At 70.1% G+C, this 57,201-nt stretch carries 50 protein-coding genes (2 of these 50 cut by a window edge); 20 read left to right on the top strand and 30 right to left on the bottom strand.

Going from position 1 to position 57,201, the window contains the following annotated elements; translation table 11 throughout:
* The 3 genes from ABZ348_RS20830 to ABZ348_RS20820 all read left to right on the top strand — a co-directional run.
* Positions 1–316, top strand: partial view of an HtaA domain-containing protein gene (locus tag ABZ348_RS20830; RefSeq protein WP_358935108.1) — the final stretch only. 1,094 nt of this gene lie to the left of the window's left edge; the window shows 316 of its 1,410 coding nt (coding positions 1,095–1,410); its start codon lies beyond the left edge, outside the window; it ends in the stop codon at positions 314–316.
* Positions 317–369: 53 nt separating this feature from the next.
* Positions 370–1,983 (top strand): HtaA domain-containing protein, encoded by a 1,614-nt coding sequence (locus tag ABZ348_RS20825; RefSeq protein WP_358935106.1) that lies wholly within the window; start codon positions 370–372, stop codon positions 1,981–1,983.
* A gap of 243 nt (positions 1,984–2,226) precedes the next feature.
* Entirely contained in the window at positions 2,227–3,048 is an 822-nt protein-coding gene (locus tag ABZ348_RS20820; protein ID WP_358935104.1) for a PhzF family phenazine biosynthesis protein, read from the top strand.
* A 138-nt stretch (positions 3,049–3,186) separates the two neighbouring features.
* Here the strand turns inward: ABZ348_RS20820 and ABZ348_RS20815 are convergent, their stop codons facing one another.
* The gene (locus tag ABZ348_RS20815) at positions 3,187–3,852 is read right to left on the bottom strand and encodes a biliverdin-producing heme oxygenase (protein ID WP_358935102.1); all 666 of its coding nucleotides are present in this window, start codon (positions 3,850–3,852) and stop codon (positions 3,187–3,189) included.
* A 143-nt stretch (positions 3,853–3,995) separates the two neighbouring features.
* The gene (gene map, locus ABZ348_RS20810) at positions 3,996–4,853 is read right to left on the bottom strand and encodes a type I methionyl aminopeptidase (protein ID WP_358935100.1); all 858 of its coding nucleotides are present in this window, start codon (positions 4,851–4,853) and stop codon (positions 3,996–3,998) included.
* A gap of 113 nt (positions 4,854–4,966) precedes the next feature.
* On the opposite strand from map, the gene ABZ348_RS20805 reads away from it, so the two are divergent.
* Complete coding sequence (locus ABZ348_RS20805; protein WP_358935099.1) at positions 4,967–5,203, top strand: hypothetical protein; 237 nt, start codon at positions 4,967–4,969, stop codon at positions 5,201–5,203.
* A gap of 175 nt (positions 5,204–5,378) precedes the next feature.
* Here ABZ348_RS20805 and ABZ348_RS20800 read toward each other — a convergent pair whose 3' ends face one another.
* Together ABZ348_RS20800 and ABZ348_RS20795 are read right to left on the bottom strand one after the other, a co-directional pair.
* Entirely contained in the window at positions 5,379–6,659 is a 1,281-nt protein-coding gene (locus ABZ348_RS20800) for an MFS transporter (protein WP_358935097.1), read from the bottom strand.
* A 57-nt stretch (positions 6,660–6,716) separates the two neighbouring features.
* On the bottom strand, positions 6,717–7,364 hold the full coding sequence (locus ABZ348_RS20795) for a hypothetical protein (protein WP_358935095.1): 648 nt from the start codon (positions 7,362–7,364) through the stop codon (positions 6,717–6,719).
* A gap of 94 nt (positions 7,365–7,458) precedes the next feature.
* Here ABZ348_RS20795 and npdG point away from each other — a divergent pair, with 94 nt between their 5' ends.
* Both npdG and ABZ348_RS20785 read left to right on the top strand, forming a co-directional pair.
* Positions 7,459–8,214, top strand: a complete 756-nt coding sequence (gene npdG / locus ABZ348_RS20790; RefSeq protein WP_358935093.1) for an NADPH-dependent F420 reductase — start codon at positions 7,459–7,461, stop codon at positions 8,212–8,214.
* A gap of 13 nt (positions 8,215–8,227) precedes the next feature.
* Entirely contained in the window at positions 8,228–8,467 is a 240-nt protein-coding gene (locus tag ABZ348_RS20785; protein ID WP_358935091.1) for a hypothetical protein, read from the top strand.
* A gap of 51 nt (positions 8,468–8,518) precedes the next feature.
* On the opposite strand, the gene ABZ348_RS20780 is transcribed toward ABZ348_RS20785, so the two are convergent.
* Positions 8,519–9,325: a site-2 protease family protein gene (locus tag ABZ348_RS20780; protein ID WP_358935089.1), complete on the bottom strand. Its 807-nt coding sequence runs from the start codon at positions 9,323–9,325 to the stop codon at positions 8,519–8,521.
* 130 nt (positions 9,326–9,455) lie between these two features.
* Here ABZ348_RS20780 and ABZ348_RS20775 point away from each other — a divergent pair, with 130 nt between their 5' ends.
* Positions 9,456–12,821 carry a BTAD domain-containing putative transcriptional regulator gene (locus ABZ348_RS20775; RefSeq protein WP_358935087.1) on the top strand — a complete coding sequence of 1,122 codons (3,366 nt, stop codon included), beginning with the start codon at positions 9,456–9,458 and terminating at the stop codon, positions 12,819–12,821.
* A gap of 83 nt (positions 12,822–12,904) precedes the next feature.
* Here the strand turns inward: ABZ348_RS20775 and ABZ348_RS20770 are convergent, their stop codons facing one another.
* The 3 genes from ABZ348_RS20770 to panB form a co-directional block, all read right to left on the bottom strand.
* A complete protein-coding gene (locus ABZ348_RS20770) occupies positions 12,905–13,726 on the bottom strand; it encodes an ABC transporter permease (RefSeq protein ID WP_358935221.1) in 822 nt (273 codons plus the stop codon).
* Positions 13,727–13,767: 41 nt separating this feature from the next.
* Positions 13,768–14,820, bottom strand: coding sequence for an ATP-binding cassette domain-containing protein (locus ABZ348_RS20765; protein ID WP_358935085.1), 1,053 nt, complete (start codon positions 14,818–14,820; stop codon positions 13,768–13,770).
* Positions 14,821–15,045: 225 nt separating this feature from the next.
* A complete protein-coding gene (panB, locus tag ABZ348_RS20760; RefSeq protein WP_358935083.1) occupies positions 15,046–15,906 on the bottom strand; it encodes a 3-methyl-2-oxobutanoate hydroxymethyltransferase in 861 nt (286 codons plus the stop codon).
* Positions 15,907–16,078: 172 nt separating this feature from the next.
* Here panB and ABZ348_RS20755 point away from each other — a divergent pair, with 172 nt between their 5' ends.
* The 3 genes from ABZ348_RS20755 (at position 16,079) to ABZ348_RS20745 (ending at position 20,163) form a co-directional block, all read left to right on the top strand.
* On the top strand, positions 16,079–17,821 hold the full coding sequence (locus ABZ348_RS20755) for a DHA2 family efflux MFS transporter permease subunit (protein WP_358935081.1): 1,743 nt from the start codon (positions 16,079–16,081) through the stop codon (positions 17,819–17,821).
* A gap of 159 nt (positions 17,822–17,980) precedes the next feature.
* Positions 17,981–18,760 (top strand): TetR/AcrR family transcriptional regulator, encoded by a 780-nt coding sequence (locus ABZ348_RS20750; protein ID WP_358935219.1) that lies wholly within the window; start codon positions 17,981–17,983, stop codon positions 18,758–18,760.
* Positions 18,761–19,131: 371 nt separating this feature from the next.
* Positions 19,132–20,163 carry an endonuclease/exonuclease/phosphatase family protein gene (locus tag ABZ348_RS20745; protein ID WP_358935079.1) on the top strand — a complete coding sequence of 344 codons (1,032 nt, stop codon included), beginning with the start codon at positions 19,132–19,134 and terminating at the stop codon, positions 20,161–20,163.
* A gap of 70 nt (positions 20,164–20,233) precedes the next feature.
* Here ABZ348_RS20745 and ABZ348_RS20740 read toward each other — a convergent pair whose 3' ends face one another.
* From ABZ348_RS20740 to ABZ348_RS20715, 6 genes are all read right to left on the bottom strand, one after another.
* Positions 20,234–21,991, bottom strand: coding sequence for an NAD+ synthase (locus ABZ348_RS20740; protein WP_358935077.1), 1,758 nt, complete (start codon positions 21,989–21,991; stop codon positions 20,234–20,236).
* 103 nt (positions 21,992–22,094) lie between these two features.
* A complete protein-coding gene (locus ABZ348_RS20735; RefSeq protein WP_358935075.1) occupies positions 22,095–23,699 on the bottom strand; it encodes a multicopper oxidase family protein in 1,605 nt (534 codons plus the stop codon).
* 83 nt (positions 23,700–23,782) lie between these two features.
* Entirely contained in the window at positions 23,783–24,334 is a 552-nt protein-coding gene (locus tag ABZ348_RS20730) for a hypothetical protein (RefSeq protein WP_358935074.1), read from the bottom strand.
* Between the two features lie 56 nt (positions 24,335–24,390).
* Positions 24,391–25,176, bottom strand: coding sequence for a hypothetical protein (locus ABZ348_RS20725; RefSeq protein ID WP_358935073.1), 786 nt, complete (start codon positions 25,174–25,176; stop codon positions 24,391–24,393).
* A gap of 53 nt (positions 25,177–25,229) precedes the next feature.
* Positions 25,230–25,571 (bottom strand): hypothetical protein, encoded by a 342-nt coding sequence (locus ABZ348_RS20720; RefSeq protein WP_358935072.1) that lies wholly within the window; start codon positions 25,569–25,571, stop codon positions 25,230–25,232.
* Between the two features lie 167 nt (positions 25,572–25,738).
* A complete protein-coding gene (locus ABZ348_RS20715; protein WP_358935071.1) occupies positions 25,739–26,212 on the bottom strand; it encodes an ATP-binding protein in 474 nt (157 codons plus the stop codon).
* A 439-nt stretch (positions 26,213–26,651) separates the two neighbouring features.
* Here ABZ348_RS20715 and ABZ348_RS20710 point away from each other — a divergent pair, with 439 nt between their 5' ends.
* Entirely contained in the window at positions 26,652–27,944 is a 1,293-nt protein-coding gene (locus ABZ348_RS20710; RefSeq protein ID WP_358935069.1) for a hypothetical protein, read from the top strand.
* 749 nt (positions 27,945–28,693) lie between these two features.
* A complete protein-coding gene (locus ABZ348_RS20705) occupies positions 28,694–29,566 on the top strand; it encodes an alpha/beta hydrolase (protein WP_358935217.1) in 873 nt (290 codons plus the stop codon).
* Here the strand turns inward: ABZ348_RS20705 and ABZ348_RS20700 are convergent.
* Entirely contained in the window at positions 29,551–29,970 is a 420-nt protein-coding gene (locus ABZ348_RS20700; protein ID WP_358935067.1) for a CBS domain-containing protein, read from the bottom strand. The two genes, ABZ348_RS20705 and ABZ348_RS20700, sit on opposite strands and share 16 nt — an antisense overlap.
* 147 nt (positions 29,971–30,117) lie before the next feature.
* Here ABZ348_RS20700 and ABZ348_RS20695 point away from each other — a divergent pair, with 147 nt between their 5' ends.
* Entirely contained in the window at positions 30,118–30,561 is a 444-nt protein-coding gene (locus tag ABZ348_RS20695) for a DUF5990 family protein (RefSeq protein ID WP_358935065.1), read from the top strand.
* A 9-nt stretch (positions 30,562–30,570) separates the two neighbouring features.
* Here ABZ348_RS20695 and ABZ348_RS20690 read toward each other — a convergent pair whose 3' ends face one another.
* From ABZ348_RS20690 to ABZ348_RS20680, 3 genes are all read right to left on the bottom strand, one after another.
* Positions 30,571–31,221 (bottom strand): DUF305 domain-containing protein, encoded by a 651-nt coding sequence (locus ABZ348_RS20690; protein WP_358935064.1) that lies wholly within the window; start codon positions 31,219–31,221, stop codon positions 30,571–30,573.
* Positions 31,222–31,237: 16 nt separating this feature from the next.
* Complete coding sequence (locus ABZ348_RS20685) at positions 31,238–31,885, bottom strand: DUF3105 domain-containing protein (protein WP_358935062.1); 648 nt, start codon at positions 31,883–31,885, stop codon at positions 31,238–31,240.
* 228 nt (positions 31,886–32,113) lie between these two features.
* On the bottom strand, positions 32,114–32,476 hold the full coding sequence (locus ABZ348_RS20680) for a hypothetical protein (RefSeq protein ID WP_358935060.1): 363 nt from the start codon (positions 32,474–32,476) through the stop codon (positions 32,114–32,116).
* Positions 32,477–32,720: 244 nt separating this feature from the next.
* Between ABZ348_RS20680 and ABZ348_RS20675 the strand changes: the two genes are divergently transcribed.
* Both ABZ348_RS20675 and ABZ348_RS20670 read left to right on the top strand, forming a co-directional pair.
* Positions 32,721–34,082: a glutamine synthetase family protein gene (locus ABZ348_RS20675; protein WP_358935058.1), complete on the top strand. Its 1,362-nt coding sequence runs from the start codon at positions 32,721–32,723 to the stop codon at positions 34,080–34,082.
* 153 nt (positions 34,083–34,235) lie between these two features.
* A complete protein-coding gene (locus ABZ348_RS20670; RefSeq protein WP_358935056.1) occupies positions 34,236–34,436 on the top strand; it encodes an antitoxin in 201 nt (66 codons plus the stop codon).
* 135 nt (positions 34,437–34,571) lie between these two features.
* Here ABZ348_RS20670 and ABZ348_RS20665 read toward each other — a convergent pair whose 3' ends face one another.
* On the bottom strand, positions 34,572–35,003 hold the full coding sequence (locus ABZ348_RS20665) for a VOC family protein (protein WP_358935054.1): 432 nt from the start codon (positions 35,001–35,003) through the stop codon (positions 34,572–34,574).
* Between the two features lie 96 nt (positions 35,004–35,099).
* Positions 35,100–35,624, bottom strand: coding sequence for a pyridoxamine 5'-phosphate oxidase family protein (locus ABZ348_RS20660; protein ID WP_358935052.1), 525 nt, complete (start codon positions 35,622–35,624; stop codon positions 35,100–35,102).
* Between the two features lie 229 nt (positions 35,625–35,853).
* Between ABZ348_RS20660 and ABZ348_RS20655 the strand changes: the two genes are divergently transcribed.
* Entirely contained in the window at positions 35,854–38,844 is a 2,991-nt protein-coding gene (locus tag ABZ348_RS20655) for a bifunctional [glutamine synthetase] adenylyltransferase/[glutamine synthetase]-adenylyl-L-tyrosine phosphorylase (RefSeq protein ID WP_358935050.1), read from the top strand.
* A 200-nt stretch (positions 38,845–39,044) separates the two neighbouring features.
* Positions 39,045–40,094, top strand: a complete 1,050-nt coding sequence (locus ABZ348_RS20650) for an alpha/beta hydrolase family protein (RefSeq protein WP_358935048.1) — start codon at positions 39,045–39,047, stop codon at positions 40,092–40,094.
* A 153-nt stretch (positions 40,095–40,247) separates the two neighbouring features.
* Here ABZ348_RS20650 and ABZ348_RS20645 read toward each other — a convergent pair whose 3' ends face one another.
* Positions 40,248–40,634, bottom strand: coding sequence for a VOC family protein (locus ABZ348_RS20645; RefSeq protein ID WP_358935046.1), 387 nt, complete (start codon positions 40,632–40,634; stop codon positions 40,248–40,250).
* A 63-nt stretch (positions 40,635–40,697) separates the two neighbouring features.
* On the opposite strand from ABZ348_RS20645, the gene ABZ348_RS20640 reads away from it, so the two are divergent.
* The gene (locus ABZ348_RS20640) at positions 40,698–41,666 is read left to right on the top strand and encodes a YafY family protein (protein ID WP_358935044.1); all 969 of its coding nucleotides are present in this window, start codon (positions 40,698–40,700) and stop codon (positions 41,664–41,666) included.
* Positions 41,667–41,689: 23 nt separating this feature from the next.
* Here the strand turns inward: ABZ348_RS20640 and ABZ348_RS20635 are convergent, their stop codons facing one another.
* Complete coding sequence (locus ABZ348_RS20635) at positions 41,690–42,316, bottom strand: TetR/AcrR family transcriptional regulator C-terminal domain-containing protein (RefSeq protein WP_358935042.1); 627 nt, start codon at positions 42,314–42,316, stop codon at positions 41,690–41,692.
* A 116-nt stretch (positions 42,317–42,432) separates the two neighbouring features.
* Here ABZ348_RS20635 and ABZ348_RS20630 point away from each other — a divergent pair, with 116 nt between their 5' ends.
* Entirely contained in the window at positions 42,433–44,001 is a 1,569-nt protein-coding gene (locus tag ABZ348_RS20630) for an amidohydrolase (RefSeq protein WP_358935040.1), read from the top strand.
* 22 nt (positions 44,002–44,023) lie between these two features.
* On the opposite strand, the gene ABZ348_RS20625 is transcribed toward ABZ348_RS20630, so the two are convergent.
* The 5 genes from ABZ348_RS20625 to ABZ348_RS20605 form a co-directional block, all read right to left on the bottom strand.
* Positions 44,024–44,941 (bottom strand): phosphatase PAP2 family protein, encoded by a 918-nt coding sequence (locus tag ABZ348_RS20625; RefSeq protein ID WP_358935038.1) that lies wholly within the window; start codon positions 44,939–44,941, stop codon positions 44,024–44,026.
* A 349-nt stretch (positions 44,942–45,290) separates the two neighbouring features.
* Complete coding sequence (locus ABZ348_RS20620; protein WP_358935036.1) at positions 45,291–46,901, bottom strand: glycoside hydrolase family 13 protein; 1,611 nt, start codon at positions 46,899–46,901, stop codon at positions 45,291–45,293.
* A 303-nt stretch (positions 46,902–47,204) separates the two neighbouring features.
* Positions 47,205–47,975, bottom strand: a complete 771-nt coding sequence (locus tag ABZ348_RS20615) for a TetR/AcrR family transcriptional regulator (protein ID WP_358935034.1) — start codon at positions 47,973–47,975, stop codon at positions 47,205–47,207.
* 133 nt (positions 47,976–48,108) lie between these two features.
* Positions 48,109–49,992, bottom strand: coding sequence for a hypothetical protein (locus ABZ348_RS20610; protein WP_358935032.1), 1,884 nt, complete (start codon positions 49,990–49,992; stop codon positions 48,109–48,111).
* Positions 49,993–50,200: 208 nt separating this feature from the next.
* Positions 50,201–53,293 carry an alpha-N-acetylglucosaminidase gene (locus ABZ348_RS20605; RefSeq protein WP_358935030.1) on the bottom strand — a complete coding sequence of 1,031 codons (3,093 nt, stop codon included), beginning with the start codon at positions 53,291–53,293 and terminating at the stop codon, positions 50,201–50,203.
* A gap of 118 nt (positions 53,294–53,411) precedes the next feature.
* Between ABZ348_RS20605 and ABZ348_RS20600 the strand changes: the two genes are divergently transcribed.
* A complete protein-coding gene (locus ABZ348_RS20600; protein ID WP_358935028.1) occupies positions 53,412–53,918 on the top strand; it encodes a hypothetical protein in 507 nt (168 codons plus the stop codon).
* 144 nt (positions 53,919–54,062) lie between these two features.
* Here ABZ348_RS20600 and ABZ348_RS20595 read toward each other — a convergent pair whose 3' ends face one another.
* The 3 genes from ABZ348_RS20595 to ABZ348_RS20585 form a co-directional block, all read right to left on the bottom strand.
* Positions 54,063–55,565, bottom strand: a complete 1,503-nt coding sequence (locus ABZ348_RS20595) for a DUF1996 domain-containing protein (protein WP_358935027.1) — start codon at positions 55,563–55,565, stop codon at positions 54,063–54,065.
* Between the two features lie 246 nt (positions 55,566–55,811).
* Positions 55,812–56,459 carry a response regulator transcription factor gene (locus ABZ348_RS20590; protein ID WP_358935025.1) on the bottom strand — a complete coding sequence of 216 codons (648 nt, stop codon included), beginning with the start codon at positions 56,457–56,459 and terminating at the stop codon, positions 55,812–55,814.
* Positions 56,444–57,201 carry the 3' portion of a sensor domain-containing protein gene (locus tag ABZ348_RS20585; RefSeq protein WP_358935023.1) on the bottom strand. Its footprint extends 508 nt past the window's final position, so only the last 758 of its 1,266 coding nucleotides appear in the window; its start codon lies off the right edge, out of view; the stop codon is at positions 56,444–56,446. The genes ABZ348_RS20590 and ABZ348_RS20585 overlap by 16 nt, the downstream gene beginning before the upstream one ends.

The raw sequence follows: 57,201 nt of genomic DNA, 5'->3' as shown, positions 1-57,201 counted from the left end.
CGCCGGCGGTGCCAAGGCGTTCGGCGGCATGTACCAGGCCGGCACCGACATGGACCCGATCTCACTCGCCGTCACCGTGGACAAGAAGGCACAACTGCCCGCACTGCCGGACCTCGGCACCGCGGTGGAGCCGACGCCCACGCAGACCGAGCAGAAGGACGACCCCAAGCCCTCGTCCGCAGCGGCGGCCCCCGCCGCCAGTTCGACCGACTCGTCATCCCCCACTGGGGTGTACGTCGCGGTGGGAGCCGGAGTGCTCCTCCTCGTGGCGCTCGCCCTGATCGTCGTGCGCCGACGTCGTACGACCCAGAACTGATACCCGGAACCCCGTAGTCCCCCGGAACCCCCCGGAGTCTAGGAGTAGTCCCCATGCCAGCCTCTCGCCGTCCCCTCGCCCTGGCCGCCGCCGCGGCCACCGCGGCAGCCCTCGGTGCCACCGCCCTCGCCCTGCCCGCCGTCGCGGCCGGTTCGTCCGGTTCGGCCAAAGCCGCCCCCGCGGCCGGTGCTCCGACGATCGACCTAAAGGACGGCACGCTGGACTGGGGCTTCAAGGAGTCCTTCCGCACCTACGTGGCCGGTGGCGGCAAGATCGAGGTCGCGGGCGGCGCCAAGCAGGCTGCGGGCAACGGCCCGTTCACCTTCACCAACGGCAAGGGCATCTACGACACGTCCACCCACGCCACCAACACGGCGTTCGACGGCAGCGTGCTCTTCACGTCGGCCCACTTCACGATCAAGCTCTCGGACGTGCGGGTCATCACCGACCGCACGAGCGGCTCGATCCAGGCCGACATCACCTTCAACGGCGCGCTCGACAACGACGTGGCCCTCGCCAAGCTCGACATGACCAAGGTGCGCCCCGGTCAGGGCGAGGGCGGCGCGATGCTGTTCAAGGACATACCGGCGACGATCACCGCCGCGGGCGCGAAGGCGTTCCGCTACAAGGAGGGTGACGTGCTCGACTCCGCCACCCTCTCCGTGAAGTCGGAGGGCGGCGGCCGTCCCTCGCCCTCCCCGTCGACCTCGTCGAAGCCGCCCGTCACCGAGCCGTCTCCGTCCACGTCGTCGAAGCCGCCAGTCACCGAGCCGACTCCGTCAGCATCCACGTCCACCAAGCCGACGCAGCCCAGCGGCGAGCCGTCGACGTCGACCGAACCGACGGCACCCGCCGGCGAGGGGGAGATCGTCGACGGCAACCTCGACTGGGGTGTGAAGGAGCGCTTCCGCGAGTACGTGACGGGCCCGATCGCCCACGGCAAGGTCGAACTGGCCGCCGGAGCCAAGAAGAACGGCGACATCTACCGCTTCCCGAAGGCGAAGGGCACCTTCGACGCCAAGACGAACTCCCTCGCGGCCTCCTTCGACGGCAGCGTGCGCTTCCTCGGCCATCTCACCGATGGTGCGTACCTCCTGGACCTGCGCCTCAGCGGTCTGGAGGTCAAGGTGAACGGCACCCAGGGCAGCCTGATCGCCGATGTCTCCACCACGAGTCGTGCCAAGGGCTCGGAGGGCAAGAAGCTCACCTATAAGGATCTGAAGTTCGCCACGGTCGCGATCCCCTCGGGTGGGCTCAAGGCCACGAACAACGTGGTCAAGCTCACCGGAGCCGCGACCACGCTGACCGCCGACGGCGTGAAGGCGTTCGACGGCATGTACAAGGCGGGCGACGATTTCGACCCGCTCTCGCTGGCGGTCTCCCTCACCGAGGGCGCTGAACTGCCCAGCACATCCGGTGGCGGCTCGACCGGTGGTTCCACGGGCGGTTCCGGTACGTCGACGGGCGGCGGCACCACGGGCGGTGACGCAGGCGGTTCCGTCGGCGGCGGTTCGGTCGGCGGTTCGGTCGGGGACTCCGGAGCCCTCGCCTCCACCGGCTCCGACATTCCGACGGTCGGCCTGATCGCCGCTGCCGCGGGTGTCGCGGCGGCCGGTGCCGGTGTGGTCTTCGCCGTACGCCGCCGTGAGTCGGCCAACCAGTCCTGACCTGCTGGGACAGTAGGAATCGGGCCTCCACCGTGGCGCAGTTGCAGCGCCCCGGTGGAGGCCCGGGGCCGTTCCGGGGCGCGCGAGCCTGCGAGAACCGAACGAGAGACACCAGCTCGCCTTTGACGCCGTCCGGCATCTTTTGCGCACTCCGTACTGCCTTGTGGGTACGGATACGAGTCGTTGTCGCCTTGCAATCGCGGTATCGCGCTGCGGCGGCGCATCGGGTGCTTGAATGCCGGAGTGAACGAACGCGATGTGCACGACGTACTTGACGTGCTCCATGTCTTCTGCGGTGCCGACGGACGGAACGGAAACGCGCTCGGAGTGGTGCGCGACCCCCGGGTCTGCCCCGACCGGACGTCACGTCAGGCGCTCGCCGCCGAACTCGGTTTCAGCGAGACGGTGTTCGTCGACGACCCGGAGCGCGGAGTCGTGGACATCTACACCCCGAGCACGCGGCTGCCCTTCGCCGGACACCCCCTCGTCGGTGTGGCCTGGCTGCTGGACCTGGAGGCCCTCAGCCCGCCCGCGGGCGAGGTGTGGGCGCGCAGCGACGGCGAGTTCACCTGGATCACCGCCCGCGCCGAGTGGGCGCCGCCGCGCCTCATCGAGCAGTACGCCTCGGCCGACGAGGTGGACGCGCTGCCCACCCCGCCGCCGGGCGAGGGATGGCTCTACGCCTGGGCGTGGGAGGACGAGGCGGCCGGCCGGGTGCGAGCCCGGGCCTTTCCCCGGCGCGGTGACGGCATCGTCGAGGACGAGGCCACCGGAGCGGCGGCCCTGCTGCTGACCGACCAACTCGGCCGGGCCCTGAACATCACCCAGGGCAGGGGCTCGCAGATCCTCACCGCTCCCGGTCCTGACGGCGAGATCGAGATCGGCGGTCGGGTGCGGCTGGAGGCCCTGGCACCGCCGGCGCCCATCCCGGCCGCGGTACTGGCGCAGCCCGCCCCTTCGCCGGTGCGGATCCGCATGGCCCCGATCAAGCGGGACGCCGGCTCACGTCCCCGGTTGGTCCCCTACACCCTGCGCTCCGAGGTGATGACGCCCGGAGAGTCGTGACACCGGGCGGACGCTCGGGAACTGCACACTCGGATTCTGCTCGCTCGGGTACTGCTCGGCCGGGTGCTGCACGCTCGGGCCCATGACGCAGGGGGCGGTCGCCGGATACCGGCGACCGCCCCTTCTCGCGTTCGGTGCTCAGGCGCTGAGCGGGAACTCCGAGCCCAGCTCGCGGAAGACCGCGCCGTTGAAGTCGAAGGCGCGCTTGCACTCGTCGATGATGCGCTGCTTCTCCAGGTCGTCGGCGTTCACCGCGTCCAGCATTTCGCGGTAGCCCCGCTTGAAGGCGGCGGGGTTGGAGATGCCTTCGAAGACGTAGAACCGTACGCCGTCGCCCTTGCGGGCGAAGCCCCAGGTCTTCTCCGCGCGGTCCCGGATGATCTGGCCGCCGGAGAGGTCACCCAGATAGCGGGTGTAGTGGTGGGCGACGTAGCCCGCGGGCCAGGTCCTCGCGCACTCGGCGACCCGGGCGGCGTACGCCGCGGTCGCCGGCAGGGGTGAGGCCGTCTCCCGCCAGTCGGCGCCCCGCATGTGCTCCAGGTCGCGCTCCAGTTCGGCGGTGCGGAAGAGCTCCGGCTGGATGAAGGGCCCCGCCACCGGGTCGTCCTTCAGCGTTTCGGCGGCCTCCTCCAGCGCCCGGTACACGAACCACAGCTGTTCGGTGTACCGCGCATAGGCGTCCACGCCCAGCTGACCCCCCATGAGGTCGCTCATGAAGGAGGAGGTCTCTGCCTCGGTGTGCTGCTCGTGCGAGGCGACGCGGATGAGCGTGGAGAAGGGAGTGCCGGTGGCGGTGGCGTCCAAGGCGGACCTCCAGGAACAGGTGACGGAGAAGTGCGGAGGGCATCAGCGCATGGCTGCTACCGCCACCGATCATCCTACTTAGGTAAACCTAAGTCAATGGTTTCCCGACGAGCTGTCGGTAAAAATTTCACCTATGGCCCGGCTCAGGGCAGGGTGAGGATCTCCGCTCCGGCGTCCGTCACCACCAGGGTGTGCTCGAACTGGGCCGAGCGCTTGCGGTCCTTGGTCACCACGGTCCAGCCGTCGTCCCACATGTCGTGCTCGTATGTCCCGAGGGTCAGCATGGGTTCGATGGTGAAGGTCATGCCGGTCTGGATGACCGTGGTGGCGTGGGCGGCGTCGTAGTGGGGCACGATGAGGCCCGAGTGGAACGCGGTGTTGATCCCGTGTCCGGTGAAGTCCCGGACCACGCCATAGCCGAATCGTTTCGCATAGGACTCGATCACTCGGCCGATGACATTGATCTGACGCCCCGGCTTGACCGCCTTGATGGCCCGATTAAGCGATTCGCGGGTGCGTTCCACCAGGAGCCGTGACTCCTCGTCGACGTCACCGCAGAAATAGGTGGCGTTGTTGTCTCCGTGCACCCCGTGGATGAACGCCGTGACGTCGAGGTTCACGATGTCCCCGTCGCGCAGGACGGTGGAGTCGGGGATGCCGTGGCAGATGACCTCGTTGACCGAGGTGCACAGGGACTTCGGAAAGCCCCGGTAGCCGAGCGTCGAGGGGTAGGCGCCGTGGTCACAGAGGAATTCGTGCGCGACCCGGTCGAGTTCGTCGGTGGTCACACCGGGGGCGATGTGACGGGCTGCCTCCGCCATCGCCTGCGCTGCGATGCGGCCGGCGATGCGCATCCGCTCGACCGTGTCGGAGTCCTGCACCTCCGGGCCGGTGTACGGGGTCGGCGCCTCCTTCCCGACGTACTCGGGACGGCGGATCGCAGCGGGCACGGGACGGGTGGGGGAGAGCTCGCCGGGTACGAGCAGTGACTGGCCAGACATGTCAGCGAGTCTAACCAGGGGTGGTGGGGCAGCATGGCGACAAGGGACGGGCGCCCACGCATGGGAATCCATTGCCGTGGCACGAGAGATTGCACGAGAGAGGGGAGCCGCTGATGGCTCTGTTCAAGAGGCGTACGGTCGGCAAGGCGGGGGAGTGGTTCTACTGCCTGGAGCACAAGAAGGTCGAAGAAGGCCCCGAGTGTCCGGCGAAGAACCGTTTCGGCCCTTATGAGACCCGCGCAGAGGCGGAACGCGCGATGGACACCGCACGGGAGCGCAACCTCGAATGGGAGAACGACCCGAAATGGCATGACGGCGACCGCGGCACCGGAGGCGGATCGGCTTCCTGAGCCCATCGCCCCGAAGATCGGTTCGCTGCCACGAAGGCGGGGAGCCACCCGGCCACGGCCGCCCCCGCAGGGCACCTTCCGTCCCGTTCCGTCCGGCGCACGGTGATCGCCAGCCGTGTGCCGGACGGGCCGGGCCCGTGACGGTTCGACCCATGAAACGGGCCGGGCGCAGCCGTCACGGCTGCGCCGCGGCCTCCTGCTGGGCCCGGCGGCGCAGCGCGTCCTCATCGGTGTCCGCGTCGTACCGCACCAGGCGGGGCAGCATCGCCGTGAGCAACCCCACGCCCGCCAGACAGAGCAGCCCCCCGCCCCAGAACGCGGACCGGGTGCCCGTCCACCCCGCCATCGCGCCAGCCCGGACCTGACCGAACTGCGGACCGACGCTGTACGACAGCACCTCAATCCCCGCCAGTCGCCCCCGCAACTCCTCGGGGATCGTCTGGTTCCAGATCGTGGAGCGACCCAAGCCGCTGAGGGTGTCGCCCGCCCCCGCGACCGCGAGGCACAGCAGCACCAGCCAGACGTTGCCCACCCAGCCGGCCACCGTGATGGCCAGGCCCCAGACCGCGGCGCCGCAGATGACCAACAGGCCGTGCCGGCGGACCCGCGAGGTCCAACCGCTGGTCGCGCTCAGGAGTGCCGAGCCGACCGCGAGTGCCGTGTACATCAGCCCCAACGACCACTCGGCATCGAGTTCGTCCGCGAGGAACGGGAAGATCGCGAGCGGGAAGGCGAAGATCATCGCAACGAGATCGACTGCGTACGTACCCAGGAGCACCGGCCGTGACCACGCATAGCGCGCACCCTCCGCTATGCCCCGCAGCGAGGGCTTCTCCGCGTCGTGCGCCGCGGGCGCAGGTCTGAGCCGCAGACACAGCAGTACGGAGGCTCCGTAGCCGGCGATCGTCACCCCGTAGGCCGTGGCCGGGCCGGCGTACGCCACGATCACACCCGCCGCCGAAGGTCCCGCGATTCCGCCGAGTTGCCAGCGCAGGGTGTTCAACACCGCAGCCGCGGTCTGCTGGTCGTGCGGCACGATGCGGGCCATCATCGAGTCCAACGCCGGGCGCTGGAGCCCGGCGAGGGCGGAGACCCCGGCAGCGACCCCGTACAGCGGCCACAGCATCGGGTCCGGCAGGAGCGCGTTCACCAGCAGGACGGAGGCGAGCAGTCCCAGACCGGCCTCGGTGGCGAGGATGAGCGTGCGTCGGTCGAAGTAGTCCGCGAGGGCGCCGCCGTACAGCCCGAAGACGATCAAGGGGATCAGCTCGACCGCGCCCATCGCGCCCACGGCCAGCGGGGAACCCGTCATCTCCTTGATCTGGAGCGGTAGCGCCACCATGGCCATGGTGCTGCCGAAGAAGGTGACGAGACCCTGCACCCACAGCAGTCGGAAGTCGCGCGAGGAGTGCCAGGGGGAGAAGTCCGGGGTTACCGCCGAAAGCTTGGAAGCCACAACTAACCATCGTCCAGGTCGTCGATGACCCTCAGCAAGCGAGTTTTCCGCTGTGCCTCACCAGCGGGCGGGCGGGGGAGTGGTCAACTGGTCCGCCAGTCGGGAGAGCCGATCGCGGAACTGCCGCTTGCCGCGCGCCGTGGGCACGCTGTTCTCGCCCGCGGCCGCGCTCACCAGATGCTGCACGGTGTCCATGTCGATGTGCATGTCTGCGGCCGCGTCGATGGTGCCGTCCGCGCCCGTGCTCTGGGCGTTGGCCTCGACCGTCAGCGTCTCGTGCGCCAGCCCCGCGACCTCCGGGTTCCCACCGTCCAGGGCCAGCACCGTGGCTCCCGCCCGCCGGGCGTCGTACACCCGCTCCAGTAGATCGGCCTCCGGATGTCCGGGCGTGACCAGGAGCAGCGTCTCACCGCGGCGGGTGGCCTCCAGTCGGCCGAGACCGACCGCCAGATGTGCCGGGTCGTCCGGTCGCACCTGATGGCGGACCAGCGTCGGAGTGAGCTCCGGCAACCCCGACCAGGCCGCCTCGTCCACCAGATGGGCGGCCAGGTGCCAGGGCTCGTACTCGGCGGTGCCCACCAGGAGGAGGCCGCCGCCCCGCGGCACCACGGAGGTCCGCAGGATCCCGCCGAACCGTCGGGTTGCGGCGGGCCACTTCGTACCCGCGAGGACTTCACGCAGCAGGGCGACTCGTACGGCATCCATGGCCCCAGATCATGAAGGACACATGACACGGCAGTCAGTCCGATACTCCCGGTTCACCCGTTCGAGAGGAACTACTTGCGAGTAGGGTCGGATCATGACTTCGACGAACTCCGCGAGCACCCCCACGAGCACCCCCGCGAACGCAGACGGTTCCGCAGGCCCGGCCGTCAAGCCCGCTGCCAAGGACCCCTGGGACCTCCCGGACGTCTCCGACCTGGTGGTCGGCGTCCTCGGTGGAACCGGTGACCAGGGTCGTGGCCTCGCCTACCGGCTGGCCAAGGCCGGCCAGAAGGTGATCATCGGTTCCCGGGCCGCCGAACGCGCCCAGAAGGCCGCCGTCGAACTCGGTCTGGGGATCGAGGGCGCGGACAACGCCGAATGCGCCCGGCGCAGCGATGTCGTGATCGTGGCCGTGCCCTGGGACGGACACGCCAAGACCCTGGAATCGCTGCGTGATGAACTCGCCGGCAAGCTCGTCGTCGACTGCGTCAACCCGCTCGGCTTCGACAAGAAGGGCGCCTACGCCCTCAAGCCCGAGGAGGGCAGCGCCGCCGAGCAGGCCGCCGTCCTCCTGCCCGACTCACGGGTCACCGCGGCCTTCCACCACCTGTCCGCCGTACTGCTCCAGGACGCCTCCATCGAGGAGATCGACACCGATGTGATGGTGCTCGGCGAGTCCCGTGCGGACACCGACCTGGTGCAGGCCCTGGCCGGCCGCATCCCCGGGTTGCGTGGGGTCTTCGCCGGCCGGCTGCGCAATGCCCACCAGGTCGAGTCGCTGGTGGCCAACCTGATCTCCGTCAACCGCCGCTACAAGGCGCACGCAGGGCTGCGCGTCACCGACGTGTGAGCCGGTTCGGGGCATGGGGGACACTGTGGGGGACGGTCGAACCCCCCGACAGGAGCCTCACCCCATGCCCCGCCTCGCCCTCTTCGCCCTCGCTGTCTGTGTGCTCGCCGTGGTGGCGGCCGTGGTCTCCTTCACCCAGGGCCTGTGGATCGGTGTTGTCTGGATCCTGCTCGCGGGACTCGCGTCCAACATGACCTGGTACTACTTCCGCAAGGCCAAGATCGAGGCGCACCGGGCCGCGACCACCGACTGACACGCACCGCTGCCCGTTCCCGAACGGGCCACGGCCATCGGCGCCGTCACGTCACTCGTTGACGAAGGACTCGCAGAACTCATTGGTCCCCTGCCAGAAGCGGTAGTACTCCAGCCCGCAGTCCGACTCCAGCCCGCCGACCCCGAGCCCGCGCAGCACCGCGTCGACCCCGTCGAAGAAGAAGTGGTTGACCTCGGGGATGAACAGCAGCGCGAACACGGCGAGCAGCCCGAAGGGCGCGAACGGCTCCACCTGCCGACGGATCTTGTACGAGAGCCAGGGCTCGATCACCCCGTAGCCGTCCAGCCCCGGCACCGGCAGCGAGTTCAAGATGGCCGCCGTCACCTGGAGCAGGGCGAGGAACGCCAACGCGTACCGGAACACCATCGGCACGCCGTCCAGCGCGTCCAACCAGAACGGCGCCGTGCAGACGACGGCGAACAGCACATTGGTCAGCGGCCCCGCGGCCGAGATCGCGCTGTGCTTCCACCGCCCCCGGATGCTGCCGCGCTCGATGAAGACCGCGCCACCGGGCAGACCGATGCCACCCATGATCACGAACAGCACCGGGAGCACGATGCTCAGCAGTGCATGGGTGTAGGCGAGGGGGTTGAGCGTCAGATATCCCTTGGCGCCGATCGAGAGGTCTCCGCTGTGCAGGGCGGTGCGCGCATGGGCGTACTCGTGCAGACAGAGCGAGACGATCCACGCCGAGGTGACGAAGAGGAAGACCGCGAGCCCGACCGTCGCCGCGTAGTCCGTCCACACCGCCCAGCCGCTCACCGCCATCACGGCGACGATCCCGAGGAAGACCGGGCTGATGCGCCGGTCGCTGTGGCGTGAGGCGGCAGTGGGCATGGGGCGACTCCGAGGGCCGTGGAGCTGACGTGTGCTGACCGACCGTACAACCGGTGAGTCGGGAACGACCGGCGGGTGCGGGTCGGTTCCTGGTGAGCGGGCGGTCGTTCGCAGCGGGGACAATGGGCGGGTGCGCTATCGGCTGATCGGCACCACCTCGGCACTCCGCAACGACGGGACGCCCGTCTCCGTCGGCGGGGCGCGACTGCGCGCCCTGCTGACGGTGCTGGCACTGCGACCGGGCCGCGCGGTCCCGGTCGGGGTGCTCGTCGACGAGGTGTGGGCCGGCGATCCGCCCATCGACGCGACGGGCGCGGTGCAAGCCCTGGTCGGACGGCTGCGGCGGGTGCTGGGTCGGGAGGCGGTGGTCTCCACCGAGGGCGCCTATCTGCTGCGCGCCGAGCGGGACGACATTGATCTGCACCGGTTCGCCCGGATCGCGGGAGAGGGCACCCGGGCCCTGGAAGGCGGCGAGCCCGGTCCGGCGATCGCTCTGTTCGACGAGGCGCTCGCGCTCTGGCAGGGCACGCTGCTCGCCGATCTGCCGCTGCGGGCCGTGGAGGCGCCCCGCTGGGAGGCCGGCCTGTTGAACGCCCGACGCGGGCGGCTCTCGGCGCTGCTCCTCCTCGGCCGGCCCGGGGAAGCGCTGGAAGAGCTGGCCGCCCTGGGTGCGCAACACCCCATCGACGAGTCGCTCCAACTGCTGCGGCTGCGGGCGCTGCGGGCCACTGGCCGGTCGGCCGAGGCACTGGCGGAGTACGAAACGTTCCGCCGCCGGTTGGCCGATCTGCTGGGCGCCGATCCCGGTCCGGCACTGCGTGCGCTCCACACCGAGTTGCTGACCTCGCACGGCGACCACCCCGACGCGCCGCCGGCCACAGGTTCCCGCACGGCGCCGGCTGCACCGAAGGCCACCGCAGGGACGATCGACACCGACACCGCGGGAGGGACGCGCGGGCGGGCCCCGGGGAACCTCAGGTCCCGGCTCACCTCCTTCGTGGGGCGCGAACGCGATATCGAGACCATCCGGGACGATCTGACCAGGGCCCGTCTGGTCACCCTGCTGGGGCCCGGCGGCGCGGGGAAGACCCGACTGTCCGCGGAGGCCGCCGAAGGCGTGGCCGAGGCACCCGACGGCGTCTGGCTCGTCGAACTCGCGCCCGTCGACGACCCCGACGACGTCCCCGAGACCGTGCTGACGACCCTCGGAGCCCGACAGACCGTGCTGCGCTCGGCCGGGGCCGAGGAGTTGCGCCGGGGTGACGACCCCCTGATGCGGCTCGTCGAGCACTGCTCCCGCCGCCGGATGCTCCTCGTCCTCGACAACTGCGAGCACGTCGTTCACGCCGTGGCCACGCTCGCCCAACGGCTGCTGGAGGAGTGTCCCGGGCTGACCGTCCTCGCCACCAGCCGGGAGCCGCTCAACGTCGCCGGCGAGTTGGTGCGCCCGGTCGATCCGCTGCCGCAGCCAACGGCATTGAGGCTGTTCGCCGAACGGGGGGCGGCGGCCCGTCCGGGATTCGGCATCGACGACGACCCAGACGCCTGCGCCGAGATCTGTCGCCGTCTCGACGGTCTGCCGCTCGCCATCGAGTTGGCCGCCGCCCGGCTGCGGATGCTGACCCCGAGCCAGATCGCGGCACGCCTCGACGACCGGTTCGGACTGCTGGCCAACGGCAGCCGTACCGCCCTGCCGCGCCAACAGACCCTGCGTGCCGTCGTCGACTGGTCCTGGGACCTGCTCGACGACTCCGAGCGGGCGGTGCTGCGGCGTCTCTCCGTCTTCGCCGGCGGCTGTTCGCTGACCGCGGCCGAAGACGTCTGCGCGGACGACGCCCCCTCGGCCGACACCGCGGCCCGCGGCACGGCAGGAGGCACGGCCGTCGCCGACGCATTGGGTTCACTCATCGACAAGTCCCTCGTGGTCGCGGCCCCCGCGGACCGGGGAGACATGCGGTACCGCCTGCTGGAGACGGTGGCCGAGTACGCCGCCGAACGACTCGACGAGGCGGCCGAGCGTGCGCCCGTCGAACGCCGTCACCTCGTCCACTACCGCGAGTTGGCCCGTACCACCGATCCGTTGTTGCGCCGCCACGGGCAGCGCGACGCCATCGATACCTTCCAACGGGAGTACGAGAACTTCCGCACCGCCCTGCGCCGTGCCGTGCTCGCCCGGGACGAGCAGGAGACGCTGCACCTCGTCCTCTCGCTCTCCTGGTACTGGCAGGTCCGTGATCTGCGCTCCGAAGCCCGCCACTGGACAGGGGTGGCCGCGGAGTTGGGGCCCGATCCCTTCGCGCCGCCGTACGCTCCCGCGCCCCCGATCTACGAGCGGTTCTCGGACGTGCCCCCGCCCATGCCGCCCGAACTCCTCAAGGAGGCCCGCCGCGGAGTGGCCGTGCTACGGCTGATCTTCGTCGACCACGGGGTGGAGGAGTGGGGCACCCCGGAGAACCAGCAGCGGCTCCAGGGGATCACCCGGGTCTATCGGCCGGGCCTGCCGCAGACCTGCCGGGTGCCGGGAGCCCTGTGGTTCTACGCCATCCTGCTCACCGAAGACGTGGAGCGGCTCAAGGCCATGCTCGACCGGACCGTCGAGACGTGCCGTGAACTGGACTACTCATGGGAGTTGGCCTGCGCGCTCCACACTCGGGCCGCGCTGCTCGCCCACCGTTCCCATCTGTCGGGGGGCGCCGCCGACGACGCCGAAGAGGCGCGGAAGATCTTCATCGAGCTCGGGGACGACTGGGGTGCGTCGGAGGCGCTGTCCGCCCGGGGCGAGACCCGGGAACGGAAGGGCGAGTTCGATCTGGCGACCGAGGACTACCGGGCCGCCATCACCCATGCCGAACGGATCGGAGCCACCATCCAGGTGGCGGTGCTGAGGGGACGGCTCGCCGGCATCCTGATCGAGATCGGCGAGGGCGAGCGCGGTGAGCGGTTGGCCCGTGAAGTCCTGGACGCCTATGACGGGGAGATCAACGAGTCGACCGCCATTGCCCGTATCCACCTGGCCGTCTGGCTCGGGATGACGGGCCGCAGGGCCGAGGCGCGGGCCGAGGTCATCCTGTTGGTGGAGCAGTTCCGCCGCAACACCATGGCGATCTTCGAAGGCATGTTGATCGGCTTCCTCGCCTGGCTCGACATCGGCGATGGGGAGTGGGAATCCGCCCGGACGAGAGCGCTCGCCGCCCTGGAGCGGGCGACCGAACGGCTGAGCATGTTGGTCGCACCGCAGCTGGTTCCGGTGCATCTGGTGACGCTCGCCAGAACGGTCGTCGGCGGCCGGCCCGAGCGGGCGGCGGACGCGGCCCGGCTGATCGGTGCCGCCGACGCCCGGGTACCCCCGGGCTATCTCCGCCTGCGCCATGAGCGCGAGGCGAGGGAGTCGGCCGAGGGAGAGCTCCGTGCGTTGCTGGGGGACGAGGCGTATGAGTCGGCCCGTGCGCAGGGCGGCGAACTCAGCCTGGAGGAGGCCGTCGCCCTGGCACGGTGAGTCGACCCCGTCGCCGAGGGGCCCGCTGGAGGCCCGGAGGTCGGCCGTCCCTGCACGGGACACCCCCGCCCGAGCTCCTCGGCTCAGGTCCGCTTGCGGAAGGCGGCGACGGCCAGGGGCGCGGTGACGAGCGTGACCGCCGCCGCCCAGCCCAGCGTCCAATAGACCGAGTTCGCCCACTCGCCCCCGGTGATCAGGGCCCGGGCCGCGTCGGCGAGGTTGGAGAGCGGGTTGTAGTCGGTGAAGGTCTTCAGCCAATCGGGCATGGTGGAAGGCGAGGCGAAGATGGACGAACCGAACTGGAGCGGGGTGAACACCAGGAACGCCATTCCCTGCACGGCCTGGGGGGTGTTCAGGGAGAGCCCCACCAGGATGAAGATCCACATCAGTGAGGCCCCGAAGAGGATCGACAGGCCCATCGCGAAGAGCAGGTGCACGAACGAGGTCTGCACCTCAAGGCCGAGGACGAAGCCCATCGCCAACAGGATGGTCATCGCCACCGCCATCCGGCCCACCTCGACGACGATCTTCGCCACGAGCACCGATGACGGGGCGATCGGCATGGACCGGAACCGGTCCATCACCCCCTTCTTGACGTCGTCGTTGATGCCGGTGCCCACGGCCATGGCGATGCTCATGCCCATCATCGCCATGAGCCCCGGGACGACGTAGTTGACGTAGTCGGCCTGGTTCCCCTGCCCGGAGATCGCGCCGCCGAAGACGTACACGAAGAGCAGGGTGAAGACGATCGGCATCAGCAGGACGTCGAACATCGACTGTGGGTCCCGCTTGATCTGGCGGAGGTTCCGACGCGTCAGCGCTTCGATGTGCCGCAGATGGGCCCGGGGTCCGATGCGGGCCTTGGCGGTCGTCTTCGCAAGCGGGCCGTCCGGGCTCGGCGCCATGGGCCTCGTGGGGCTGAGGGGCCTGGTGGGGGTGTCGAGGTTCATGAGGTGTACTCCGGGATGGCTGCTGCGTCGGTCGTGTCGGTCGTGTCGTGTGGGGCGGTGGCCGGCGGGGTGGAGCCGGTGAGGGAGAGGAAGACGTCGTCCAGACGGGGCAGTTGGGTGGAGATATGGGCGATGCCGAAGCCCCGTGCCGACAGCACGCCGATCACGGAGGTCAGTTGTGCGTCGCTGAGGATCGGGACCGTCACCAACTGGTCGTCGGGGGCGACGCTGACCCCTGCGATTCCGTCGAGGCCGGCCTCCTTGAGCGCCTGGGCCATCTCGGAGAGCCGCGCGGGTTCGCTGGGGCGGATGTGCAGGGTGCGTCCACCGACCTTGGCCTTCAATTCGTCCACGCCACCGTTGGCGATGACCCGTCCGCGGTCGACGACGGTCAACGCATGGGCGAGCTTCTCCGCCTCCTCCATGTACTGCGTGGTGAGGAGGACGGTGACGCCCTCGTCCGCCATCGACTCCACCTCGTCCCAGACCTCGTTGCGGGTCCTGGGGTCCAGCCCGGTGGTGGGTTCGTCGAGGTAGAGGACGGCGGGCCGGCCGATCAAGGAGGCTGCGAGGTCGAGCCGGCGGCGCATTCCGCCGGAGTACTGGAGGACGGGCCTCCGGGCGGCGTCCGTCAGGGAGAAGCGTTCCAGCATGGCGTCGGCGCGGGTGCGGGCCTCCTTGCGGGACAGGTCGAGCAGCCGCCCGATCATCTGGAGGTTCTCCCACCCGGAGAGCTTCTCGTCGACGGACGCGTACTGGCCGGTGAGCCCGATGGTGCGCCGCAGTTCGTGCGGCTGGTGCACCACGTCGTACCCGGCGACCCTGGCGGTGCCGGAGTCGGGGATGACGAGGGTGGACAGACACCGCACGAGGGTGGTCTTGCCCGCGCCGTTGGGGCCGAGCACGCCCATCACCGTGCCCTCGGGGACATCGAGGTCCACGCCGTCGAGTGCCTTGGTGGTGCCGTAGTGCTTGACCAGCCCCCTCACCTCGACGGTGTGGGCGTCCGCGCCCCGGTGGGAAGTGTCGCTTCGGTCGTAGTGCGTCATGCGACCCACGATGGGCGGCACGACCGACAGCTCGCCGACAGATATACCGACAAGCACCGGCTGACACCGACAACTCACCGACAAACTCACCGACCGACACCGACCGCTCGCCGACCGATCACCGACGGGTACCCGTGTGCCGCCCCCTACATCCCGACAGCCCGCCGACGGGGGATGATCGGCGGGCTGTCGTCTGTACCGGGATGGCTCGTGGGCCGGGCGGGGTCAGTGGAAGGTGTGCTCCTCCTGGGGGAACGCACCGCCGACCACGTCGTCGGCGAACGCCTTGGCCGCATCGCCCAGAATGCTGCGCAGATCGGCGTACTGCTTGGTGAAGCGCGGCACCTTGCCCGCGGTGAGGCCCGCCATGTCGGTCCAAACGAGGACCTGTGCATCGGTGTCGGGTCCGGCTCCGATGCCGATGGTGGGGATCTGGAGCGAGCGTGTGACCTCGGCGGCGAGTTCGGCGGGGACCATCTCCAGGACGACGGCGAACGCACCCGCCTCCTGCGCGGACTTGGCGTCGTGCAGGAGGCGGTGGGCGGCCTCGTCACCGCGACCCTGTACGCGGTAGCCCATGGTGTTCACGGACTGCGGAGTCAGACCGAGGTGGGACATCACGGGGATGCCGGCCTGCACGATCATCTCCGTCTGGGCCAGCGAGCGCTCGCCGCCCTCCAGCTTGATCGCACCGACGCCCGCCTCCTTCACCAGCCGGGTCGCGTTGCGCAGGGCCTGGACCGGGCCCTCCTGGTAGGAGCCGAAGGGGAGGTCGCCGACGACCAGCGCCCGCTGGGTGCCGCGCACGACGGCTGCGGAGAGCAGGGTGATCTCGTCCATGGTGACCGGGACGGTGGTCTCGTAGCCGAGGTGGGTGTTCCCCATGGAGTCGCCGACGAGCACGACCGGGATCCCGGCCTCGTCGAAGACGGACGCGATCATCGCGTCGTAGGCGGTGAGCATCGGCCACTTCTCGCCGCGCTCCTTGGCGCCGGCGATGTCATGGACCGTGATGCGGCGTGTGCCCTTGCCGCCGTACAGCGTCTTGCTGCTGTCGGCGGGCTTGCGGGCAGCCTGAAGCGTCATGGCTAACGGCTCCTTACGTCATCTCGTGGCGCCCTGACGGCGTCCCCGGATCCCTCCCATGGTGGCACTTCGTGTCGCTCGCGGGGAAGGGGGCCCGTTTGAGGAGTGCGCCCGCATGTAAAGAATTGCTATACGAGACGGTCTCGTATCGAAAATAGTTTATGGTGGCGCCATGCCGAATCCGCAGCCTTCGTCCGGCCCCCTCGGTGCCTCCGCGGCGCCGGGCGACGGGCCGCGCATACCCGCGGCCGTGCACCGGCGCCGCTGGGCGATCCTCACCGTCCTGACGTTCAGCCTGATCATCGTTGTGCTGGACAACTCGATCCTCAACGTCGCCGTCAAGACCATCGCCAGCCCCGCGCCCACCGGCATCGGAGCCACCCAGGGCGAACTGGAATGGGCGATCAACTCCTACACGCTGCTCTTCGCCGGGCTGCTCTTCACGGCCGGGCTGCTCGGCGACCGCATCGGCCGCAAGAAGGTCCTGCTCTTCGGGATCGTCGTCTTCGGCGTGGGATCGGCACTCGCCGCCTTCTCCACCTCACCCGGTGAGCTCATTGCCTACCGGGGCGTGATGGGCTTCGGCGCGGCCTTCGTCATGCCCGCCACCCTCGCCGTGCTGATGCACGTCTTCGAGCGCGACGAGCAGCCCAAGGCGATCGGCATCTGGGCGGGCAGTGTCGGCCTCGGCATCGCGATCGGGCCCGTCACCGGCGGAGTCCTCCTCGAACACTTCTGGTGGGGCTCGATCTTCCTGGTCAACGTGCCGGTCGTGATCGTCGCCTTCATCGCCATGGCGATCCTGGTGCCCGAGTCCAAGGACCCCGCCCCCGGCCGCACCGACCCCATCGGCGTGCTCCTGTCCATCGTCGGCCTGGTGCTGCTCGTGTACGGGATCATCCGCGGCGGCGAACTCGCCGACTTCACCGAGCCCTCCGTGCTCCTCTCGGTCCTCGGCGGCATCGCCGTGCTGGCCGGTTTCGTCTGGCACGAGAAGCGGAGCGCCCATCCGGCCATCGACATGAACTACTTCCGGATGCCTGCGTTCTCCGCATCCGTCGTCGCCATCGCCCTCGTCTTCTTCGCGATGATGGGCGTGACGTTCCTCTCCGCCTTCTACCTCCAGAGCGTGCGCGGCTACAGCGCCCTCGAATGCGGTCTCCTCGTCCTGCCGCTCGCACTCGCCCAGATGTTCTTCTCGCCGCGCGCCCGACTGGTCGTCGCGCGCTTCGGGGCCCGTGCCGTCTGCGCCGGGGCGCTGGTCCTGATCGCCGTGGGGCTCGGGTCCTTCGCCTTCTTCGACGAGTCCACGCCCATGTGGGTCTTCGGGGTCTCCCTCTTCGTCCAGGGCGTCGGAATGTCCCACATCACCGTGCCGGTCACCACCGCCGTCATGCAGTCGCTGCCGCGGGAGAAGGCGGGTTCGGGATCGGCGGTCAGCAACACCTTCCGCCAGGTCGGCGGGGCGCTCGGGGTGGCCGTGCTCGGCTCGCTGCTCTCCATCCGCTACCGCGCCGAAATGGAGGGCGAGTTGGCGAACCTCCCGGTCGGGATGCGCCACGCCGCGGGGGAGTCGATCGAGGGGAGCCTCGCCGTCGCCGACCGGTTGGGTCCGGCCGGCGAGCAGTTGATCACCCGGGCGAACGCCGCCTTCATCGACGCCATGCACCTCACCGCCCTCTGTGCGGCTGCGGTCGCCCTGCTCGGGGTCGTGGTCGCCCTGCGCTGGCTGCCCGGTCGTCCACGGCCCTCGACCGGGCAGCCTTCCCCTTCGACGGATCTGGCGGGCGCGGCCGACGTTGCGCACCCCCGGGTCGCCCCCGACCTCCAGGACGCGACGACGGCGGACGGGGGACGACCCGTGCGGGACGCCCCACCACCACCCCAGCCGGCGGCCGGTTCCACCGAGCGCTGATCACCGCGTACGTTCCCATCGGGGACAATCGGCGAGGTGAACAGGCCGAGCGTGCCCGACGGCGGCAGTGGTCGTGGCAGAGAGGGAGCGGACGTGCCCGTGAAGAAGCGCCCCGAGGGGCGTCCCGAGCATCGCGCCGGCTCGCGACCCCCGGAACCGGTGACCGACGCCTATGCCGACCGGGAACCCGATGCCGACCGGGAACCCGATGCCGAGCGGAAATCCGATGCCGGCCGGAACGGCGCTTCCGCCACGCCTGCCGCGACACGGCCGGCAGAGGGCACCACCCGACCACACCCCGCACCCGCGTCCACCACAACGCCCGCGACCACCGACGCCGCTCCCGCACGCCGTGGCCGCCCCCGCAGCGAGGCCGCCGAACGCGCCATCATCGAGGCCACCCTGAGTCTGATCGAGGAGGGCGTGCCCCTCTCCGACCTCTCCATCGAGCGCATCGCCCGCACGGCGGGCGTCGGCAAGGCCACCATCTACCGGCGCTGGGAGGGCAAGGAAGCGCTCCTCGTCGACGTCGTGAGCTCCCTCGACCCCGAAGACCCGCCCCTGCCCGGCACCTCGCTCCGCGACGACCTGGTCGTCCTGATGGAGAACATCCACCGGCGCGGTCTCGCCAAGAGGTCGTCGGCGCTGCTCGTCAGCGTGTTCGCGCAGATGCAGAGCTATCCCCGACTGTGGGAGATGCACCACAGGGTCTCCGTCCTGCCGCGGCGGCTCCAGATGGACGAGGTGCTGCGGCGCGGCATCGCCGCGGGGGAGATCCGCGACGACCTCGACTTCGACCTGCTGGGCGATCTGTTCGTCGGACCGATCCTGGTGCGCACCGTGCTCCGACCGGAGGTGGTCTGGTCGGAGAGCAGCGCGGAGCAGATCGTGGACGCGGTGCTCGCGGGCGTCCGTCCGCCGCGCTGGCCCTCGCCCTGACTCCCCCGTAGCCCCGGCCCGTTGACGTCCCCTGCGCCCACTGAGCGTCCGACCGCTCCCCGCGCCTTGGCAACACCACCGGTACGAGCGCCCGTTCGGCCCCGGGCCACCCCGCCCGCCGGACGCCGTGCCGCCGCCCCAAGGGCGTTCGGCCTATGGAACCCGGCGCGACACGCCGCGCCGAAGCACTTCTGACATGTGCGTCTTCTGTCACACCACCCCCACCAGGCCCGATACGAGGAACCACTGCCGCTGCCCCGTCGTCATCGGGAAAGTACGGCCGCTCCCGGGCGGTGAGACCAGTACCGTCATCGCCTAATGTCGATGTCGAGGCTGGAACGACGGCAGGCAAGGCAGTGAGGACGGGCTTGATGGTGCAGGCGTACGAGACCGAGACCGGGAGCGGCGACCCGGGGGACCGGCTCACCCGATCCCGATCCCGAGCCCGACGCCTCCTGGACGGCTGGCGCGGCGAACACGACATCTGGCGGCGCGGCCTCCTGGTGGCCGCATCCGCGGTGTCCATCGCGCTGCTGATGATCTTTCACGCCCAGGTCCCCAACCGGATCGGGAACATGGGCTCGTTGAACGAGACGTTCCTGCCGTGGCTCGGCCTGCTGTTCATCCCCCTGCTGCTGGTGGCCGCGCTCTGGCGCCGTTCGGCCACCGCCCTGATCGTCCTGCTGCTCCCGACCGTGGTCTGGTTCAACCTCTTCGGCGGGCTGCTCACCGACAAGTCCACCGGCGGCGGCGATCTGATGGTCGCCACCCACAACGTCAACGCGGAGAACCCCGACCCCAGCGGTACGGCGAAGGAAGTCGCCGCATCGGGCGCGGATGTGCTCGCCCTCCAGGAGTTGCCCCAGGGGCAGGTGGACACCTATCGCAAGGCACTCGCCGAGACCTACGACCACCACGTGGTGCAGGGCACGGTCGGCCTGTGGAGCAAGTACCCGCTGGTCGACAGCTCCCCCGTGGAGATCCGGGTGGGCTGGACGCGCGCCATGCGCTCCACGGTCCAGACGCCCAAGGGCGATGTGGCGGTCTATGTCGCCCATATGCCGTCCGTCCGGGTCAAGATGCACGCGGGCTTCACCGCCAACCAGCGGGACAACAGCGCCGATGCGCTCGGTGAGGCCATCGCCAGGGAACGGATCAGCAAGGTCGTGCTCCTCGGCGACCTCAACGGCACGATGAACGACCGCGCGTTGAACGCCGTGACCTCGCAGATGCGTTCCACCCAGGGCGCAGCCGGGGACGGGTTCGGCTTCAGTTGGCCGGCTTCCTTCCCACTGGCGCGCATCGACCAGATCATGGTGAAGGGGGTCGAGCCGGTGTCGTCGTGGACCCTGCCGCGCACCGACAGCGACCATCTGCCCATCGCGGCGCGCGTCGTCCTCTGACCCCGCACCGGGATGTGACGTCACATCACATCCCGGCGGGGCGGGCCCGCGGCCTCCGGCGGTGTCGAACTCAGTGCGAGATCGACTCGCGCCAGCGGTTGGTGATGGGCAGTCGACGGTCCTTGCCGAAGCCCTTCGCCGAGATCTTGGTGCCCGGCGGGTACTGCCGTCGCTTGTACTCGGCCAGGTCCACCATTCGCAGGGTCCGTGCGACGAGTTCCTCGTCGAACCCGGCCGCCACGATTGCGTCCTTGCCCTGGTCCCGGTCCACGTACAACTCCAGGATGCGGTCCAGTACGTCGTAGTCCGGCAGCGAGTCGGTGTCCACCTGGCCCGGTCGCAGTTCCGCGCTCGGCGGCTTGCTGATCGAGTCCTCCGGGATCGGGGGCGTCTGCCCGCGTTCGTGAGCCGCCCGGTTGCGCCACTTCGCGAGCCGGAACACGGTCGTCTTGTAGACGTCCTTGATCGGCCCGTACGCCCCGACGGAGTCGCCGTACAGGGTGGAGTACCCGACGGCCAGCTCGGACTTGTTGCCGGGGGCGAGCACGATCTGGCCCTCCTGGTTGGAGATCGCCATCAGTGTGGTGCCCCGCAGCCGTGACTGGAGGTTCTCCTCGGCCAGTCCGGTCAGCTCAAGACCGCTCATATAGGCGTCGAACATGGGCTCGATGGAGACCGTACGGAAGTTGAGGCCGGTGCGCCGTGCGAGTTCGGCGGCGTCCGCCTTGGAGTGCTCGGACGAGTACTTCGACGGCATCGACACGCCGTAGACGTGCTGGGCGCCCAGTGCATCGCACGCGATCGCGGCGACGAGCGCGGAATCGATGCCGCCGGAGAGCCCGATCAGCACCGAGGTGAATCCGTTCTTGGCCACGTAGGCGCGCAATCCGACGACCAGCGCCGAGTACACCTCCTCGTCGTCGTCGAGACGCTCCGCGTAACCGCCGGCGACCTCCGTCTCATAGGCGGGCAGCGGGTCCGCCGAGAGCACCACGTGCTCGATCCGCAGCCCGTCGTCGACCACGCCGGAGGGCGCGTCCCCGGCGGCGGGTAGCTCCAGATCGAGCACCACGCACCCCTCGGAGAACTGCGGCGCACGGGCGATGACCTCGCCCGCCGCGTCGACCACGATCGAGTCACCGTCGAAGACCAACTCGTCCTGTCCGCCCATCATCGCCAGATAGGCGGTGGTGCACCCGGCCTCCTGCGCCCGCTTGCGCACCAACTCCAATCGGGCGTCGTCCTTCATCCGCTCGTACGGCGACGCGTTGACGGAGAGCAGCAGCCCGGCGCCGGCCGACCGGGTGGCGGGCACCCGACCGCCGTCCTGCCAGAGGTCCTCACAGATCGCGAGCGCCACATCGATGCCGTGGACCCGGATGACGGGCAGGGTGTCACCGGGCACGAAGTACCGGAACTCGTCGAAGACGCCGTAGTTGGGCAGGTGGTGCTTGGCGAAGGTGAGCACCACTTCGCCCCGGTGCAGCACGGCCGCGGCATTGCGCGGGGCGCCGGCCGGCTGGCCGTACTTGGGCTGGGCGCGCTCGGAGCGGTCGAGGTAGCCGACGACCACCGGCAGCTCCCCGAGCCCCTCGTCAGCCAGCCGGGCGGCGAGCGCCCGCACGGTGGCCCGCGACGCCTCCACGAAGGACGACCGCAGGGCCAGGTCCTCCACGGGGTAGCCGGTCAGCACCATCTCCGGGAAGGCGACCAGATGCGCTCCCTGCTCGGCGCAGTGCCGGGTCCAGCGCACGACCGCCTCGGCGTTCGCGGCGAGGTCGCCGACGGTGGAGTCGATCTGATTCAGGGCGAGACGTAGTTGAGGCACGCCGCCCAGTGTAATCGTCTTTCTGACGCGATGTCCTGGGTGGGAGGTGTGGGACGCCCCACGCGAGCGGGGCGTCCCACACCGGGTCAGGGGTTGCGGAGCGTCACTTGCGGTAGCCGAGCACCGTCATCATGCCCGCTTCGGCGTGGTAGACGTTGTGGCAGTGGATCATCCACAACCCCGGGTTGTCGGTGTCGAAGTCCACGGTGAGGTTGCCGTTCGGCAGGATCACGGCCGTGTCCTTGCGCGCGCCGCCCGCCGTGTTCGCCAGGGCGAAGGTGTGCCCGTGCAGATGCAGCGGGTGCCACATCGCGGTGGGATTGGCGAAGACGAGCCGGACCCGTTCCCCCGAGCGGACCTCGTGGCGGGGCTCGGGCGAGTACCTCTTGCCGTCGAAGCCCCAGTCGTACCGCGCCATACCGCCCGTCAGCTTGATCTTGATCGTACGGTCGGGCTTCCGTGCGGGCAGGGCGACGGAGGCGTGGGCGCGCAGCTTGTCCGCGCTCAGTACGCGCCCGGTCAGCTCCTTCGGTCGGGTGGCTGCGGTCGGCGCCGCCCCACCAGCCGTCCGCAGCACGGCCAGGGCCGCCGCCTTCTTGCCCTCGGCGACCGCGGTGAGCGGGAAGACCCCGCTGCCCGCGGTGATCAGGACGTCATAGCGCTCGCCCATGCCGAGCAGCAGCGCATCCGTCCGCGCGTGCTGGACGGGGAAGCCGTCCGTGTGGGTCACGGTCAGCTCATGGCCGCCGAGCGCGACCCGGAAGGCGGTGTCCCCGCCCGCGTTGATGATGCGCAGCCGGATGCGGTCGCCGGGCCGGGCACTGAAGGACGTGGGTGCCTCGGGAGTGCGCCCGTTGATCAGGTAGTGCGGGTAGGCCACGTCCCCGGCGTCCCCGCCGAGCAGATCGCTCTTCGCGCCCATCATCATCCGCGACGGTCCCTTTTTCGGCCCGGGCGTCTCATCGGCGCCGAGGGACATGGGCTCCATGCCCCCGTGCCCCTCGTGGGCGCCGCCTCCCATGCCCTTGCTCAGCTCGGCCAGCACCGCGTCCGGAGTCGAGCCGTCCACCCCGTCGACCCAGTCGTCGAGGACGATCACCCACTCCTTGTCGTACGCCAGCGGCTCCTTGGGGTCCTCCACGATCAGTGGTGCGTACAGACCGCGGTCCTGCTGGACGCCGGAGTGCGGGTGGAACCAGTACGTTCCGGGGTGCGCGACGGCGAACCGGTAGTCGAAGGACGCCCCGGGCTTGATGGGCTGCTGCGTCAGCCCGGGCACTCCGTCCATGTCGTTGCGCAGCGCTAGCCCGTGCCAGTGCAGCGAGGTCGACTGCGGGAGGTGGTTGGCGAGGGTGAGGGCGAGGGTGTCCCCTGCGGTCACCCTGACCTCCTGCCCGGGGAGGTCGTCCCCGTACGCCCAAGAGCGCACGGTAGTGCCGCCGCCGAGGTCGAGTTGGGTGGCCACGGCGGTGAGCTTGACCTTCCGCTCGGGGCCCGTACCGCGCTTGGCCTCGGCGGCCCGGACCTCGGGGCCGTCGGGGGTGACGAAGCCCTGGGGGGTCTTGCCGGGGGCGCTGGCCTTCCCTCCGCCGCCATGCCCGGCGTGGCCCCCGCCCGAACCGGAGGTCGAGCAGGCGGCGAGGACCCCGGAGCCGGCGACGGCCAGGGAGGCTCCGACCATGGAGCGGCGGGTGATGTGTGAACGCATGACTGAGTGCACCTCGTGGTGGTGTGTCGATGGAGCAGCTGTGGACGGACGCGCGTTCGCCGCGGGGACGGCGAGGGCTCGGCCTAGGTCCGCAGCACCGACAGTTGGGCCAGGAGGGTGCGGGGAGGCGGTGGCGCGGGGCGCAGGGTGTCGACGGCCCGCACGCCGACACCGCGTACGGAGGGGTGGGTGGCCGCGGGCAGCTCCCACCAGTCGCCGGTGACGGCGAGGACGACGCCGTTGGCGGCGAGCACGGCCAGACAGACCGTGGACGGGTCCATCCCGTGGTCGCCGCCGTGGGCGTCTTCGGCACCGTCCTGCACCGGCAGGACGGATGTCGACGGCACGTGGGGCGGGTCGAGCGCCCCGTCAACGGGAGGGCCTGCCACTGCCGCACCTGGCCCGGAGATCGGACCCTGTTCGGCGCCCTGGTGGGAACCGCCCTCGGAGGAATCGACCTCGTGGGAGCCGTAGCGGGCGGTGGGGTGCGAGGTGGTCGGGTACGGGCACTGCGCGGGGGCGGCCGTGGCGCCCGACGGCGCGGGATGCCCCACCGTGTGCATGGTGGCGAGGCCGAACAGCAGCGCGACCAACAGCAGCAGCTGTCCCGTCCGCCGGCCGTTCCCCAGTTCCATGGAGGGAATCTTACCCCCACCGGGTATATGAACAGCGCGTACCCATGGGTAGGCGATCATGTGTCGACGGCAGCCCTGCCATGTTCCCGGAGCGCCCGTCGATGCCGCGAGGAGCGCTCTTGTGCCTCGGTTCCGGCCTCAATGGCGCCGATCAGGTCGTTGATCTGCTCCAACGTGGCCGTGCCGATACGGATCTGGTGGGGTCGGTCTTGAACACAGCTGGTGCAGGCCGGATGCGGGGTGACCTTGATCCGGGGGGCGAGGCGGCGGAGCCGGCCGCGGAGGCGGTCCGTGATCCCTTCGGTGTTTCGCCCGTTGGCCGGGTTTGCTCGGGGCGGATGCTTCCCCCCGAGAACCGTGATCAAGGTGAGGGCGTCGCGTGCGCTGATCGTCCCGATCTCCACGCCCAGATCATTGATCCTCATATCGCCTACCTCTACGCCGGCAGCACGGAGGGCAGCGCCCAGACGATGCTTGAGGAGGTCGGACTCCGGCATCTCCTGCCAGATCAGAGCGGTCAAGCGCTGCGCGTCGGCGGGGGTGGCCAGGGTCAGGAAGGGGCCCCGTTCATACCAGGGGGAGACGGTGATCTCCGCGTTGACCTCCTGCCCGTGGAGGGCCTGTTGCAAGGTGCGGCGGTCGTCGTCGCGGTCCAGTGGGTAGGCAGGAGCCCCTGCCAGGGTGAATCGGATCGGGGAGTGGAAGTGCACCGTGACCGCCTCTGAGGCGGTCCGGTCCACGAGGGCCCAGTGGCCACGGGCCTTCAGGGCCTCGATCAGCCCACGCATGGCGAGGTCAACTTCCGAGGGGGGCTCGATGAAGGCCCCGGTGGGCGAGTTCATGGCATGTCCTGACGTGTCGAGAGGGTGGGGCGACATGGGGGCCTGTAGGTCACTCAGTGCGGTGAGCTGAGGGTTCTGTTGTCATGGCTGCCGATGTGCGGCCAGGGGGTACCGAATGAGCTGAGGTCGACTTGGGCGGAAGTTCTCCATGGCCAGGCCGTCAGCTTGTATCGACCTGTCCAGTCGGCGGCTTCCAAGGAGAAATCGTGACCGGCCTTGAGGTCCTGCACGATCTGGTGCCGAGCGTCTTCATCCGCGATCCAGGCCCGTAGCCGGGTCGGCGCGTCACCGAGGTCGAGATCGAGCGCAGTCCGGGCGTCGACGGAGAGGAGCGCAGCCGACCACGGAACGTCGGGATCGGGGTCCAGGCCGTTGGCGAGGCGCTCCGCCTGCACACACAGCCACCGCACCGCTCGCGCTGCATACGGAGTCACGAACGCGCCGAGACAGATGGGCTTGGGCCTGGGAGGCTCAGGGGGACAGTCAGCGGCCACCTCGGCCCAGTACAGGAAACACTCCTCAAAACCCGTACCGCTCCGCGACGAACGCTGGGGGAGCCCGCTCACCGCGGTGTGGTGTGGTCGCCGACTGAAACGATGGCCCACACGGCCTTGCCGCCCTGGTCCAGGAGTTCCACGCCCCACTGGCCTCCGCAGTGCGCAGCCACGAGCGCCAGACCCCGGCCCGATTCAGCCTGGTCACCCACGCTTCGGTTACGGGGGAGCGCCTGAGACTCATCCACCACCGCCACCCGCACGGACGTCGGGCCCTGCCTCGTCACGGTCACCCGGATCCGGGGCCCCGACGCGTGCACGAAAGCGTTCGCGACTAACTCCGACACCACCAACTGCGCCGCGTCGGCCGCGCCTTCCAAGCCCCAGGCGGTGAGCGCCGAGGACACGAGGCGTCGCGCGCTCCGCGCCGACTCAGGAACCCTCGGCAGAGTCTCCGTGAAGACGGGAGTGGCCGCGATCGCAGTGCCCGCGTGCCGTTCAGAGCCCGCCGACGCTACAGAATGACGGCCCTTCCCGGTCATGAGATGCCGCCTGGCGACACCATCTCGCGGGCCCGGGGGCTCAGAGGCAGGGCGCGGAGTGCTCGCCGCCTTCCTCTGGCCTCGGCCAGCAAGGGGCAGACGGGTTGGGCAGTGGAGTGTGGACGAGTAGTGAGGTCAACCGCGCTCTCCGGTGAGAACTGGACGACGTGGTCGAAACACGTGGTCTGACTAGGCGCTGAGAGTGCCACGAAGCTGTCTCTCCATCAGGTCTGGGCGAGGTCTGAAGGGCTGGCATCCCCGTGACCGACAGGCAGATTGAAGTAGTGGTCCTGGCCTCGAAGTCACGGTCGTTCACAAGTAGAAAACCGCCCAGACCCCCTCAAGAGACAGGCAATTCCGGCCCCAAGCCAGTACGGGCAACCGGTAATTTTTACCTGGAGAGGTCTACCGAAAGCGCACGCAGCGCTACGTTGGGTGAATGACGGAGAACGTCCTTCTTGCAGCTCACATGACGGCAGCAGGGTTGACGCAATGCGAGCTGGCACAGCGTCTGAACGCCCACGGTGAGCGGTTAACCGGCAAGCCTGCCCATGTCACCGACCGGCACATCCGCAACTGGCTGACCGGAAAAACTCGATGGCCGCAAGAGCGGCTGAGACTGGCTCTGGAGGCAGAGTTCGGAGTCCCCATCCTGGACCTGGGATTCGTGCCCCGCTCGTCGGGCACCACGAGTGAGGGAGGCACCTGTACGCCAGCATCGGAGGACTCAGTGAAGCGCCGTACCTTCACCACCGCCACTGCCTCGTTGACAGCAGCCATGCTGCCCGCGCCGATGGCTGTGGCTCGGCCGCGCGTAGGTATGCGTGACGTCAGGGAACTCGAAACAGCCTTCGGCCAGTTAGTTGCAGCAGACAACTCAGATGGTGGCACGATCAAGCTGGAGACTCGTGCCCTAGCGTTCGCCCAACACGCGCTGGAGCGGCAGACAGTCGGCTCGGCGACGGATCGAGTCCGGTCCCATCTGTACCGTCTCGCCGCGGCGTTCACCGGCACCGCACTGTGGGCAGCAGTGGATGACCGCCGCCCGGACCGGGCACAGCGCCACCTGGAGCGCGCGCTTACTCTCGCCGGACTCTCCGGGAACGAGGATGTCAAGCTACGGCTTTGGAGCCACGCATCGCTACTGGCCACCCAGCGGCCAGGGGGCCTCGCCGAGGCGATCGCCGCAGCTCAGGTAGCCCGCAGTTCCCCAGCCTGTCGCCGTGATCCCCTGTACGCCTCGCTCGCTGCGGCCCGCCTGGCCGGCGTCCACTCCCAATCAGGCGAGGAGAGGATCGCACTGCGAACTCTCGACCAGGCACGCGCAGCCTTCGACCGTGCCGACCTCGACCTGCCCCGCCCAGCGTGGATTGCCTTTTTTGACGAGGCTGAACTCCATGGGCTCTCGGGACTGATTACCTCGGAAGTCGGTCGGCACAGCGAGGCCGAGGCCCAGTTCCATCGCGCTCTTTCACGGCTGCGTCCCCAGTACCGGCGCAATAGGACGTACTACACCGTTCACCTTGCCCTCGCTCAGCTTCGTCAAGGTGCCGTCGATCAAGCGTGCACCACAGCCCTGACTGTCCTGCCTGGCCGCGACGGTGGTTCACTTACTGGGCGGATTGACCGGCTTTTCGCGCGCTTCGACCGCATCATCGAGACCAAACGGAGGCCCGCATCTGCCGCCGAATGGACGGAGCGCTATACAGAACGAGTGGGGCGACGAACGTGACTATCGAGTTTCGCCAGATCACCTCTGAGCACTTGTCCGTCATCCGTCAGTCGATTCTCGACATCCATGTAGAGGTTCGCCTGGGTGACTTCGGGCTAGCCGGGCCGTTCTACGACGTTGCGCGCTTCGACGAACGGCTGTCGGCCTATGCGTCCCGGCCCGGACCCGTTCCACCAGGGCCTGTTCCTCGTCGTCGTACTCGGTGGGAATGTTCATGGCCCACCGGATCAGTACCGTCTGGAGCTCGCTGCCTGAAGCGTTCTCGATCTCGTCCGTGAACTTCGCGCGCTCCGCTTCCGGTAGAGCCTCACGGACACCGCGGATCGTGGCAGGCACCTGCACGGCTCCGCCTGTCATATGCACGGTCAAGTGGTGCTCTGTTGCGGGCATCTGGTTCCCTTCAACGGATGAAACCCCCAGCCATCGTAGGAGGTGGCCAGCCCAGAGCCCGGGGTCTGGCAGACCGGCGCGTAGGGCAGACCAGGGGCGTGGGGACTGCCCCACGGCACGCCGGCGTGTCCTGCAAGGGGTGGTGGACGGTCCGGCCCACGATCGAGGTGTACCGATCTGAGGTCGTCTCGATCGACTCGTGGCCCGAACTCCGCTGGACGTAGGTGAGACCGTGTGAAGCCGAGAGCAGTGCATCGACGTGCGAGCGCCGGAGGTCGTACCGGGTGGGGAACCTCTCGTACGGCGGTGGTGCCCCGGAGGCCGGCCCTTCGCCCACCACGGGCGGAAGAGGTGTCCTGATGTGGTTCCGGATCGCCGGCGTTCCCCACCATGTACGCGTCGAGGGCTCAGGCCCGCTCTGTGTGCTCAGTGCCGGGCTCGGCCTCACCTGGTTCGACTGGGACCCCGTCGTCCCCCTGCTCGCCCCCCATCGCACGGTCGTGCGCTTCGACCGCCCCGGGCACGGGCTGAGCGCCCCCGCCCTCGTACCGCCGTCCGCCGTCGGTGAGGGCCACCGGATTGCGGCCGTCGTGCGCGCGCTCGGTCCGGCAGCAGACCTTGCCGCCGGTGCCGGGACCGGCGTGACCGTGGTCGGTCACTCCATCGCCGGGTTCCACGTCGAAGCCTTCGCCCGACTCCACCCGTCGATGACCGCAGGGGTGGTCCTGGTCGACTCCAGCGTGGAGGAGGACGCCCGAACCCCGGCCGCCCCCGCCCTGCGGACCGCGGCAGCCGCGGTCGCCGGCGGTGCCCTGGGAGCCGTCGGCGTCCCCGCCGCCGTCGGTCCCACCGCACGTCGACTGGCGGTGCGCTCGGCCCGTACCGGCGGCGGCGACCCGGCCCCGCGCGATCTCGTACGGCGCTGCTACGGCACCACCCGCGTACTGCGGGGCGCACTCCTGGAGAACGCCCACTACCGTGCGGTCGCCGCCGAACTCCTCGCCCTGCGCGAGCGCCGGCCCCTTCCCGCGGGCGTCCCCGTCACCGTTCTCGCGGCGTCGGCGGGCGGCCCGCGGTGGCTGGCGCGACAACAACGACTCGCCGCCGTGCTCGGAGCCCGGTTCCACGAGGTCCGGCCGGCCGGCCATCTGCTGATGCTGGACCGCCCGGACGCGGTGGCCCGGGCGGTGCTCGACGGGGGAAGCGCCGGCCGCGGTCAGCCCCTCGCGTAGACGCGCTCCGCCCATCCGGCGAGTTGCTCGTCCGAGAGGTGCTGGGCCAGATCCGCCTCGCTGATCATGCCCACCAGTCGCTTGCCCTCGATCACCGGCAGCCGGCGGATCTGGTGGACCTCCATCTCCTGGAGTACGTCGTCCACGCCCCGGTCCGCTTCGATCCAGCGCGGCGTGCCCTTGGCGAGCTCCCCGGCGGTCACCTTGGCGGGATCGTGACCCAGAGCGACACAGCCGACCACGATGTCACGGTCGGTGAGGATGCCGCAGAGCCGTTCATTGGCATCGGCGATCGGAAGCGCCCCCACATGGTGGGCGCGCATCAACTGTGCGGCTCGGTCGAGGGTCTCGTGTGCGGGAATCCACTGCGCCCCGCTGTGCATGATGTCCTTGGCGGTGGTCATGAGTTCGCGCCTCCTGGTACGTCACAGGTGCCACTCGGGCAGCTGAAGGTCCGGGCCAACCCATCGTCATGGGGCCATTCGGAGTACGCGACTGCTGTAGGCCACATGGGTGAACATTGTTTCGACAAGGCTGACGAAGGGAACGCGATGGCACGGCTGACCTTGCAGATCAGGGGCCATGAACTCCCCGGTGGCTCCTGCGGTGAGTACCGCCATGTCCACGTGGGCACCCAACGGGGCAAGGACCCCGACCAACTGGTGCAGGCGGATGCGCCCGAGGCCGTCTTCCGCATCACCGTCGAGACGATCACCGGCACCGATGGCACCACCGACTTCAAGGGACCGCATGTCCAGGGGCGGCGGGGAGCCCGATTCATCTATCTGACCTGGGGCGAGCTACCACCGGACGGCGATTTCGCCATGTTCCGGCGGGCGAAGTTCTTCCTGGACGACCTCCCGCCCGAAGCGGCGGCCGGCGGCACCGTGCGCACCGACGTCGGCCTCACGGACGACCGGGGGCTACCCCTGTGCGCGGCGATCCGTCCGCCCCGGATCACCTGGAGGTTCTCCGGGGCGGACGAACGCGGTTGAACTCGGCGCTCAGGTACGCACCTGTGCGCCCCGCTCCTTCAGCAGGTCCACCATCAGCTCCACCTCGGAGCGCTGGGCGTCGACCATGCCCTGTGCCAACTGCTTCTCCGGCGCGACCGTGCACAGCCGGACACAGCCCTCGGCCATGGCCACCCCGCCGTTGTGGTGGACGATCATCAACTGGAGGAACTCGATCTCGGCGGCCTTCCCGCTGAGGGTTCCGAGCCGTTCCAGCTGCGCCTTCGTCGCCATCCCCGGCATCAACGAACCCTCGCCGGCCGACTGCTGCCCCATATGCCCGCTGTGGTCGCCGCCGCCCTGTGACATCCAGGTCATCGGCTCCGTACCCACCGTGGTGATCGGCAGCCCCCACAGGTCGAGCCAGCCCAGCATCATGCCGCGCTGGTTGGCCTGGGTGTTGGCGATGTCGTACGCCAGCCGGCGGATCTCCTCGTCCTCGGTGCGGTCGCGGATGATGAATGACATCTCCACCGCCTGCTGGTGGTGGACCGACATGTCACGCGCGAACCCCGCGTCCGCCGAGTCGGTCGCCGGCGTACGGGGTCGGTCGCCATCACCCGCGGAGGCCACCGTCGCGGCTCCCGCGAACAGCAGCGCCAGGACCACCGCCGCGATGGCGGCCCAGTGGGTGCGCGTCATAGCCATCACCGCCCGTTCACTTGCTCTTCAGGCCGCCCGTGCAGGCCGCGCCCTTCTCGGGGGTCTGCTCGCCCAGCACGTACTTGTTGAGGAACTGCTCCACCCGGGAGTCTGACGCGTTCTCCACCGTCAGCTGCTTGCCCCAGGCGCTCAGCATGATCGGGCCGGCCTGGTCCTTGACCGGGCTCATCAGCGTGTACTGGTTGCCCTTGACCCGCTTCTCCAGCTTCTCCACGTCGGCCTTGGCGGCCTTGTCGCTGTAGGTCACCCAGACGGCCCCGTGCTCCAGGGAGTGCACGGCGTTCTCGTTCGGGATGGACTCCTTGTAGACGTCGCCGTTGCAGTTCATCCACGCCTGGTGGTGGTCGCCGCCGACCGGGGGCTTCATGGGGTAGTTGACGGCCTTGTTGACGTGGGTGCGGCCGAGCTTCTTGGCGTCCCAGGTCTTCTCGTCCTTGATGGGTTCCTTGGCCTGGGCGACCTTCTGCTCCTGCTCGTCGTTCTCCTTCTCCAGCACATAGACGCCGAAGCCGATGAGCGAGGCGACGACGATGCCGCTGAGGCCGATGGTGAGGATGCGATTGCGGCGCTCGCGGGACTGGTCGGCCTTGCGCATGGCCTCTATTCGGGCGCGGCGGTCGTCGCTGGTCTTACGGGAAGCCATGGTGTGTCGTCCTTCTTCACTGGGTGATCGATGGGGGTGTGTGCGGAGCTGTGGGGGAGCGGACGCTTAGGGCCCTTCTTTCGGATCTTGCTGGGCTCGCGTGCCCTGGCACCGCGCCTCGCCGCGTTGTCGTCAATCACCAATGCTCCGCAGTGATTCATTCCTCCGCCTTGCGATCCACGGCACCAGACCCCGCTCCCTGATCCAGCCTGATCCAAAAGAAAGACCCTAGGTCCGCAGCACCTGAAGGACGTGCAGATCGGGAGCCCTGGCCAACGCTCCGGAGCGCGTCGGACGATCGACCCCGGGCAGCCCGCCGTGGCGGACGCCCTGCTCGCCGGCGTCGATGGGGTGGTCCGGCGGCGGCGAGGTCAGTACCGCGGCGCTGACCTCGGGCAACAGCCCGCAGGCCCCGCTCTCGTAGGGACACGAGAAGGTCGGCAGCACATCGCCGGCGGCCCGAGCGGGGGCGTGGTGATCGGTGAGCGGGCTCAGACAGATGGCGAGCGCGCCGAGGAGCGTCGCCACGGCACTCAGCAGTGCCGCGGGACGCGTGCCACGCGTGATGAGGCCGAGCCGCGAACCCCCCATGGCCGAGATCGTAGCGAGCGAGTCCGCCGAGCACCTCATACGGGGCGGCCAAAACAGCTTTGGCCAGGTGGCCGGAACCGTATGGGAACCGCCGGGGGAGCCCTCAAGGTCGTACGGCGGTGACCCCTGACCCACAATGGGGCTCAGCGCTGGTGCCGCGCAATGTGCCGGAAACCCATGGATGGGATGCTCGCGGGAGCGGACGGCTCGACCAGCAACGAGTGGGTGGAAGGATTGGGTGGCAATGGATAAGCAGCAGGAGTTCGTGCTCCGCACGCTGGAGGAGCGCGACATCCGCTTCGTGCGTCTGTGGTTCACCGACGTGCTCGGCTTCCTCAAGTCGGTCGCGGTGGCCCCCGCCGAGCTTGAGCAGGCGTTCGACGAAGGCATCGGCTTCGACGGTTCCGCCATCGAGGGCTTCGCCCGCGTATACGAATCCGACATGATCGCCAAGCCTGATCCGGGCACCTTCCAGATCCTGCCCTGGCGCGCCGAGGCCCCCGGAACGGCCCGGATGTTCTGCGACATCCTGATGCCCGACGGTTCCCCGTCCTTCGCCGACCCGCGCTACGTGCTCAAGCGGATGCTGGCCAAGACCTCCGATCTGGGCTTCACCTTCTACACCCACCCGGAGATCGAGTTCTTCCTGCTGAAGGACAAACCGCTCGACGGCAGCAGGCCCGTCCCCGCCGACAATTCCGGCTACTTCGACCACACACCCCAGAACGTGGGCATGGACTTCCGCCGGCAGGCGATCACCATGCTGGAGTCCATGGGCATCTCGGTGGAGTTCAGCCACCACGAGGGCGCCCCCGGCCAGCAGGAGATCGACCTCCGGTACGCCGACGCGCTCTCCACCGCCGACAACATCATGACCTTCCGGCTGGTGATGAAGCAGGTGGCGCTGGAACAGGGCGTCCAGGCGACCTTCATGCCGAAACCGTTCAGCGAGTACCCGGGTTCCGGGATGCACACCCACCTCTCCCTCTTCGAGGGCGACCGGAACGCCTTCTACGAATCCGGCGCGGAGTACCAACTCTCCAAGGTGGGACGGTCCTTCATCGCAGGTCTGCTGCGCCACGCGGCCGAGATCTCCGCCGTCACCAACCAGTGGGTCAACTCCTACAAGCGGATCTGGGGCGGCTCGGCCCGCAGCGCGGGCGCGGGAGGCGAAGCCCCCTCGTACATCTGTTGGGGCCACAACAACCGCTCTGCCCTGATCCGCGTCCCGATGTACAAGCCGGGCAAGACGGGCTCATCAAGAGTCGAGGTGCGCTCCATCGACTCGGGCGCGAACCCCTATCTGACCTACGCGGTGCTGCTGGCCGCGGGCCTCAAGGGCATCGAAGAGGGCTACGAGCTGCCGCCGGGCGCCGACGACGACGTCTGGGCGTTGTCGGACGGTGAGCGGCGGGCGATGGGCATCGAACCGCTGCCGCAGAACCTCGGTGAGGCGATCTCTCTGATGGAGCGCAGCGAACTGGTCGCCGAGACGCTCGGGGAGCACGTCTTCGACTTCTTCCTCCGCAACAAGAAGCAGGAGTGGGAGGAGTACCGCTCCGAGGTCACCGCCTTCGAGCTGCGGAAGATGATGCCGGTGCTGTAGGCGCTCGCCGCAGCCTCCCTCGTACGACGGGCCGCCCGGAACTGATCGATCGGTGGCCCGTCGTTTCCGTGCTCTGAGGGCTGCCGGGATGCGGAGCGAGGGTTGTGCGGTGACCCTGGAGTAGTGGGGGACGAGCGCAGAAGGGATGACCCCATGTCCGTGATGGACAAGCTCAAGAACATGCTCAAGGGCCACGAGTCCCAGGCCGACAAGGGCGTCGACCGCGCAGGCGACAAGGTCGACGACAAGACCCAGGGCAAGTACACCGGCCAGGTGGACACCGCACAGGACAAGATGAAGGGCCAGTACGGCTCCGGTGGCACCTCGGGGCAGGGGCAGCCCCCGCAGACCTGACGTACGGGAGTTACCCCGCCCTCGATCCCCGCGAGCCGCCGAGGCCATCTCGCGGGGCAAGGGTTGCAGCGCCCCGCGCCCGATGGTCCACGCAGGCCACCGGGCGCGATGCGTTCCCCTGGAGTGTGGTGCTGGTCAGCGGTCCGACAGGGGCGACGGAGCCTCCTGAATCGCCCAGCCGTTGCCGTCCGGGTCGCGGAAGAAGACGAAGGAGTTCCACTCCCCGCCGGGACCGGTCTCCCAGCCGGTGGCGCCCACGTGCTGGATCTCGCTGACGTCCACCGACCGCTCCACCAGTGCCGCCCGGGCCGCCGCGAGGTCCGTCACGCACAACTGGAGGCCCTGGAGCGCGCCCGGCGCCATCGTCTGCTGTCCCGGCGCCGGCGGGAATCCGCCCATCAGGGCGATCGAACAGCGCGAGCCCGGCGGAGTCAGCTGGACGATGCGCACCGTGGGCGCGACCTCCTGGTCCACGTCGAGGCGGAAACCGCAGCCCTCCTCGTAGAACTTCTTGGAGCGGTCCAGGTCGGTCACCGGGACGGTGACGACCTCAAGCGTCAACTCCATGAGCGGGACTTCCTTCCTCTAGATGCCGGTGGGGTCTGTCGATGCCGGTGGGGCGAACAGTGCCGCGGGGGCGGACGAACGCGACGGAGTGACGACTCAGCCCTGCCCGAACCGCCAGCGCGTCATTCCGTACGGTCCCTTGGTGAATCCGAACGCCGTGCGCGGCTCCACCCGGAACACCAGGGCCGGGCCGCCCTGTCCGACGAACACCCCCTCCTGCACCTCGAACGTCCACTCCGAGCCGTACTTGTCGCTGTACGCGCTGGCCAGCGAGCGCAGCCGGGTGTCGTCCCTCACCCGTTCCGCCGTGCCCTCGACCACCAGGTCACACCCCCCGTGGAGCGAGTTCACACCGGTGGTGAGCACCACTTCCGTGTTCTGGGCGATGTTCTTCGCCTTGCGCTCGTTCTCACCGGTGCAGAAGTTGAGCGCGTCCTCGTGCCACACCGCGATCAGCGGAGTGACGTGCGGACGGCCGTCGGGACGGACCGTCGACAACCAGAAGACCTCGGCCGCCGTCAACAGCTCCACCGCCTCCGACCAGTCCTCGGCCGCGGCCTCGTCCTCGCTGAAACGGGTGATCAACTGGGTCAATGGGGGAGGGGATGCGGAGTCGACCATGGAGTGCGGTCCTCTCGTACAGGTGCGGTGCAACGTTTCGTCGCGGTCGGAGGTCCCCGAGCGGGGCGCAAGGGAGACTGCCTCCGCGGCCCATACTCATCGCTCGGGCGTGGACCGCAGAGGACCGCCGCGCGAAGCTGCGGCTAGTCTCCCTAGCAGACCTTGATCGCAGCCCGGTACGAGCGCCGGGCACGGGGCGCGGGGCGAGCGCGAAAACGGAGGCGACGGGATGACGGCGGTGCCCGGGCGCAGGAGCAGTACCTTCACACGGCTGCTGCGGCACGGGTTCACGGACCCCGCCGCCGCCGAAAGACTGCTCGACCTGCCGGTTCTGGCCCCCGTGCGGGACGATTCCGTACTCCTGGACGCCCTCGGCTCCGCAGCCGACCCCGACCTCGCCCTGCGCAGCCTCGTCCGCCTGGCCGAAACGCAGGACCCGGACGAGCCCCGCGTGCTCCTCGACACCCTGATCACGGCCAAACCCCTGCGCGATCGACTCCTCGGGGTCCTGGGCGCGTCCGAGGCGCTCGGTGACCACCTGGTGCGCCATCCCGGCGACTGGCGGGCCCTCGCCACCTACGAGTCGACGGACCTCCACCCCGGCGTCGCCGACTTCGAACGCTGCCTCGCCGACGCCGATGACCCCGTCTCCCTACGCATCGCCTACCGGCGCTGTCTGCTGTCCATCGCCGCCCGGGACGTCTGCGGAACGACCGACGTCGCCCAGACCGCGGCCGAACTCGCCGACCTCGCCACCGCAACGCTCCGGGCCGCCCTGGCCATCGCCGAAGCCGCCGCCCCCGACGACGCCGCGAGTTGTCGACTGGCCGTCATCGCCCTCGGCAAGTGCGGCGGTCACGAACTCAACTACGTGTCCGACGTCGACGTCGTCTTCGTCGGCGAGCCCGCCATCGGCGTCGACGAGAACAAGGCGGTCCAGGCGGCCACGCGACTCGCGTCCCACCTGATGCGCATCTGCTCCGAAACCACCGTGGAGGGCACGATCTGGCCGGTGGACGCCAATCTGCGGCCCGAAGGGCGCAACGGCCCCCTGGTGCGGACCCTCTCCAGCCACCTGGCCTACTACCAGCGCTGGGCCAAGACCTGGGAGTTCCAGGCCCTCCTCAAGGCCCGACCCGTGGCCGGCGACCGGGCGCTCGGCCAGGACTACATCGACGCCGTCTCCCCCCTCGTCTGGCAGGCCGCCGAGCGGGAGAACTTCGTCGCCGATGTACAGAAGATGCGCCGACGTGTCATCGACAACATCCCCGCCGCCGAAGTGGAACGCGAACTGAAACTCGGCCCCGGCGGGCTGCGGGACGTGGAGTTCGCCGTACAACTCCTGCAACTCGTGCACGGCCGCGGCGACCACACCCTGCACAGCGGCAGCACCCTGGAAGCGCTCAAGGCCCTCGCCGAAGGCGGCTACGTCGGACGCGTCGACGCCGCCCAACTCGACGAGGCGTACCGCTTCCTGCGCGCCATGGAACACCGCATCCAGCTCTATCGGCTGCGCCGCACCCATCTGGTCCCGGAGGGCGACGCCGACCTGCGCCGGCTCGGCCGCTCCCTGGGGCTGCGCACCGACCCGATCGCCGAGCTCAACCGCTCCTGGCGGCGCCACGCGGCCGTGGTGCGACGACTGCACGAGAAGCTGTTCTACCGGCCCCTGCTCGACGCCGTCGCCCAACTCTCCCCGGTGGAGGCCCGACTCAGCACCAAGGCCGCCCGGGAACGACTCGAAGCCCTCGGCTACGCCGACCCGTCCGCCGCCCTGCGCCACCTGGAGGCACTGGCGTCCGGAGTGAGCCGCAAGGCCGCCATCCAACGGACGCTGCTGCCGGTGCTGCTCGGCTGGTTCGCCGACTCCGCCGACCCTGACGCGGGACTCCTCGGCTTCCGCAAGGTGTCCGACGCCCTCGGCAAGACGCCCTGGTACCTGCGGCTGCTGCGGGACGAGGGCGCGGCGGCCGAGAACCTCGCCCGGGTCCTGTCCGCCGGCCGGCTCGCCCCCGACCTGCTGCTGCGCGCCCCGGAGGCCGTGGCCATCCTCGGCGACCCCGGCGGCCTCAATCCGCGCCGCCGCGACCATCTGGAACCCGAGGTCCTGGCGGCCGTCGGACGTGCGACCAACGCCGAGGACGCGGTCGCCGTGGCCCGCGGGGTGCGCCGCCGCGAGTTGTTCCGTACCGCAGCCGCCGATCTCATCGGCTCCTACGGCACCGAGGACAGCCCCGCCGAGGCCGACCCCGGCGCACTCGTCGACCGGGTGGGCCTCGCCATCACCGACCTCAACGCCGCCACCATCGCCGGCGCGCTCCGCGCCGCCGTCCGCGACCACTGGGGCGACGTGCTGCCGACCCGGTTCGCCGTGATCGGGGTGGGGCGCTTCGGCGGACGGGAACTCGCCTACGGCTCGGACGCGGACGTGCTCTTCGTCCACGAGCCCCGCCCGGGCGAGGACGAACAGGAAGCGGCCCGCGCCGCGAACACCGTCGTCACCGAAATGCGCCGGCTCCTCCAACTTCCCACCGCCGATCCGCCGCTCCTCATCGACGCCGATCTGCGGCCCGAGGGCAAGAGCGGCCCCATGGTCAGGACGCTCGCGTCGTACGAGGCGTACTACCGGCGCTGGTCGCTGGTGTGGGAGAGCCAGGCCCTGCTGCGGGCCGAACCCATGGCGGGCGATCGGGACCTGGGCGCCCGCTTCATCGACCTCATCGACCCACTGCGCTACCCCATGGAAGGGCTCGGCGAGGACGCCGTACGGGAGATCCGCAGGCTCAAAGCGCGCATGGAGTCCGAGCGGCTGCCGCGCGGCGCCGACCCCACCCTCCACACCAAGTTGGGCCGCGGTGGGCTCAGTGACGTGGAGTGGACCGTCCAACTGATCCAGATGCAGCACGCCTGGGCCGAACCCGGACTGCGCACGACCCGCACGCGTCCGGCCCTGCGCGCCGCCCACCAGGCCGGACTGATCGGCACGGAGGAGGCCCAGATCCTGGACGAGGCATGGGTGCTGGCCACCCGGGTGCGCAATGGAGTGATGTTGGTACGCGGCCGGGCCGGGGACACCTTTCCCTCCGACGGCCGCGAACTGGCGGCCCTCGGCCGCTACATGGGCTACGACCCGGGTCACGTCGGCGACATGCTCGACGACTACCGCCGGACGACCCGCCGGGCGCGCGCGGTGATGGAGACCCTGTTCTACGGGGCCTGATGCGCGGGCCGTTGACCGTGTGAACACCCGGGGCGCACTGGGCCCGGTGGTCCCGACACGCGCCCCGCCCCGGGTCGTTCGGTCCGGCGCCCGCGATCCCTACGGTGAGGGGACGACGTCCGCCGTGCCGCTCGGCTGCCCGCGCACTGCCCGGCGTCGTCCCCCACCGCCCGACCGCGGCCCGACCACCGGAGGAGCCCATGCCGACCCGGATGAACCGGATCACCCTCGCGTCCGTGCTCGCCCTGCTGATCGCCGTCCTGCTGCCCCAGCCGTCCGCCGACGCGCGGGGGAACCGGGAGGCGGACCGGGCCCGTGTCGTCGAGGAACACCGCGTGGGCCCCCGGATCGTCGACCTCACCATCGACACACCGTCCCTGCACGACCCGGGGAAGGTGCGGCTGCTCACCCCGGACGGCTGGGACGAGCGCGACCCCCGCGACCGCTGGCCGGTGCTCTACCTGCTGAGCGGCGGCGACGGCGACCACGAGACGTGGACCCGGGAGTACCTCGTCCAGGACCGGCCGGAGTTGCACGACGTGCTGGTCGTGATGCCGTCGATGCCCCTGTACGGCTTCTACAGCGACTGGTGGAACCACGGCGAGGGCGGCCCGCCGGCCGTGGAGACCTTCCACCTCGACGAGGTGATGCCGATCCTGGAGCGCTCGTACGGGGCCGGAAAGCGGCGCGTCGCCGCCGGCGAGTCCCAGGGCGGCTTCGGTGCGCTGACCTACGCCGCGCACCGGCCGGGACTGTTCCGCGCGGTGGCCAGCTTCAGCGGTTTCGTCCACCCCTCGCAGAATCCGCGCGTGGTCCGGGCGGGCATGACGTACCTCGGTCTCGACTGGCTCGCCCTCTGGGGCGACCCGGTCAGCCAGCGCGCCCGCTGGCACGCACACGACCCCTACCACCTGGCGGAACGCCTCCGCGGCACCCGGGTCCACCTATCCAGCGGAGACGGTACGAAGGGCGAGTTGGACCCGCCTGACGTCCAGCCGGATCCGCACGTCCCCGGCCTTGAGGACCCCGACAACTTTTTCCCCGCCGAGGTGATCTCACCGTCCGAGGCCATCATGGAGGAGCAGTCGAAGCTGTTGGCGGGCCGTTTGGCGGACGTCGGAGTGCAGCTCAGCACCCACTTCTACGCGGGAACCCACTCCCCGCCCTACTGGTGGCGGGAACTGGACCGCACCCTGCCCGCACTCCTGGCGGAACTGGGGCCGACGGACCGGGGCGGTTCGCTCGCGTAGTTCGTTTGCCACAGTTTCCATCTGGTTCCATCTGGTTCTGTATGTTTCCGTATGGTTCCGTCTGTTTCTGTCTGTTACAGCTGGCCCCGGGCCAGCCCACGAGGACGACGGGGAGTCGGCCGTCCTCGCGGGGCATCGCACGACGACGGCCACTCAGTCCTGCGTGGAGATGCAGAACGGGTGCCCTGCCGGGTCCAGCAGGACCCTCCGCTGCTCGGGATGGGGTTGGACGGCGGGTTCCTCGGCGCCCAGGGCCAGCATCCGTGCATGGGCGGCGTCCAGGTCGTCGACGCCCAGTTCCATGTGTGCCTGCTTCCCCTGGGAGGGGTTAGGCCAGGTCGGACGCCGGTAGTCGGCGACCCGGATGAAACCCAGTCCCGGTGAACCCTCTCGGCCGAGCAGTACGAAGTCGTCGCTGGTGTAGACGGCGGGCAGGCCGAGGGCCTCGCCGTAGAAGCGGGACAGCTCCGCGGGGTCCGGGCAGTCGAAGTCGACGGACAGCAAGCGGATCGCCGGTGTGGTCGTGGTTCCAGTACTCATGGCAGGGACAGTAGGACGGGACCAGGACAGTTCCGGTCCTGGTCATGAGGAACACTTCGCGGTGTGATCGGTACTTCTGCCCGCCTGCTGCGACTGGTCTCGCTGCTGTCCACCCGACCGACCTGGACCTGTCGCGAGCTGGCGGAGCGGATGGGGGTCACCGGGCGCACGGTGCGGCGGGACATCGCCCGGCTGCGGGAACTCGGCTACGGCATCGAGTCCGACCCCGGCCCCTGGGGCGGCTACCGCCTCGGCGTCGCCACCCGGGTGCTGCCGCTGGTCCTCGACGATGAGGAGGCGCTCGCCGTGGCCGTCGCCCTGCGCGAGGCCGCGCTCAGCGGGGTCCTCGGCAGCGAGCAGGCCGCCCTGTCGGCACTCCTGAAGCTGCAACAGGTCCTCCCGCCCCGGATCGCGCACCGGCTCAGCGAGATGGACGCCACCTTCGTCCACACCCCCAGGTCCGAGGGGCCCCGGATCAACCCCGCAGTGCTGCTGGAACTGGCCGCAGCCTGCCGCCGCGGTGAGCGGAGCCGTCTGTCGTACCGCGACCACGCGGGCCAGGACAGCGTCCGGGACGTCGACCCCTACCGCCTGGTGCACACGGGCCTGCGCTGGTACTTCGTCGCCCGGGACGTGGCCCGGGACCAGTGGCGTACGTTCCGTGCCGACCGGGTGGTCCACGTACGGACGACGGGACAGCCGGTCGAACTCGTCGACCCGCCCGACCCGGCACTCCTCGTCTCCCGGGGCATCGCGAGCGTCGTGTACCCCCTCTACGGGAGGATCCGGCTTCCGCACCCCATGGACCGGGCCCGCGCGCTGGTGCCACCGACGATCGGCACCCACCACCCGGACGGGCCCGACGCCACCATCGTCGAGATCGGCGCCAACGACGCCGACCAACTCGCCCGCTACCTCCTCGCCCTGGGCACCCCGCTCCGGGTCCTCTCCCCGGACGAGGTCCGGGACGCCCTGCTGCGGCGCACCCGGGAACTCTTTGAGGAGAACGGGGGCCGGTCCGGGCGCCAGTGAGCGTGCGCGTCGGGGCACACGACCTAGGCGTGCGGGTTCTCCAGCCGGGTGGCCAGCAGTTGGCGGAAGCGCTCCATGCACGCGTCCAGGGCGAGCTCGAAGGCCGCGTCGGACTGACCGGCGGGCACCGCGGCCAGTGCGCTGGCCAGGGCCGGAGTGCTGCTGTCGTCCGGCAGTTCCCACATGGTCTCGGGCGCCGCCAGATCGAGGGCCGAGCCGAGCACCACGTTCTCCACGGCGGTGAGCACGGTCAGGACCGAGGAGAGGGCGAACCCCGCATCCAACAGGCTGCGCACGGCCTGTTCGTACCCCTCAAGCACGCGCGGCGCCCGGATCGGGGACGCCATCAGCAGGGGAATCACCCGGGGGTGGGCGGCGAAGGCGGCCCGATAGGAGCGGGCCCAGCCGACCAGGGCCTCGTCCCAGGGCGAGTGCTCCAACACCGAGGTGTCGATCGCCCCGGCGACGCGCTCTCGCATCAGCTCGACGATGCCGTCGCGGCCTTCCACGTGGTGGTACAGCGAGCCCGTCTGCACCCCGAGCTTCCGGGCGATCTGCGGCACGCTGAACTCGCCCTGTGCATCGACGAGCTCCAGGGCGGCGGTCGTGATGCGCTCCCGGTCGATCAGAGGTGTGCGCGGCCGTCCCATGTCTGTGATCTCCCCGTCTCTCTTCCCCGAACCCACGGCAGAGGCTACATTGCCAAAACCGAAAGGCTTTAGGTTTATGGTCTGACGTCCCACGACCTCCAGCGAAGGAGCGCCCCGTGCCCACAGCCGACATCGTCCTGACCGGCGCCCACATCCACACCCTGGACCCCGTCAGGCCCCGCGCCACCGCCGTGGCGATCAAGGACGGGACCATCACCGCGGTCGGTGACACGGCGGACGTGCGGGACTGGAAGGGTCCGGGCACCGAGACCGTCGACCTCACCGGCGCCACCCTCACCCCCGGACTGACCGACGCCCACAGCCACCCCGTGTGGGGCCTCGAACTGGCGACGGGCACCGACCTCAGCGCCATCGGCGATCTGGCGGCCCTCCGCGCCGCCCTCCGCAGCGCCCCCCGCGTCGACGGCTGGGTACTGGGCCATGGTCTCGACCACAACGCCTTCGAAGGCCGCCCCCTGCACCACGCCCTGATCCAGGACGCACTGCACGGCGCACACGCCTATATCCGGCTGTACGACGGCCACTCGGCCCTCCTGAGCGAAAGCGCGCTCGCGCTCGCCGGGATCGACGGGCCGCGCGCCTTCGACCAGCGCGCCGAAGTCGTCTGCGACGCCGAAGGACGCCCGACCGGCCATCTGATCGAGCACGCCGCCATGGACCTGGCCGACCCGGTCCTCCCCCGCACCCCCCAGGACGAACGCCGCACCCAACTGCTCGACCTCCTCTCCGCCATGGCCACCACCGGGCTCACCTCCGCCCATGTCATGGACCTCGGCGGAAACGCGCTGGAGTTGCTGATGGCGGTCGAGTCCACGACCGACCTTCCGCTGCGGCTACGGCTCGCACCCTGGTGCATGCCCGGAGTGACGGACGACGGCATCGCCGAACTGATCGCGCTCCAGCAGCACCGGGGCCGCAACTGGCGCGTCGGCGGGGTGAAGTTCTTCATGGACGGCACGGTCGAGGGCGGTACGGCCTGGCTGGAGCAGGCCGACTGCCACGGCCAGGGTACGGACGCCTTCTGGCCCGACCCCAAGGCGTACAGCAGGGCGGTCAGGCAACTGCACGAGGCAGGAGTGCCGACCGCCACCCATGCCATCGGCGATGCCGCCGTGCGCCATGTGCTGGACACGGTCGAATCGATCGGCGCAGGTGGCCCGCGCCATCGCATCGAACACATCGAAACCGTCCCGGACGATCAGCTTCCGCGCTTTGCCCGGCTCGGGGTGACCGCCTCCATGCAACCCCCGCACACCGCGTACACCCGTGCCGACCACACCGACGAGTGGTCACAGCGCCTGGGCGAAGAGCGCGCCTCCCGGGCCTGGCGCTGTCGGGACCTGCGCAACGCCGGCGCCGTACTGGCCCTCGGCTCCGACTGGCCGATCGCCCACTTCGACGCCCGCCAGGTCCTGGCCATGGGCCGCAGCCCCGGGGGAGCGGCCAGGGGCGCGGGGCTCACCGGCCTGATGGCGCTGGAGGGCATGACGACCCACGCCGCATTCGCGGCCGGTGAGGAGTCCGTGGCGGGCCGTGTCGCGGTGGGTCACCGCGCCGATCTGACCGCCTTCGGCCTCGACCCGGTCCAGGCCGCACCGGACGAGGTCGCCGAAGCCCCGGTCCTACTGACGATGACATCGGGCCGCATCACCCACCGCGGCTGACCGCCGCGCCCGACCACGAGGGCTACTCGCGGGCGGGGGCCGCCGCCGTGCTTCCGGAGCGCCGCCCCCGCGCCTGTGGAGCGCGGGCGCTCCGGGCCCTGTCGTTGACCGGGAGCTTCGGGAGTTGGTGGGGGAGTGCGCGGTACCAGGCGTAGGAGAGGGCGAAGCCGAAGGCCAGGCAGATGATCCCGCCGACCGCGTCCAACCAGAAGTGGTTGGCCGTCGCGACGATCACGACCAGCGTCGCCATCGGGTAGAGCGCACCGAGGACCTTCGCCCAGGGCGTCGACGCCAGCGCGAAGATGATCAAGCCGCACCAGAGAGACCAGCCGATGTGCATCGACGGCATGGCCGCGTACTGGTTCGACATGTTCTTCAGGTCGCCCGACGCCATCGATCCCCAGGTCTCGTGGACCAGGACGGTGTCGATGAAGTTCTGCCCGTTCATCAACCGAGGGGGAGCGAGCGGATACAGGTAGTAGCCGACCAGGGCCACGCCGGTGGTCGCGAAGAGGACCAGGCGAGCGGGCGCGTAGCGGCCCGGATGCCATCGGTAGAGCCACACCAGCACCCCGATGGTGACGATGAAGTGCAGCGTGGCGTAGTAGTAGTTCATGCCGACGATCAGCCATGTCACGGAGTTCACCGCGTGATTGACCGACTCCTCGAAAGCGAGGCCGATCGCCTTCTCCGCGTCCCAGATCCAGTCGGCGTTCTTCAGCGCCTGGGCCTTCTGCTCCGGGACCGCATTGCGGATCAGTGAGTACGTCCAGTAACTCACCGCGATCAGCAGGATTTCGAACCAGATGCGGGGACGGCGTGGAGAACGCAGCTCCTTGAAGCGGGCAAAACGGGAACGGGGCGCTTCGGCACCCTCGTCCACCATGGGTGACGGAGTGGCCGTCTGGTCTTCCAGAGTCTTCACGGTCGCTTCACCCATGGGACGAGAGTCTGCCAGATGTGCGCCCACCCATCGATCATCCCTCGGTCCCGTATGGGGCGCACCTGCTCCACCTTTTGGACGAGCTGACCGTGCCCCACAGGTCCGGGGCGAACCCGGGGTGGCCTTCGGATGCCCTTGCGTACGCATCCTCGAAGTGCCAGCTCAGACGGGTGGACTCGGACACGATACGTGGCCGTGGCCCTCGGGGACCACCAGGGGTGGGGTCCATCGGAAGTGCCGTCCGCCGTTCCGGCCACCCCGTGGTTCTCCCTGGCCGTCGGGCTCCCCGGGCAGCACGGGGGCGCCGGATCAAGCCGATCTCAGGGCGCGCACGCGATGCGGCTCCTCAGACGGTCCACCAAGCGCAACTCTCCCCGGGCAGCCGGACGACCTCCCCCATGGTGTCCAACTCCACCGAAGAGAGCGCGAGGCGCCCCGGCGTCGGGAGTTCGACCTCGTCGGCGAGCGCGTTGAGGGTGCAGACCACCCCGCCACCGACCCCGGACCGACGGAACACCAAGGTCCCCTCGGGTCCCTCCAGCCAGTCGATTTCGCCGTCTCCGAGACCGGGCAGTGAGTGGCGCAGGGCGATGGCCGAGCGGTAGAGCTCCAGGGTGGAGCCCGGTTCGCCGCTCTGAGCAGCAACCGAGAGCGCCTTCCAGTCGTCCGGCTGGGGCAGCCAACTCCCGCCGTGCCCGAAACCGTACGGAGTGCCGTCGCCCGACCACGGCAGCGGCACCCGACAGCCGTCCCGCAGCCCTTCCTGCCCGTCGCCCCGGAAGAACGCCGGGTCCTGGCGCACGGAGTCCGGTAGGTCGACCTCCGGCAGGCCGAGTTCCTCGCCCTGGTAGACATAGGCGGACCCGGGCAGCGCCAGGGTCAGCAGGGCCGCCGCCCTCGCCCGCCGCAGACCCTGTTCACCGCCTCCGTAGCGGGTGGTGTGGCGTACGACGTCGTGGTTGGAGAGGACCCATGTCGTGGTCGCACCCACCGAGGTCGTCGCCGCCAGGGACGCGTCGATCACCTCGCGCATGGCGGTCGCGTCCCAGGCGCAGGTCAGGAACTGGAAGTTGAACGCCTGGTGCAGCTCATCCGGGCGTACGTACAGGGCGAGCCGTTCCGCGGAGGGCGCCCACGCCTCCGCGACGCCGATGCGCTCCCCGTCGTAACTGTCCAGGAGCCTGCGCCAAGAGCGGTGGATCTCGTGCACGCCGTCCTGGTCGAAGAACGGCAGCACCTGGGCGCCGATCATCTTGGCCTGCTCTCGGCGGCCGATGTCCGGCATCCCCTCGGCCTTGATCATTCCGTGGGCGACATCGATGCGGAAGCCGTCGACGCCGAGGTCCAGCCAGAACCGCAGGATCGAATCGAACTCCTCGCGCACCGCGGGATGCTCCCAGTTGAGGTCGGGCTGTTCGGCCGCGAAGAGGTGGAGGTACCAGTCGCCCTCGGCCGTACGGGTCCAGGCGGGGCCGCCGAACACGGACTCCCAGTCGTTGGGCGGGAGTTCCCCCTCCGCGCCGCGACCCGGCCGGAAGTGGTAGCGGGCGCGCTCGTCCCCTCCGGCGAGCGCGGCCCGGAACCAGGCGTGCTGATCCGATGTGTGGTTCGGCACGATGTCCACGATCACCCGCAGCCCCAGCCGGTGGGCCTCGTGCACCAGGTCCTGTGCGTCCGTGAGGGTGCCGAAGAGCGGATCGACCACCCGGTAGTCGGCCACGTCATAGCCGCCGTCGGCCTGGGGCGAACCGTAGAAGGGGGTGAGCCACACGGCGTCGACGCCCAACTCCGCGAGGTGGGGGAGCCGGGCCCGGGCTCCGGGCAGATCGCCGATGCCGTCGCCGTCGCCGTCGGCGAAGGACCGTACGTACACCTGGTAGATGACGGCGTCCCGCCACCAGTTCGTGGGGCGGGGGGCGGGCTGGTCCGTGCGGGTGGGAGCGAGTTCCTGGGTCATGGACGTTCCCTCGTGAGGATGGGTACGGCGTCACAGCTGCCGTGGTGGCCGACACGCACGGGGGATGCTTTCCCCCCATCTGCGGGTCAACGCGCCTCCGCCTTCTCCGATGCGGGGGACCCGCTGCCTTCGGGGTCTTCCGCAGGGCGCGCGTACGGAGCGTTCAGCGCCGTCGAGTGCGGTCGTGAGCCGTTCCCGCTCCCGATCCACCCCGAACCTGCGGGTGTCGGGACGCCGGACGGGGAAGGGGTATCCGATTGCGGGGCGCCACCGGGACTCTCCAGGACCGCCGCGCAGGGCCGCTCAGGCGTTGCGGGGGGCGGGGATCGCGTCAGTCGGGTCGACGGCGACCGGACCGGACACGGCTCCCACCGTGACCGCCGCTGCGGGGGCGAACGCCAACAGGCGCTCCAGCAGATCCGCGAACGGCCCCTGCCCCGGCTCCTTGGCGAGCATGTCCACGATCACCCGCGCCATCTCGTCGTCGTACGCGGCGCTCACCGCGCACAGGGCGCCGAAGTCGTGCACCAACTGCAACTCCAACTCGGCGCGCGGAATCTTCCGCCCGTCCAGCCAGAGCAGCGCGGTCGATTCGGCGAGCGCCACCCACGAGCGCACCACCAGGGTCAGTCGCACCGGCGGGGACTCGATGCCCAGATGGGCCATGATCTGGTCGTACGCTGCCTGGCGCACCTCGTCGACCATGGCGTTGGTGGTGGTGGAACCGATGGCCGGGCCGCCGCGCATCAACGCGGAGAAGCCGGGTCCGTGGTGGTCGACGAAGTCGAAGAAGCGGGTCATGGCCCGCAGCAGCCGTGCCCCGAGGGGGCCTTCCTGCGGTTCCACGAATCGGCCGGCCAGGTCGTCCGCCGCGCGCCGTAGCGCCGCCTCGTACAGACTCTGCTTGCCGGGGAAGTAGTGGTAGACCAACGGTCGGGAGATGCCGGCCGCCGCGGCGATCTCGTCGATCGACACCTCGTCGGGCGAGCGGGCGCTGAACAGCTCCAACGCAACGCCGATCAGCTGTTGTCTGCGCTCCTCGACGCCCATCCTGCGGCGAACCCCGGTGGTCATGCGAACACCCTACCGATGTCATACGCGCATGTGTTCTATAGGTGGACCCAAGAGCGGGCGCGCGGGTCCGTGCCGGAAGCAACCGACGGCAAGGGCGTCCACCGACGGCGCACCGCTCACGTCCCGACGTTCTTCAGCCCAGGGCACCCGCCCGTACGCCGTTGAGCAGGACGCCCGTCAACTCCGCCCGCGCTCCCTGCCGGGCGCGGATCGCCAGGAGCCGCCCCGGCGCCCGCGCTGTGACCCCGCCCGTGGCGGCGAGCGAGGCGAACCGGTCGCTCCCCGCGGCCAGCACGTACCAATCGCCCGACGGCGACCGCCACACCACGCCCGCGAGCACCTTGGGGTCGCGCACTCCGCAGGCCGCGGAGTCGTCGGACCGTGCCACCACCGCGCTCATCGGCGCCCCGGGCGCCTGGAACTGGGCCAACGTCCGACTGCCCCGACCCCGCCAGGTCTCCGCCCGCAGACAGAGCCAGGACGCGGTGCCCGCCGAGTGGGGCAACGACTGCTGGGCGTAGCGCCAGAGGTTGACCGTGCGGACGCCGCGACCCCGGACCTCGGGCAACAGACATGCCGTCGACGCCCACACCGGCAGTGAAGCGCCGGGGCGCACGTCCTGAGGGGCGGCCGGCGGGCCGAAGGTGAGCCGGGCCGGTGTCAACTCGCCCAGATCGGTCAGGAACCGGTTCACCGTTCCGTCGGCGATCTCCAGCGTCTCCCACGTCCGGCAGGTGCCGGCCTGCGCCGGGCTGGGCATCGGCCGGGTCACCCCGTGCGCATCGCGCGGCAGCGGTCGGGCAGCCACGGTCGGGGTCAGCAGATCCCGTACGGACACCTTGCGCACCCACGGGGCCGTCAGATAGCGGACGTTCCCGTCCGTGCGCCCCACCACCAACGCGTCCGACGACAGGGCCTCGGCCCCGTCCGTCCGGGCGAAGTCCAGCGCCGCGTCCCGCGAGGAGCCGAACGGTTCGGCGTAGCGGACGATCCGCAGTCCGTCGTGCAGCAGCACCACCCGGACCTCGTCCACGACCCCCGCGTACAGCAACTGGGCCGGGCCCATCGGCGGCCCGGGGGGTGTGGTCGGGGTCGCCGACACCGTCACCGAACGGCCGGGGCGCGCCCATACGGTCAGGGCGCGGCGCAGCAGCGTGCGGTCCTTGACGAGTTCTCCGCGCGCCGGCCACACCGAGAAGTCCAGCCGGGACGATTGCCGCCATGCCGTGGGCGAGACCCGCACCAGCTGACCGGGGTCGAGGGCGCGCTCGGCCACGGGGTTGCGGGAGTACGGCGGGGCCGCCGCACCGGTGCGGCCCCATCCGTCACCCGGCATGCCGAGGAGCGCACCGCACACCGCGATCGCCGCTGCGCCCACCACGGCGGCCCGGGCGTGCTGTCGGCGGCGCATCAGATCGGGCGGCCGGACCTGGAGCGAGCAGGGATCGAACTCCGTCGACGACAGCAGGGCCCCGGCCCGTGGGTCGGCGCGATGGGCCTCGGCGGCATCGGCGATCGCCGCGTCCGTCTCCCGCGCCCCCGCGGTGTGCAGCACCTGCCGTACGCCGTCCTCGTCCAGCCCCTCCAGCTGCCGCAGTACGTATGCGGCGCGGGCCGGTCCGGAGAGTCTGGCCAGACGTCGGTCGAGGGCGAGTTCATCGGCGCCGCCCGCGCGCGGGAAGACCCGCAGCCCCCAGATCCGGGGGAGCAGCGGGGGGAGTTGGGCGCGGCGGGGGCGGGCGGACCAGGTGAGCGGCTGCCCGGCTGCCAGCGCCTGTTCGATCACGCGCGCCCGTAGGTACGCGGGGCCGGTGCCGCCGTCCTCGACCCGGCCGCGCGGCAGTGAGCGCTGTACCAGGGCGTGGGAGGTCAGGACGCGGCGGTTGCGGCTGAGCGAGGGCGGCAGCACGAGGTAGGCGATGCGTACGAGCCGGGGATAGTGCTCGACGAGGGCGGCCTCGGCGTGTTCGAGTTCGAGGGAGGTCCCGGGCGAGGGGATGGTGTCCTGTGAGCGCACGTTCAGCTGAACGAGCGAATCGTCGTATGGTCACCCACGGGTGGTGGCTGGCGAATCATCCGCCTCAGCAGCCCCATTGCATCGGCTGTCGGGAGGGACGCACGGTCCGGACGCCGCCCGGTGCGTTCGAGGGACGGCGTCCCCGTTGGGACGTACCGACATCCGGTGGTTCGTATGCCAGTGCGGGCCCGGGCCCGACCGTGCAGGGTCAGCCGGTGTTGACCTCCCAGCCGCTGAAGGCGACCGTCCCGCGGGCGCCGCTGCCTCCGTTCATGGCCGTCATGAAGAACCCCACGTCCGCACTGGGGGCCGCACCCGGTACCGAGACGGTCGCCACCGTCCGCCAGACGGTCCCTCCGTCCACCGAGCACGCCCCCGTGAACGAGGTCCCCGTCCCGCGCGTCAGCCGCAGCAGCACGGGCGCCCGCACCCCCGTGATCCGGCGGTAGGTGTCGAGGGTGCCGTCGCCGTTGGAGTCGTACGACAGCGCCACGCCCTGCCCCGGGGTCACCGCCAGATTGACGAATCCCAGGTCGCCAGGGGCGTTCAGTCGATTGCGGACGATGATTCCCGCCCGTGCCCAACTGGCCGTGCGGTCCTGTGAGTCCACCTGGAGCGTGACGCTCGTACCCGGGCGGAGCGCGCCCTCGCGGTAGGCGCTGCCGAAGTGGGCGGTGCCCCGCCAGAGGTCGTTGCCCGCGCCATTGATGGCGAAGCGCTCCCCGAACTGGCCGAAGACCGCCGCACTGTTGGTGAACGTGCGCCACTGGGCGTCCAAGGGCGACGCGATGTGGACCGCGCCCTGCTGGGTCACGGACACCCGCTCCTCGCCCTGCGGTCCGTACTGGGTCCGCAGGGCGTACGACAGCGGACGCAGGGGCGCGGTGAGCGGTTCGGCGGGTGCGGTGACCCGCCAGGAGACGCTCTCGGTTCCGCCCGCGGCCACCGAGGTCACCGTCGTGGAGCCCTCGGGTTCGGGCGCGGCACCCTCGACGGTCAGGGCGAAGTCGACCGCGCCGGTCGCGCGCAGCCCGTTGAGGTTGCGGAAGGAGGCCGTCACCGTGCCGGAGCTGCCCGGAGCGAACGCGGGCGGGTCCACGCTCACCGATGCGAAACCCTGGTAGGGCGCGGTGGTGAGGGTCTCCAGCACCCGCTCGGCCGTGCGGTGGGCATCACCCGTCGGACGGATGGGATAGGAGCGCCGGTCCTTGGTCCACGCCTCTTCGGTCGCGTACCAGTCGATGGCCTTCGGGGCGCGGTCCTCGGTCAGTGCGGCGACGAGTTCGGCGAGGTACGCCTCCCACTGCGGTACGTGGACATCGGCGAGCAGCCCTTGCCAGTCCCGGTTGGCGTAGTTGCTCAAGTGGCCGGCCACGACCCGGTCGCCCCAGGTGGTGACGAGTACGCGGGCGGTGCGCTCCAGCTCCACGGCCTCCTCGGGGCTGGTCGCGAACCGTTTGGCGTCCTCCAACCACGGCCCGAGGAGGAAGGAGCGGTGACAGCCGGCCATGGTGTCGCTGAGCCGCATCAGCTTCAACCACAGCGCCGACAGGGCCTTGAGTGTCTCCACGTCCTTGCCGGCGTAGGCGGCGCGCAGGGGGAGTTGGAGCGTACGGGAGCGGTTGGCGAGCGCCTGCCGGGCCACGTCGGTGAGGTCATGGCGGTAGGCGTCGTTGTCGCGCAGCGCGGGGCGGACCTTCAGCAACTGGTCCAGCGCCCGGTCGAAGGCGGCTGGGTCGAAGGCCGTCCCGATGGCGGAGGTGAGGTTGGGCCGGCGGCCGAAGTGGGAGTCGTAGGGTCGGCCATCGCTGCTGCTGAGTCGGTACGCGGTGGTGGCCAGCGCGGCGAAGGCGGCCTGCGCCGCCGGGTCCTCGCCGCCGTAGCGGACGGTGGCGTACTCGGCGAACCAGGCGGCCCGGTCGATCCGCTCGGTGCGCCACGCGAGCTCGCTGAAGAGTTCCAGTGCGGCCGGGTCCCGCTCGGCCGCCTCCGGCATGTAGGCGGTCCCGACCAGGGCACTGCCCGGCTTGTCGCGCCACTCGGTGAACTTCGCCGTCCACCGGTCGGTGTTCGCCCCGATGGTGGTCCGGCCGCCGAAGTTGGGGATCGTGCCGAAGGCGTAGGGCGCGCCGCCCCACTCCGTGTCCCGGTCCTTGACCGTGTCCAGGTCGGACAGTCCGTCGACGATCAGGACCCGGTCGGTGTCGATCGCGTCCAGCAGGGCCGGGCGGGGGTTGGACTGCCAGCCGAGGATCACCCAGATCGCCTCGGGGCGGGCGGCGCGCAGCGAGGTCTCGACCGCGCGGGCCGCGTCCGCCACGGGCACGTCACCCGCGGTGCCGCCCTCGTGCAGTAGATCCATCTTGAAGTGGTCGATCTCGCCGAACAGCTCCGCCTGGTGGCGGTAGTAGGCGGCGGCGATCTCCGGGAAGACGGGGGTCCGCGGATCGAGCCAGTCGGGGCGGCGCAGTCCGTTCCAGGTGCCCTGGGGGATGACACGGGCGCCGGGGTTGCGGGCGACGAAGCCGTCGGGGACCGTGCCGAAGTATCCGGGCACCACCGGATGCATCCCCAGCTGACGCAGTCGGTCCACGATCTTGCGTCCCAACTCCGTGCGGGCCGCCAGCAGCGCGGGGGAGACGGGTCCGCCGTACTCGCTCATGTTCTGGAGCAGCCACCACGGCTGGTGGGAGGGGGCCGGCAGCCAGGTGTCGGCCTCGGTCGCCGAGTAGCCGAAGTCCTTGAGGAGCCGGTGGTAGACGGCCTCCTGACCGGGGGTGACCAGGACCTCGTTGCAGCCGTGGAGGGCGAGGACGTCGATGAGGCGCTCCCAGCGCGCCCAGTCGGCGTAGGGGGCGGTGTAGCCGTCGTGGGTGTCGTTGTACGCGAAGCGATGGGGGACGGTCGCCCGCTGCTCCAGGGCCTTGCGGGGTGCGGGAAGCACCACGGGCAGATCGAGTTGGCTCCCCGACCAGGTGATCTGGGCCCGGCACACGTATTTGAGGTACCAGTGGACACCGGTGAGCAGGACGGCGGGGGAGGTACCGGTGACTTCGATGAGGCCGGCGATTCCGGTGACCTTGAACCGTTCGGCGCCGCCGACGGCCGTGAGCCGGAACTGGTCGGCGTGGTCCGGCAGGAGCCGCCGCAGGGCGGCTTGTGCCGGGGCGGTGTTGAAGACGGCCCGGCGGCCGGGGTGCTGGGTCAGGGCCGTGGCACCGGAGGCGGGGCCGGCGAGTGCCGCGCCCACGCCGATGGCTCCCGCGGTGCCCAGGACCGTACGTCTCGACAGCTCGGACATCAGGATTCCTCCGGGTACGCCCGTATCCGTGATTGCGCAGTGACAGTAGGTGCGCGCGTGGCGCACGTTACTCGGCGTTCGGCCACGGGAGAGCGCGCCGCACGGGCACGATGGCCGGATGCGGACCAGGACGAAGATCCGGCGCGGCCGTACGGCCCGTACGGCATGGGCAGTTGTGGCACTCGCGCTCGTCACGGCGTGTTCCTCGGGCGGTGACGGCGGTCGGCGTGGCGACGGTGATGCGGCGCCCTCGCGGAGCGCGAGCTCACCCGCCCCTGCCGTCGGCACCCTGGAGGAACTGGCCGCGCGGGCCCGCTGCACACCGAACATCCAGACGGACGCGGAGGAACTGAGGCAGGCGAACTGCACCACGTCCGACGGTAGGTATGTGCTGACGACCTTCGTCGACGACCGAGGACTGCACGAGTGGATCAGCGCGGCCAAGGACTACGGAGGCACCTACCTCGTGGGCCGGCGCTGGGTCGCCGTGGGCGACGAGAAGGTGATCGCGGCGCTGCGCGGTCGGCTCGGGGGCACGGTCGAGAGCGGCTCGCTCCACCACTCAGGGGGAAGTGGGGGGAGTGGTGGTGGGGGGAGCGAGGACCATTCGGACCATGGCAGCTGACCGCGCAGGACCAGGGGCGCCGCCGGGCGGCGGCGCGGGGTGGGCCGCGAGGTGCACGGGACCGGGCGGAGGTGCCGCGGTCCGGTCATGCTTGATGGCCGGATCGGCCCCCGCGCCAAGAGGGGCCGATCCGACCTGCTCAGATCACCGGCACTGCTCACCCCGGTTGATGCAGCTGACCATCCGGTCCATCAGCCTCCGGTCGAAGACGTTGATGAAGTCCCCGTGGTCGGTGACGGGCTTGTGCAGCTGCTCCGGGAAGGAGTCCACGGCGAAGCCGGGGCCCGGCGGGACCTTGTAGACGACCCGCTGGACGAGCTGCGGGATGGCTTTGAAGCCCTGGCCGCACCGACCGTTGCGGTCGGCGAAGGCCACATGGGTGCGGTGGTTCGCACTGTCGGTGTTGCGACCGTCCCAGCAGCTCTGGAAGTTGAAGGTCCGCACCACCTGGCTGCCGCGCGGGCAGATCGGGTACTTGTCCTTCAGCTGTCGGTCCTCGAAGCCGGTGCAGCTCCAGGAGGCGTTGGCGTTGCCAGGACCGTTGACGAACGCCTTGGCGTCGCCGGTGATGATGCGCAGGAACCGCGGCATCGCGGTGACCTTGCCGACCGGGCTGCCCCGGAAGTTCAGGGTCACCTGGGTCGGCGTCTGGATCTCGCCGACGTTCTTGTCCCTGCCGCCGCCGTCCTGGTTGGCGTCGCTCTCGGCCCGACCGTTCTGCACGCGCAGGACGGGCCAGTAGTAGGAGGACCTGTCGCCGCGGTTGCTACAGGTCGTGCGGGCCCTCGCCAGGTCCTCGTCGCTCGCGAAGGCGTCGTTGCCCTGGTTGCCGATGTAGTCGTGCATATGGTGCGCTCCGTTGGAGACGCCCGGTGCGACGATCACATTGTCGGAGTTGAATAGTCCGGCCGCGTTCACCCCACAGCTGGAGGAGAAGGTTCCGCGGGAGGCGCCCCGGCGCTGTTGCGCGCTCTGCACATTGGGGCGTACGGAACGGATGTCGATGAAGTCGGAGCGCACGGGTCCGTTGCCGGCCTGGCCGCTGCTGTTCCCGTTGCCGTTTCCGTTACCCGGAGGGCGGTTCGGGGGACGGTTGCCGTTGCCCTTCCCGGGGCGGTTGCCCTTCACCTCGTTGTCGTTGTCGTCATCTTCGTCGCCGTCGTCGCCGTCGTCATCGGCTGCCGTACGCATCGTGCACGCGGCCATGCCCTGCATACCGCGAGGCTCTGCGCCGTTGCGTTCGATGGCGGCGACGATGCGGTCGATGCTCGCCCGGCGGTCGTCCTGCAACGGGTTGAGGATCGCCTCGTCAGCGAGCTCGGGGTCGCTCTGGACCTGCTCCCTGCGCTCGTCGAACCGCTGGTAGGCATCCGCGATCTGCGTGTCCATCGCCGCCATCTCGCGGTCCACCTCGGCGCGGGCCGGAGGCGGCATCTCACGCGGCAGTCCATCAGCGACCTCGGGGCAGTCGATCGTCGACACCTGCCGTCCGGCGTACGGGCTCTGCTGCTCCTGTCCGGAGCGGCCTTCGCCCGCCGACGCGTTCACATTGACGGCTACCAGCCCACCTCCGCCCAGGACCAGCGCCAGCGTCGAAACGATCGCACGGTTCGCCAGCTTCGAGCGTTTTCTCGTCTTGCGTCCCACGGGAACTCCTCTGCTTCGTCGCCGGGGAGATGGTCGTTTGAGGGTTGTCGAGGGTTCCCCGGCAGAGGGAGAAGCGCGCCGTTCCATACGGGCCCGGGTGCGGAGGCGTTCAATCCGGGGTGGAATTCGGAGGAAGGTCCAGTATCGAAGCCGTCATAGCCTGACAAAAGGCCCGTCTGGCATTCGGGGTAGCGGGCCTACCCCTCCCGGGCGCGGTCCTGATCGGGCGGTACGGAACCGGTGGAGTCAGCCCCGGTCCAGATACGCCAGCACCGCCAGCACCCGACGGTTGTCGTCATCCGACACCGGAAGCCCCAGCTTCCCGAAGATGTTGGACGTGTGCTTGGCCACCGCCCGCTCGGTGACCACCAACTGGGAGGCGATCGCCGCATTGGAACGCCCCTGGGCCATCAGCTCCATGACGTCCAACTCCCGCGGGGTCAACCCGCCCAGCGGCCGGTCCTGGGAACGCCGGCTGAGCAGTTGGGAGATCACCTGCGGATCCATGGCCGTCCCCCCGGCCGCCACCCGGCGGACGGCGTCGATGAACTGGTCGGCGTCGAAGACCCGGTCCTTGAGCAGATAACCGACCCCGCCCACCCCGTCCGCCAGCAGCTCCCGTGCGTACAACTGCTCCACGTGCTGGGACAGGACCAGCACCGGCAGTCCAGGCCGGGCCCGGCGCGCCGCCAGCGCGCACTGGAGACCCTCGTCGGTGTGCGAGGGCGGCAGCCGGACGTCGACGACGGCGACGTCCGGTTCCCCCTCCGCCAGGGCGGCGGTCAGCTCCGGGCCGCTCTCGACGGCGGCCACGATGTCGAAGCCGTACGCCTCCAGCAACCGCACCAGGCCGTCCCGCAGCAGGAACAGGTCCTCGGCTAGGACAACGCGCACGGGATCTCCATCGTGATCATCGTGGGCCCGCCCACGGGGGAGCTCACGGCCAGGATCCCGTCGAAGGTGCCGAGCCTGCGCTCCACCCCGCTCAGCCCCGACCCGGAGTCCGCCGAGGCACCGCCCTTGCCGTTGTCGGTGACCGCGATCCGCAGGGCGTCCCCCCGGTGGCTGATGTCGACCCAGACCCGTTCCGCGCCCGAGTGCTTCACTGCATTGGCGAGCGCCTCGCTGACCGCGAAGTAGGCGGCCGATTCCACCGGCGCCTCCGCGCGGCCCGTCAGCTCCACGTCCACGTCGGTCCGCAGCGGCAGCCGCAGCGCCAGGGCCTTCACGGCGTCCCCGAGGCCGCGCTCCGCCAGTACGGGCGGATGGATGCCGCGGACCAGGTCCCGCAGCTCCGCCAGCGCCTCGGCGGAGGTCGCCCGGGCCCGGCCGATCAACTCCTTCGCCTGCGCCGGATCGCGTTCGATCAGCGCCTCCACCGTGCTCAGGTTCATCCCCACCGCCACCAACCTGGCCTGGGCGCCGTCGTGGAGATCACGTTCGATGCGGCGCAACTCCGCCGCCGACGTGTCCAACGCATCGTGCCTGGTCTCGGTCAGACGCCCGATGCGCTGCTCCAGGGCAGCACGGCTCGGCGCCGCCAACAGTCCGGCGACCTTGAAGTGGGTACGGACGAGGAGCGGGTTGACCTTGAGCCCGATGCCGATCAGCGCACAGCCCACCAGGGCCGCGGCCA

The sequence above is a fragment of the Streptomyces sp. NPDC005963 genome (genome assembly GCF_040638655.1).
Lineage (GTDB): Bacteria > Actinomycetota > Actinomycetes > Streptomycetales > Streptomycetaceae > Streptomyces.
This window is presented reverse-complemented; position numbering and strand designations above follow the sequence as displayed.

Bases quoted from the DNA above. Each gene is read 5' to 3' on its own strand.
- ABZ348_RS20825 (WP_358935106.1), top strand. From the start codon at position 370: ATGCCAGCCTCTCGCCGTCCCCTCGCCCTGGCCGCCGCCGCGGCCACC.
- map (WP_358935100.1), bottom strand. From the start codon at position 4,853: ATGTCTGGCCAGTCACTGCTCGTACCCGGCGAGCTCTCCCCCACCCGT.
- ABZ348_RS20805 (WP_358935099.1), top strand. From the start codon at position 4,967: ATGGCTCTGTTCAAGAGGCGTACGGTCGGCAAGGCGGGGGAGTGGTTC.
- ABZ348_RS20795 (WP_358935095.1), bottom strand. From the start codon at position 7,364: ATGGATGCCGTACGAGTCGCCCTGCTGCGTGAAGTCCTCGCGGGTACG.
- npdG (WP_358935093.1), top strand. From the start codon at position 7,459: ATGACTTCGACGAACTCCGCGAGCACCCCCACGAGCACCCCCGCGAAC.
- ABZ348_RS20785 (WP_358935091.1), top strand. From the start codon at position 8,228: ATGGGGGACACTGTGGGGGACGGTCGAACCCCCCGACAGGAGCCTCAC.
- ABZ348_RS20780 (WP_358935089.1), bottom strand. From the start codon at position 9,325: ATGCCCACTGCCGCCTCACGCCACAGCGACCGGCGCATCAGCCCGGTC.
- ABZ348_RS20770 (WP_358935221.1), bottom strand. From the start codon at position 13,726: ATGGCGCCGAGCCCGGACGGCCCGCTTGCGAAGACGACCGCCAAGGCC.
- ABZ348_RS20765 (WP_358935085.1), bottom strand. From the start codon at position 14,820: ATGACGCACTACGACCGAAGCGACACTTCCCACCGGGGCGCGGACGCC.
- panB (WP_358935083.1), bottom strand. From the start codon at position 15,906: ATGACGCTTCAGGCTGCCCGCAAGCCCGCCGACAGCAGCAAGACGCTG.
- ABZ348_RS20755 (WP_358935081.1), top strand. From the start codon at position 16,079: ATGCCGAATCCGCAGCCTTCGTCCGGCCCCCTCGGTGCCTCCGCGGCG.
- ABZ348_RS20745 (WP_358935079.1), top strand. From the start codon at position 19,132: ATGGTGCAGGCGTACGAGACCGAGACCGGGAGCGGCGACCCGGGGGAC.
- ABZ348_RS20735 (WP_358935075.1), bottom strand. From the start codon at position 23,699: ATGCGTTCACACATCACCCGCCGCTCCATGGTCGGAGCCTCCCTGGCC.
- ABZ348_RS20730 (WP_358935074.1), bottom strand. From the start codon at position 24,334: ATGGAACTGGGGAACGGCCGGCGGACGGGACAGCTGCTGCTGTTGGTC.
- ABZ348_RS20725 (WP_358935073.1), bottom strand. From the start codon at position 25,176: ATGAACTCGCCCACCGGGGCCTTCATCGAGCCCCCCTCGGAAGTTGAC.
- ABZ348_RS20715 (WP_358935071.1), bottom strand. From the start codon at position 26,212: ATGACCGGGAAGGGCCGTCATTCTGTAGCGTCGGCGGGCTCTGAACGG.
- ABZ348_RS20710 (WP_358935069.1), top strand. From the start codon at position 26,652: ATGACGGAGAACGTCCTTCTTGCAGCTCACATGACGGCAGCAGGGTTG.
- ABZ348_RS20705 (WP_358935217.1), top strand. From the start codon at position 28,694: ATGTGGTTCCGGATCGCCGGCGTTCCCCACCATGTACGCGTCGAGGGC.
- ABZ348_RS20700 (WP_358935067.1), bottom strand. From the start codon at position 29,970: ATGACCACCGCCAAGGACATCATGCACAGCGGGGCGCAGTGGATTCCC.
- ABZ348_RS20695 (WP_358935065.1), top strand. From the start codon at position 30,118: ATGGCACGGCTGACCTTGCAGATCAGGGGCCATGAACTCCCCGGTGGC.
- ABZ348_RS20690 (WP_358935064.1), bottom strand. From the start codon at position 31,221: ATGACGCGCACCCACTGGGCCGCCATCGCGGCGGTGGTCCTGGCGCTG.
- ABZ348_RS20685 (WP_358935062.1), bottom strand. From the start codon at position 31,885: ATGGCTTCCCGTAAGACCAGCGACGACCGCCGCGCCCGAATAGAGGCC.
- ABZ348_RS20680 (WP_358935060.1), bottom strand. From the start codon at position 32,476: ATGGGGGGTTCGCGGCTCGGCCTCATCACGCGTGGCACGCGTCCCGCG.
- ABZ348_RS20675 (WP_358935058.1), top strand. From the start codon at position 32,721: ATGGATAAGCAGCAGGAGTTCGTGCTCCGCACGCTGGAGGAGCGCGAC.
- ABZ348_RS20670 (WP_358935056.1), top strand. From the start codon at position 34,236: ATGTCCGTGATGGACAAGCTCAAGAACATGCTCAAGGGCCACGAGTCC.
- ABZ348_RS20665 (WP_358935054.1), bottom strand. From the start codon at position 35,003: ATGGAGTTGACGCTTGAGGTCGTCACCGTCCCGGTGACCGACCTGGAC.
- ABZ348_RS20660 (WP_358935052.1), bottom strand. From the start codon at position 35,624: ATGGTCGACTCCGCATCCCCTCCCCCATTGACCCAGTTGATCACCCGT.
- ABZ348_RS20655 (WP_358935050.1), top strand. From the start codon at position 35,854: ATGACGGCGGTGCCCGGGCGCAGGAGCAGTACCTTCACACGGCTGCTG.
- ABZ348_RS20650 (WP_358935048.1), top strand. From the start codon at position 39,045: ATGCCGACCCGGATGAACCGGATCACCCTCGCGTCCGTGCTCGCCCTG.
- ABZ348_RS20645 (WP_358935046.1), bottom strand. From the start codon at position 40,634: ATGAGTACTGGAACCACGACCACACCGGCGATCCGCTTGCTGTCCGTC.
- ABZ348_RS20635 (WP_358935042.1), bottom strand. From the start codon at position 42,316: ATGGGACGGCCGCGCACACCTCTGATCGACCGGGAGCGCATCACGACC.
- ABZ348_RS20625 (WP_358935038.1), bottom strand. From the start codon at position 44,941: ATGGGTGAAGCGACCGTGAAGACTCTGGAAGACCAGACGGCCACTCCG.
- ABZ348_RS20620 (WP_358935036.1), bottom strand. From the start codon at position 46,901: ATGACCCAGGAACTCGCTCCCACCCGCACGGACCAGCCCGCCCCCCGC.
- ABZ348_RS20615 (WP_358935034.1), bottom strand. From the start codon at position 47,975: ATGACCACCGGGGTTCGCCGCAGGATGGGCGTCGAGGAGCGCAGACAA.
- ABZ348_RS20605 (WP_358935030.1), bottom strand. From the start codon at position 53,293: ATGTCCGAGCTGTCGAGACGTACGGTCCTGGGCACCGCGGGAGCCATC.
- ABZ348_RS20600 (WP_358935028.1), top strand. From the start codon at position 53,412: ATGCGGACCAGGACGAAGATCCGGCGCGGCCGTACGGCCCGTACGGCA.